Raw genomic sequence first — 57671 nt, forward strand, 5'->3', positions numbered from 1 at the left:
TCGGGCAATTCGTTTTCAATATCCATCATGGTATAGGCATTTGCTCCTTTACTCTTATTGATCATATTGAGAATGTTCATCTGTGCATCGGCCAGTATTTTCGATATTTGCCCCAGCATATTCGGCATATTCTTATGGGTAATCGTTAACCTGTTGCTCGCCACACCCGGTAGCTCACAGTTGGGATAATTGACTGCATTCATGATATTCCCGTTTTCAAGGAATTCACGGGTTTGCCTTGCAGCCATTACCGCGCAGTTATCTTCTGATTCTGGCGTGGAGGCGCCAAGATGGGGAATGCTCATTACATTTTGCATTTCGGCGGTTTGCGCATTCGGAAAATCGGTTACATAACAGCCCACTTTACCCAGATGCAGGGCCGCTTTCATATCTTCATCATTCACCATTTCTCCTCTTGATAAATTGATAATGCGTACGCCGTCTTTCATCTGCCGCATTGCCTCGGCATTAATCATACCGATCGTTTCGGGCGTAGACGGAAGGTGTAAGGTGATGTAATCACATTTTTCATAAAGGCTGTATAGGTCTTTGGCTTTCTTCACATTCCTGGACAAGCCCCATGCTGCATCTATAGAAATATACGGATCATAACCATACACTTTCATACCCAGACTTTCCGCAGCATTGGCCACCATTACGCCTATAGCGCCCAGACCCAGTACGCCCAATTTTTTACCATATATCTCCGGGCCGGAGAATTGTGCCTTACCGGACTCTACCTGCTTTTCTATATCCGTACCGGATAAACTATTTGCCCATTCTATACCGGCTACTATTTTTCGGGAAGACAGTAACAGCGCAGTGATGGCCAGTTCCTTTACCGCATTGGCATTGGCTCCGGGGGTATTAAACACGACGATACCATTTTCTGAACAGCGTTCCACCGGAATATTATTCACCCCGGCACCCGCGCGGGCAATACACAATAGCGAGGCCGGCAAAGGCAGCTCGTGTAACCGTTGGCTTCTTAACAGGATGGCATCCGGCAAGGACTCCTGATCGGAGATTGTATAATTCGAATCAAAAATATGGAGCCCTACTTTGGCAATTTGATTATAGGTCTGTATAGAAAATAAAGGCATATCCCGGTTTTGAAAATGTGGAACAAAGATAAAATTATTATAATAGCAAGCAGCCCATAATGATATTAAAGTATATTTGGTAGGCAATTGCTCCTATAACGCAAATTGTCTGCTCCCATAAAAACCAGCTGCGCTTTTCATGCAAAAGATACGATTCATTTTATTTTTTATTTTACTCCACACAGGCCTTTGTGCGCAAGATACGCTGAAGATTGTAGTCAACCCTGAAGACAAGCATTCTGCCAGTTACACTATTTTTTTTCCGGACAGCGCGGAATTGAAGGGATATTTGATCCTGATCCCTGCTTTTGGAGAAACACAGGAAGCGGTTTCGGTACAAACGGCACTTCCCCGCATGGCGGCGAAGAATGGGATCTTAACGGTTATCCCAACTTTCCGTACCGGTACGCAGGCTTTTGGGATCGATAGCCTCAGTCAGGCATCTTTGCAGGAAATCATCAAAGATGTGCAGCGCAGGTATTTACTTGCGCACTGGGATATGTATATAGGCGGCTTTTCAATTGGGGGTAGTTCTGCGATCAAATATGCTGAGCGCGCTCAAAAGGAACCGGGTCTGTTTAAACCAAAGGCCGTATTCGCTATAGATCCGCCACTCGATTTTGAGCGCTTTTACCAAGCCGCATTACGATCCGTACGACTAGCCGGAGCGAATAAACCCAATCCGGAAAGTGTTTACATGATACAGCGGATTAAAGAGGAGATGGGAGGCACGCCCGAAGCCGTACCCCATCAATATCATCGTTTATCTCCTTACTCTTTTTCGGATACGACGCAGCGTGCCGTAAAGTGTTTAGTTAACACCCCACTGCGTATCTACTGCGAACCGGATATACAATGGTGGATGCAGGAGCGCAGTTTTGATCTCTCCAACATGAACGTCACAGATGCCGCAGCCATGATCAACGAATTGAACCGGCTAGGCAATAAGAAAGCCAGCCTGATCCTTACACAGGATAAAGGCTTTCGGAATCCGGATAAGAAAAAGCATCCGCACTCCTGGAGTATTGTGGATAATCAGGACCTCATAAATTGGTTACTGGCGCAATAAGCAGGTTTAGAAAATACGGCTATCGCTTTGTCTCCCTTGAATGGCTTCTTCCACGTCTTTATAAAAATTTTCAAACCGCTCTTTTTTAGTCGATTTAAAAATCGCTTTAGCCACAAGAAACCCTAAGACAAGCCATAAAGCACCGCCGAAGCCAAAAACAAATTGCCCGTATATCAACGACAGTACTGCGGATAGCAATACTATACTCAACACAATACTTAATATAGATACTAATACCGGTGGTACAAAATCGACGATCAATTGTGTTTTTCGCTCTCTCAATAAAAATTTGAAATTTTCTGTGGGTATAAAAATAGTATTACCACTCAAAAATGGTTTCTTAACCGTCACACCTGGGTATTTTTGGGATAACTGATCGGCAATTTCTTGTAGCGGCTTCGCTGTAGGATTCTGTATTTTCATATATAAATTCTGTTTTATCAAAGGTAATAAGCACACAATTTAATCAATAATTAAAAAACCTGTCATAATGATTTAATTATCTTTTTAAATCGGGTTTATCAAAATCAAGACTGATACACAAGCACTAAGGCATGGGAACTCGGCATTTACCCCTTCCATATTGTTGCAATAATGCCTTTACAAATGGGATTTGCGTATAATCAGAAAATCGCGTTTTCGCTCGGTTGTGCCTGAATCGCATCCGCCACATCGCTGTAAAACTGCTCAAATTGTTCCTTCTTGGTGTACTTATATATTGCCCTCCCGATGACAAACAAGAGAAAGACCCAGGTAATTTTACCGATTCCAAAAGTCGATTTTTCGTAAGTCAGGTTGATTACAATTGGTAATAACAGGACCATGGGAATAAAAACAATTGTTGATAATAGGATAGGGGGTACAAAATCTGCTATTAAAAAACTTGTCCTATCTCTCAATACAAATTTTAAATTTCCGGAAGGCACAAAAATGGTATCTATAAAGTATGATTTCTTTATCGTGACGCCCGGATATTTCTGAGATAAATATTCCGCAATTTCCCGCAAAGGCTTTTCCCCTGGATTTTCTATTTTCATCATCGTTTGTTTTACAGATAAAATAAGGAGCACCCAATTTAACCAATAATTAAAAATCTATTATAATGATTTAAGTATATTTTTGAACCCAGTCTATCGAAATGAACATCTATACACGATCTCAAAAGCTTATGGGTTCTGCATTTACACTTGGTGTGGTCTGCGGTACCGAAGCAGATGCCCATACCTTTTTGGATATGGGTATCGCCGAAATAGAACGTCTGGAACAATTGCTTTCAGAGTTTTTACCCGGTTCAGAGACGGCTAAGATTAATACATCCATACTTTCCGGTCCACTGTCGATCGATAAGGAATGTTTTGATCTGATTGCCCGCTGCCAGGATCTTTCTAAACTGACTCAAGGAGATTTTGACATCACGATTGGCCCCTTAAAAAAATTATTCCGTTTCAAGAATGAAGCTTTTGAGATGCCCGATAAAGCTTTGATCCAACAGACGCTTTTCCGGGTGGGGTATCATAAGCTACTGCTTGATGCCGGGCAAAATAGTATTGGCTTTTCGGTAAGGGATATGAAGATCAGCTTTGCGGCCATCGGTAAAGGCTATGCATCTGATCGGGTGAAAACACTATGGCTCAAAGCCGGACTGGATTCGGGATATATTAATGCAAGTGGCGACCTTTGTGCCTTTGGCAGTAAACCGGACGGTAGTCAATGGAATATTGGCATTGCAGATCCGGACGATACCCGGAAAATCCTCTTATATGTGCCGCTGAACAATGCAGCAGCAGCGACTTCGGGCGACTATGAACAGCATTTTATCTGGAAGGGCAAACGATACGGCCACAACATTGATCCCCATACGGGCATGCCCCTGAGTGGGATTAAAAGTGTTAGCATCTTCTCTCCAAGTGCAGAACTATCAGATGCTTTGGCAACTGCTGTGTATGTAAAGGGAATAAAAAAAGGATTGGATTTTATCAACCAATTACCCCAAACACATGGTATTATTATTGATGAAAATAACGACATTTATGGCTCTAAATATATACAGTATGAGATGGTTAATCAGTAGTCTCTTGCTTATCCTTTTTGCATCTTCCTGTGCCAGCGTAAAACCTTACGAACGGCAATACCTGAATGATGCTGAGATGCAAATGAGTAAAGATGCCGGAAGAAATTTTAATGATTATGTCCATTCGATCAGAGAAGGTGCTACACCGGCTAATGGGCTAAAAGGTAGTGGGGGCTGCGGTTGTAACTAATTATCTTATGAAAAAGACGACATTTTTAATCGGGAGCATCGCCTTGCTGGGCTACACGGCTCCGGCACAAGATACCGCACAATCCGAAACAAAAATCGACAAGAGTGAAGTAGAATTGGTTTATAACCACTATATACAAGACGGTAATCGTTCTGCTGTAACAGGTGGTATCGGTACAGAGGCCCTTACCGTTTATGGCCCTGCTGTCAATATTAAAAGAAGCCGTAACAAAAATGCACTGAGTTTTAATGTGGGTACAGACATCATTACCTCTGCCTCTATCGATAATATTGATATTATAAAATCTTCTGCCTCTTATACGGATATTCATGCGTATACCTATGGCATCCTCGAACATGCTTTACGCAAGGATTTGACGATATATGGTGGCATGGGCTTCTCTGTAGAAAGCGATTATTTTTCTTACAGCGGCCGCATAGGGTTTACAAAAGAGGATACCAAACGCCAACGTACTTATCATGCAGACCTGCAGGTGTTTAACGATGATTTGAGATGGGGCCGGATCAATGAAAGCTATTTCAAGGCAGAAACGCTCATATATCCTGCGGAGTTAAGGTATAAAGAATGGTATGATGTGTATAAGCGATATTCCTATAACCTCAAACTGGGTGTCACTCAGATTATAAACAAGCGAAATGTTTTCGGCATTTATCCCGAGCTCACTTATCAACAGGGACTCTTGTCTACGCCATTTCACAGAATATATTTCTCTGATGGAAGCCTGGCGGTGGAACAGCTGCCCGAAAGCCGCTTAAAAGCAGCGCTGGCCCTGAAATGGAACAGCTTTTCCGGAGGAAGAGTCGTGCTTAAAAATACGGTAAACGGCTATACGGATGATTTCGGTATTCATGCATTGGCGCTTGAAAACGAAACAGCCATTAAGCTGAATAGGGAAGTGACTTTACTCCCAAATGCAAGGATTTACTTTCAAAAGGGATCGCCTTATTTTAAGCCCTATAAAGAACATATAAGTAGTGAACGATTTTATACTTCGGATTATGACTTGGCTACGTTTACCAGCTATAATCTGGGGTTGGGATTCCGGTACAATCCGTTTAAATACCTTGGGAAAACATTCCTGTTTAACGGCATGACCTTGCGTTATAATTATTATCAGCGCAGCAACGGACTTTCGGCACATATCTTATCAGCGGCCTTTCAAACAACGATGTTCCGTAAAATGAAATCGTAAAAGTGATTCCAAATTTCAATTTTATACCCATGATACCAGGACAGCAAACAACATACAGGACATTTGACAATCGCATGGACGCAGAAGCTTTGGCCGAAACCTTAGCAGCATCCGGAATCAAAGCTTTTGTAGAAGAAAGTATCACCCCTTTTGATACCGCTTACACCGGCTCGTTCTATAATAAAGAATTTTACCTCAAGATCAATAATACCGATTTCGAAAACGCTAACAAAGCACTGGAGAACGTTATTATTGATAAGAATACAATCAATAAAGATTATTACCTCTTTACCTTCACGAACGAACAATTGTTTGATGTAGTCTGTAAACCGGATGAGTGGAATGAATTCGATTATGTTTTAGCCAAACAGCTCCTATCGGAGAGAGGAGAAGTGATTGATGAGGTACAGATCCGGAATAAAAGAGCAGAAAGAATCCGGCACCTTGCGGCACCGGAAAAGTCACAACCTATTACCATATTGCTTGGGTATATTTTTTCTGTTTTCGGTGGTTTAATCGGCATCATATTAGGATATATGATCTGGAGCGCGACCAAAACACTTCCGGATGGCACTAAGGTATATTCCTATAGTCCTAAAGACAGGGCCAATGGAAAAATCATTTTCTATATAGGGCTGATCAATGTCCCGATCCTGTTTATCATAAGACTGGCCATGAAAGCCGAATAAGGGATATCATAAATTCCGCAAGTTCCGGATTGTATATTTCCGCCTGTATCCGGAACTTTGTGGTGTATTAAATGATTATTTGTATTATGAATACGCAAGAGCAACAAGACTATCAGCGCATTGCTGAGGCGATAGATTTTATCAAGACGCATTTCAGGAAACAACCAGGCCTGGAAGAAATTGCTGCGCAGGTGCATATGAGCCCTTTTCATTTTCAAAGGCTTTTTACGGAATGGGCAGGCACCAGTCCGAAAAAGTTTTTACAATACATCAGCCTGGAACATGCCAAAGGTTTATTAAAAGCAGAACAGCAAGCCAGCTTATTTGACGCCGCTTATGAAACCGGGTTGTCCAGCACCAGTCGCTTGCATGAATTGTTTATCAAGATAGAGGGCATGTCGCCGGCAAGCTATAAAAACGGTGCCGCTCAACTCACGATTCATTATGATTTCTTTCCCAGCCCTTTCGGGAAAGTGATCATAGCCGCTACCGATATTGGAATTTGTTACATGGCTTTTGAAGAAGAGGAATCGTTTGCTGTTGAAAAGCTGCAAACCTATTTTCCGCATGCATCCTTCACAAAAGAAACAAACCTGCTGCAGCAACAGGCCCTATCGATATTTGATCATAAAGAAGCTCCTCTTCCTGAAATAAAATTACATCTTAAAGGCACGCCTTTTCAGCTTAAGGTATGGGAAGCCCTTTTAAAGATTCCGATGGGCCAACTAACAACGTATGGGACACTCGCGAAACAGATTGAACAACCCAATGCTTCCAGGGCTGTAGGCACCGCAATCGGAAGTAACCCTATCGCTTTTCTAATCCCCTGCCACCGGGTAATTCAAGCTACGGGAAATTTTGGCGGCTATATGTGGGGGCCTACACGCAAAACGGCCATCATCGGTTGGGAGCAGGCCCAGATAGAAACGACCTCATAAAACCTCCTTTTAAATAATCTCTGTATCGTCTTACATCTGCAGTAAGCCTGATGAAATAATACTTGAATTTATGCCCGAAATAAATTTATGGGAACCAACAACCGAGTTTCCGATAGAACTGCTGCCTTATGATGGCGCTACACTATACTATGGCAGTATTATGTACAAAGCCACGGCCGATAATTATTTGGCCACCTTATTGTCTGATATTGCCTGGCAACATGATGAAGCCATTATCTTCGGCAAGAAGATCATCACCAAACGAAAAGTAGCCTGGTACGGAGACCGTAATTTTGAATATACTTATTCTAAAATCACCAAACAGGCATTACCTTGGACGGACCCTTTACTCGCCCTTAAAAAGATGGTTGAGGTTATTTCCGGAACGACTTACAATGCCTGCCTGCTCAATTTGTATCATAACGGACAGGAGGGCATGGCTTGGCATAGTGATGATGAGAAAGATCTTCAAAAGAATGGTGCTATTGCTTCGCTGAGCCTTGGTGCACCGCGAAAATTTGCACTGAAGCACAAAAAAAGTAAAGAAACAATCAGCCTCATCCTGGAGCATGGCAGTTTGCTGGTTATGAAAGATACAACACAAAGCCACTGGCTGCATAAGCTACCGACCACTACAAAAATCGATAGCCCCCGGGTTAACCTCACGTTTAGAAGTATGGAACTCAGATAAGTTTGTTTGCCTTGATTTGGCACTCATTTTTGCAGATACCCAATTATTATTTTATCCTGTGCATATATAATTATGTGAATTGATCGTTAGTACTATTATATAATACTCCGATCCAGCTATTTGCACTTGTTTTTGTGTGGAATTGATGTGAATGGCAATACCTTGATCGGGGATTTTAAGCCCCATACCTGAATTGTAGTCCTTATTGCTAAAATCATACTTTACGATTTTGGTAATTTTAGGCCTCCTGTTCAGGTATGGTATTATTATTCCACAAGGAATACTTTAGCCCGGATTATTGAAAACAGGAATAAATGAAAAAATACTACTTACTCTTACTCTTATTTGGTATTGGTTTACTTCTGTCGGCCATTGAGCCGCATGATTATTTTACCTGGTTTCTGGAAGTGTTTCCTGCCTTATTGGGGGTTATGGTACTTCTGGCCACTTTTGAAAAATTCCGGTTTACCTATTTTGTCTACGTGCTAATCCTATTACACACTTATATCCTCTTTATCGGTGGGCATTATACCTATGCCGAAGTCCCTTTATTTGATTCTATCAGAGATGCTTTAGGACAAGAGCGCAATAACTATGATAAAATCGGGCATTTTATGCAGGGTTTTGTACCGGCAGCCATCACCCGTGAAATTTTCATCCGCAGGAAGATTATTAACAGTAAGTCCTGGCTTCCTTTTCTGGTAATTTGTGTCTGTGTATGGATCAGTGCCATGTATGAATTCCTGGAATGGGGTATTGCCCTGGCCACCGGCAGTAATGCCGATGCCTTTCTGGGTACACAGGGATATGTTTGGGATACCCAATCGGATATGCTTTATGCTGCGATCGGTTCTGTAGTTTTCATCCTTTTATTTTCCAGAATCCACAACAAGAAGATACAGAAAGAGCTGGGAGAATAATCTTCATCTGAAGAGTCTTCAAACTTCTGTATTTTTATATATTGAGATGTTCCGATTTCCGGATCATCTCTTGTTTTGTATCGACGAAAATAATGCACATGAATAGCTTTAACCTGAAAACATTCCTCACCACTAATGTGGAAATAGACGAACAGACGATCAAAGAACACATAGAAAAATTAAAAAAAATCAGGATTAAAAAAGGAAACTTTCTCTTGCGCCAAGGAGACATATGCAAACACTCTTTCTTTGTAGAAGAGGGTCTTTTAAAGTATTATTCTATTGATGAAAAAGGCAAACAACATATTTTACAATTTGCACCCGAAGGATGGTTTGTCGTAGACCGGGAGAGTATGTTTTTCAATCAACCTTCTCAATATTTTATAGAAACACTTGAAGATAGTGTGGTCACGATGATGGATGAAGATGTATTTGCCGAACTCTCTCTGCAAAATAAAGATTTCGCCTTATTCAACAATCGCCTGCTGCATAACCATATCCGTCATTTACAAAACAGGATCAATTTATTATTAAGCGCTACGGCTGAAGAGCGTTATCTCGAATTCGTTAAAATTTACCCCGATCTTCTGTTACGGGTACCCCAGACCCTGGTCGCCTCCTATTTAGGGATTACGCCCGAAAGCCTCAGCAGGGTAAGAAAGGATCTGGCTACCCGAAGGTTTCAGAAATAAGCTACTTACCATACATCAATGTTCCGGACCCAGCCTTGTTTTAATTTTGCACTATACATTTAAATAAAATAGTAATGAATATAAAAAAAGTAGCTTCCTTGATTGCCCCACAGGCACCCCATTTTGTGGGAGATGGATTCAGGGTACATAATTTTATTCCACACGGCAACCTGATCGGTATGCATCGGATGGATCCGTTCATCATGCTGGATTATAATTCTGCTTACGAATTTGCCCCTTCAGCAGTTCCCAAAGGAGTAGGGGTACATCCGCATCGCGGATTCGAAACGGTTACCATCGCCTACAAAGGTAAAGTGGCACACCATGATAGTTCGGGTGGCGGTGGTGTAATCAATGAAGGAGATGTCCAATGGATGACTGCTGCCTCAGGTGTTTTGCATAAAGAATACCATGAAGAAGGTTTTAGTAAAACAGGAGGCCTTTTTCAAATGGTGCAGCTTTGGGTAAACCTGCCTGCAAAAGATAAAATGTCTGCTCCCAAATACCAGGCAATTACCAAAGAAGCAATTCCGCAGTATACATTAGAAAATGAAGCAGGCAGTATTGCCGTAATTGCCGGAGCCTATAAGAGCGTAAAGGGCGCAGCAAGTACCTTTACACCCATCCATATTTATAATGCTAAACTTCATAAAGGTGCTGCCGTAGATATTGATCTTCCTGAATCGTATCATACCGCTTTGTTGGTTATTGAGGGCAGTATTGTGGTGAATGGAGAACAAGCCGTAAGTACCGATCATTTCGCATTATTCGAAAATGGAGGAACGACATTTACCATAACTGCTTCAGAAGATGCCTTGGTCCTTATTTTGAGCGGGGAACCCATAGCCGAACCGATTGTCGCGCATGGTCCTTTTGTGATGAACACACAACAAGAAATAATGCAGGCTTTTAACGATTTTAATCAGGGAAAATTCGGATATTTAGAAGACTAAAAAATAAAAATTATATGTCTAACGTCGGACTAATTATAGAAGAGCGTGCTGCCAGTATAGGCAGTTTTATGGTGGGCCGTTTATTGCCTTTTGCTCAAAAACGCGCGGTGGGTCCTTTTGTATTTGTTGATCATATGGGACCGGTAACGTTGAAGGATTATGAAAACTTTGATGTACCTCCACATCCACATATTGGTTTATCTACTTTAACCTACCTCTTTGAAGGCTCCATCATGCACCGGGATAGTATGGGGGTGGCCATGGAAATAAAACCCGGTGCGGTAAACTGGATGACCGCCGGAAAAGGAGTGACCCATTCGGAACGCACCCCGGAATATTTAAGACATTCGGAGAAGAGCCTGCATGGCTTACAGATTTGGGTAGCCTTACCCAAAGATCTGGAAGACTGTGACCCTTCTTTTGCCCATATAGAAGCTACAGACATTCCCCACTGGGAAGCAGACGGGATAAACTATAAACTGATTGCCGGAACATTGTTTGGTCTCCAGTCGCCAGTGCCGGTACACAGCCCTTTGTTCCTGATTGAACTTAAAAGTACCGAAGCGGCTACAGTGCATATTGGCGACCATCTTTTCGGAGAGAGTGCCTTGTATATCCTTGAGGGCAGCATCAGCAGCGAGGGTGAAACGTTTGGCCCGAAACAGATTCTTGTGGCTAAAGATGCAACACTCTGCAGCTTTGAAATGGCAGCAAATACAACCGTATATATTTTTGGAGGCGACCCTTTTCCCGAAGAGCGCTATATACACTGGAACTTTGTACATTCGGATAAAGAAAAAATAGAGGCCGCAAAGAAAGCCTGGAAAGAACAGACCTTCCCGAAAGTACCGGGAGAAACAGAATTTGTGCCTTTACCGGTGTACAGGGTGTAAATATATCCTGTTATTCTTTTTAAAATACGTATTCCGGCTNNAGCCGGAATACGTATTTTAAAAGACTATGATCCTCCTTCTATTTTTTACTATCCCATGCAATAGAATTTTTTAGGCAGAAAATTTTGATTTTGATAGTCAATATACCTTGTAAATAAATAGTTTAAATTATTTATGATGCAAGAATAGTTGTTATTTATAATATATTTTACAATTTGTAAATTGCAAAATGAAAAATGCTAACCCATCTGTAAAGGAATATGTAATACCTCAAATGACTACATTCACTAAGGAAAATACTGAGTAGTTGTCAAATAACGACCACCCTAATCCAAAAAATATTGTTTCGCCGGCTTCTGCCAACCCGCCTCAGACTTCCACTCCGTATAGTAAATAATGATATCTGCTTCCGATTTCCACTCGGTGAAAAAGATCTTTTTACTTTCAGACTTCCATTCAGAAAAAAACCAAAACCCATTATTCTTATCTGCTTCCGACTTCCATTCGGTTTTATACACAATCAGATCGGCTTCTGATTTCCATTCGGTCACATATACTTTTGCATTTGCCTCCGATTTCCATTCGGTGCTGTATACCACGGAGCCATAGCTTGCTGAGGCCTGGAGTAAAAAAATAACTGTGGTAAGTGCTATCGTAATAAATGATTTCATCAGTGATTTTATTTAGGCTTCGACACTTTTGATTATCAATGGTTTAATAAAAGAGTAGCATAATGCCCATATAAAAGAATAGCCCCTCTTTCGGAGGGGCTATTCTTTTATAAACAGTTCAGAAAATTATTTATTCTCTTCTTCGTCTTTTAATTTTTGTTTGATGTCTGCTAAAGCACCTAAGTTACCTAAAGTTGGTTTTTCAACTTTATCCTGCATTTTCTTTACAGAATCTTTAGTTTCTTTGGCTACTGCTTCTTTCTCATCAGATTTTGCTTGTTCCCAAACGCGAGCGTGAGAAGCCATGATACGTTTGTCGTTACGATCGAATTCGATGATTACGAAGTTTAATGTATCGTCTACATTAATGTCTCCACCATCTTCTTTACGTAAATGACGTGCCGGAACAAATGCTTCCAAACCGTGCTCTAATTGAATGTTAGCACCTTTGTCATCTTTACGGATCACTTTACCTTCGTGTGTAGAACCTACAGGGAAGATACCTTCGAAGTTGATCCATGGATCATCTTCAATTTGTTTGTGACCTAAAGATAATTTACGGTTGTCTTTATCAATAGATAAGATTACTACGTCGATAACATCACCTACTTTAGTAAATTCACTTGGGTGGTTAAAACGCTTAGTCCAGCTTAAGTCGCTGATGTGGATCATACCGCCGATACCGGTTTCTAATTCCACAAATACGCCGTATGGAGTAATGTTTTTAACTGTTCCTTTGTGTTTACTGTCTACAGGGAAACGCTCGTCGATATTTTCCCAAGGATCTTCAGTCAATTGCTTGATAGATAAAGACATTTTACGTTCTTCTCTATCTAAAGTAACTACTTTTGCTTCGTATTCGTCACCCATAGTGAAGAATTCTTTTGCATTGATCGGTTGAGAACTCCAGGTAATTTCTGAAACGTGTACCAAACCTTCTACGCCTGGTAATACTTCTAAGAAAGAACCATAGTCTTCGATGTTTACTACTTTACCTTTGATTACAGAGCCTTCTGTGATTTCAGCAGAAAGACTATCCCAAGGGTGAGCAGATAATTGTTTCAAACCTAAGCTGATACGTTTTTTCTCATCATCAAAGTCAAGCACAACTACGTTCAATTTCTGACCGTTTTCCAGTACTTCGCTTGGGTGAGAGATACGACCCCAACTGATGTCTGTAATATATAACAAACCGTCTACACCACCTAAATCTACGAAAGCACCGAAGTCAGTAACATTTTTGATGGTACCTTCTAATACTTGTCCTTTCTCTAATTTTGACATGATTTCGCCACGTTGTTGCTCTAAATCGCTTTCGATAAGCGCTTTATGAGATACTACAGCGTTACGGATTTGCTCATTGATTTTCACAACTTTGAAATCCATCGTTTTACCTACGTACTGATCGTAATCAGTAACTGGTTTCACATCGATTTGTGAACCCGGTAAGAACGTTTCTAAACCGTTAACGTCTACGATCAAACCACCCTTAGTTTTGGAGGTAATCGTACCAGTAACCACTTCGCCAGATTTGAAGTAGTCCACCACGTTCTGCCAGCTACGCACTTGGCGCGCCATACGACGGCTTAAATTTAAGTTACCGTTGCGGTCTTCTTTTTCCACAACAAGTACTTCCACTTCATCACCGATTTTTACACCGGGCATGTCACGGAATTCATTTAAGGATACTAAACCATCAGATTTATCACCAATATTGATGATAACATCAGTTTTAGTCAAACCTTCTACTGTACCGGTAATTAATTCCCCGTCAGTGATAGCTTTGAATGATCCTTCATACTCTTTTTCAAGAGCTTGACGCTTCTCCTGAGAATAGTTAGAAACGTTGCGTTTGTCAATGCTCCAATCGAAATCGTCGTGTGCATTGTTTTGATTGTTAAGAATTTGGTTTTCTTCCAAGTTTAATGTCCTCCTTTTATAAGAAATTTTTGGAGGGCAAAGATAGGATTTTTTTTTAATGTGGAAAACTTTTTATTTTTTGTGATAATCAATCTGCCGGATTAAGCCCCTTATCCTATTGTTTCATATTTTTAAATGATTGGTTAACAAAGGTATATCCTCCTTTTTATCCCCACCGAATAGCTATATTCGATCTCCCTAAAATATTATAATAAATGTTCAAGCTCATCACTTTGTTATTGTTCTTTAGCCTGCTCTATTTACAAACACCCTATGCGCAGCAAGAATATACACCGGCTCAGGAGGCTATTATTGAAAAATATCTTGATAAAGGCGCTTATCAACATCATTATATAAGCCAGGAATGGACAGATTATATTGATACAGCCTTAAGTCTGGATACGACAATTGCCATTTTATGGGAATATAAAGCCCTGCCTTTATGGAAAACCAGAAGGTATGAAATGGCTTTAGTGAGTTATGATCGTGCCGTACAGTATAACCGAAAGCGAAATCTGAGCAGAAGGGGCTTTTTAAAATGCATTTTCCAAAAAAATTACGCCGGTGCACTTACCGATCTGCAAATGGCTAAGAAGGAATTCGGGTTGGGATATGAGAATGATCATACTTATGATTTTTATATCGCCTTGTGTCATTTACAACTGGGTAATTTGGAACAGGCACGCCGCGTACTGCAAACAGAGCTTGACCGGGCAGCAGGAAGGCCTGCAGGATATACCGTCCATTACCTTGAGCTTTTCTTTATGGGCATCATCCAATATGAATTAAGGGATTATGATAAAGCTATAGATTATCTTGACCGATCCATAAAGCAATATTCCCAATTTTCGGACGCAAAGTATTATAAAGGAATATGCCAATTGAAAAAGGGAGCTAAAATACAATACCGTAATCTTATGCATGAAGCTAAAGCGGATTATGATAAGGGATTTACAATTAGCGAAGATAGTCGCTTTTATGAACCATATCCTTATCAGGTAAACTGGTCTATGGTTACCCTCCCTGAATAAAAAGAAAAATGCGTTCCGGTATTTATAAATCTGATATATACTGAATTTTATTATTTTGCAGACAATATGAAAGAAAATCTGAAATATATGGCCAGGCTCACTGCTATGGCCGCAGGTACCTGGATTAAAATCAGTGGTTTTTTCGGATCGATATCCGTTATCAGTGTTTTTCTGGGCCTATTTTTTTTACTAAAAGATGGGTCTGCAGGAAGTAGCGCTCATGTAAGTGCCGCACCGGCATTGATTTTAATGTTCCTGCAAAAGCCGATTGGCTCCCTATTATGGATTTTATTACTGGTTTGTGTTTATCTGGTTATGGTTTTTTGTGGAAAATATGTGATCACCAAATTGATCAACAGGATTGTACAGGATAAGTCGGAAACCGTAATCTTACCCGTTTTGGATAAAATCATCAGCAAATCAAAAGCCTTACAACCCGAACTAATGAAACAGGGTGTGGATAAAACAATGCTTAAAGTGCAAATGATCCATCAAATAAAGGAAACGTCAGAAAACAAATGGGTAAAGCGAATCCTGACGTTTGCTTTTAAGAAAATCGCTTTAGATGATATAGACTTTAACCAGGATAAGATCCAAATTGACGAGCTTATTAAGACAAAAGTGACCCATTTACTCTATAATATAACGGAAGCGAGTAAAACCCCGTTCTGGATAATCCTCGGCTTTCAAATGATCTCCCTCTTATTTATGGCTTATTTTCCTTATTAAACAGCCCGCGATTTTGTATGATGAAAATACTATTTTCCTGTTTACTATTGTTCACTTCTATAAGTTGTCAAAGCGCCAATCAAAAAACTGTAGCTCAGTTTAAAGAAATAAATTATTCTTTAGAAAATTATTCAGCCCTTACGAAAACCTATAATGATATTGCTGAGCTGATCAGGAAAGAGACCCATGATGAGGCTATCTTAAAACAAACAGAAGCTATTCTCCTGTTAACTAAGCAAAATTTAGATTTTTTGGCCCATTTAAAAGTGTTGTTACAACAAAAAGATACTTCCGGTATGGGGACTACTGCTTCGGGAGCACTTTTAGTGGCTACACCGACTGCAACAAAATTAAAAAACAGTATCCTTAATCTATACGATACTTTCCGTCTTTGCCTGCATGAGCCAAGCCAAATAAAAAAGCTGGATTCTTTATTGCCTATGGCACTTGATATAAAAAATAATCCCGGATGGGATAAAAAGTGGTTTGATCAAATTCCCACCGTTGCCGCAATCACTTTACTCAATAAACTGGAAACAGATCATAAGCGCGCTGCAGCATTTGTATTAACTGAATTATCTAATAAGGGTAAAAAATAAACTACTCACCCTTTACGTATCCATTATTTTCAGAAGCAAGGCAGATATTTCTTCCGGCTTTTGAAAAACCAAGCTATGGCTTCCTTTTGAGATGATATAATCGGCGGCAATATTTTTTATCGGAATGATACGATCTTCTGTTCCGTGAATGTGGATAACCTTGCCTCTAACTTCCTCATTATCCCATTCCAGAATGGCATCTATTGCCCAACGGACGAATTTTGGATCGGTATCCTGTATAATACTCCGGAGCAGTACTTTATCCCTTTGCTTATCCACACCAAAAAGGCGATAGAGTATTTTATTAGGTCTATTTAATAAGAAATCAGGGAGATAACGGTGTAACTTTAGTTTTGCGAAGAAATTATACTGACGGGGCAATTCGGAAGCATATTTAGCAGAAGAGATCAGGATTATTTTTTCCGTTTCTAAAAATTTACCTATTTCTACAGCCATCATGCCACCCATAGAAAGCCCGACAATAACCGGTTTTACATCATTAATCTGCTGTGCCAACCTCCTGGCATAAGCTGCCATCGATTCTTTATAAAAAGGTTTTATCCATTTTATATGATGTACTTCATAAGCATTGAGGTCTAAATGTTGAAATACCCGTTCATCGGAGCCCAGACCACTTATAAAATATACGGCTTTTTTCATGCGAGCAGGAGTCAATAATTTAAAAAAATAATTACAAGCGAGGCGCAGCCGCCAATAATTTTTTAGTATAGGCTTCCTGAGGATGATTCAGAATATCGTGTGTATATCCCTGCTCTACAATTCTTCCTTTTTCCATAACCATTATGCGATCGCTAATTGCCTTAACTACATGTAGATCATGCGTAATGAATAAATATGTTAATCCGAATGTGATTTGTAACTGATGGAGTAATTCAAGGATTTGCGCCTGAATGTTGATATCCAGAGCTGATACCGACTCATCGCAGATGACCAACTCGGGTTGTACCGCCAGGGCGCGGGCAATACAGATACGTTGTCGCTGGCCTCCGGAAAATTCGTGTGGGTACTTATTAATAGCAGTTGCCGGCAACTGTACCTGATCCAGTAATTCCAGTACCCGGTTTTTTATTGCCTTTCCTTTAGCCAGTCCATGTACCAAAATAGGTTCTCCAATAGCATCGCCTATTTTAATTCTGGGATTTAGTGAAGCATAAGGATCCTGAAAGATAATCTGGATATTTCTTCGAAGGCCTTGCCATTCTTTTGTGGATAAATGGGTAATATCCCTGTTTTTGAAACTGATCTGTCCGTCAGTAGCAGCTTGTAGGCCCAAGATACATTTACTTAAAGTGCTTTTTCCACATCCTGATTCACCCACCAGTCCTAAAGTTTCTCCTTTGTTGATCTGGAAGCTGACCCCATCCACCGCTTTAAAATATCCTGTAGATTTTCCAAGCCAGTTTTTTTGTTCGGGATAATATACTTTTAACTGGTTTACTGTCAATATGACTTCTGTATTTGTTATGGGTATTTCTGTTCTGTGAAATTCCGGGGTGTGCATCTTTGGCACCACTTTACCTTTTTCAAGAATCAGGTAATCATCCGCTATCAGTTTGGCCAACGCCAGGTCATGGGTAATAAACAACATTGCCGTACCAAACTCTTGTTGCAGGCTTTTCATCAACTGGATTACTTCCTGTTGTACCGTCACATCCAGAGCTGTCGTCGGTTCATCAGCGATCAGTACTTCCGGATGATTACACATGGCCATTGCGATCATAACCCTTTGCTTTTGCCCTCCGGACAGCTGATGTGGATAACGTTTATATAAAACTTCCGGTTGCGGCAATTTTACTTTTTCCAGCCAGCTGATCGCGCTTTTTCTGGCAATTGCCTTACTAATATTCTGATGGCTTAAGATACTCTCCTGCAGCTGCGCACCTACCGTCATAATTGGATTTAAAGCACTCATAGGTTCCTGAAAGACCATACCTACTTTTTTACCGCGTACCTTGGTCCATTCCTGCTCACTCAGTTTATTTAAAATAAGATCTTCTTTTTCCTCCAGGATGATATAGCCGGTCTGTTGCGTATTCTTGGGTAGTAAACCCATAATGGCCAGTGAGGTCAGCGATTTGCCCGAACCAGAAGTACCAATCAGGGCTAAGGTCTTTCCTTTAGGAATACGGAATGAAATGCCTTGTAATGCGTGGAAAGGATGTGCTCCTTCAAACCGGATATGTAAGTTTTTTACCGTAAGCATAGACTAAGAAACGATTCTTTCCATTAATTTTTCAGGATGCTGTACTGCCGTAAATCCAAATTGCGCATACAAAGCGTGTGCATCGCTGGTTGCCAGACGCCAAACCCTTACATTGCTTAGACTTTCCTCCTGAAGGATGTATGCCATCAATAATTTTGAATAGCCATTACCTCTTTCCCCTTCAGCAATAAACAAATCCATCAGGTAGGCAAACTGCACATAGTCTGTTACGACTCTTGCATAACCGATTTGTTTTCCGGATGGTGCATACACACCGAAATTCAATGAGTTTGCAATGCATGTTTCCACTGCCGCCATGGTTCTGCCTTTTGCCCAATAAGCATTCGAAATAAACGAGTGGATGAAGGAACGATCCAGTTTACTTTTATCGGTGCTGATGGAAATTTGAAGGCTATTGGCGTTTGTCATGTTTGGATTCAGAAACGGTGGTTTGTTTTTCGTGAGAACAAAAGTAGCCGTTTATTTCGAAAAACAAAGCGCACCCATTTTTTGCTATTACCTGTTTTATAGTATTAGTTAATATATTTTTTTATAAAAAATTACTAACTATTATTAGGACTGTGGAAATGAGGAAAACTATACTTATCCTTTTAGGTTTTATCAGGAATGTGTGTTTATTATAGACTTATTAACATCGTTTTTATAGCCTGAAAGTATTGTCTTTACTGTATTCTGTTGTTTATACTCCACATTGTGGATAACCCTGAGCTAAGATAAGTATTTGATTTGTGGATTGGGATAACTCTCTACTTTTACCATAGTGCTGTGTACTATTCTTCTATTAAATTAATGTTATTTATATCTTAAGGTAATGTTATGAAGTTATACCTGAGTTCTTAGGGTTCTTTTAACGTAGTTATACACCTGTTTGTGTACAACTCCTTAATAAGTACCCGTATAATAGACTGATTTACGGTGGTTTAAATTATTAATTACACTTTAGAGCATCATTAATACCGGATCATATTAAAAAATAATGCGCTTCATTTGAAGCGCATTATTCATATTATAAAATATTATTATTTATTTAGTTCTTTCCATTACCCATTTGCTTACCGTTGGAGCAAGTTCTTTTTGAGATTTACTACCCACAAAGACGCCGATATGGCCACCCGGAAATGCATATTCTGTTTTATCCTTTGAGCCTATTTTATCCATAATGGCCAATGTACTGTTATTTGGGATGATCGTATCTCCGGTAGCATACACATTAAGATAAGGCACCGTCATTTTCTTTAGATCTACTTTAGTACCACCCAGGTAAAATTCATCATTAATCAACTTATTATCTTTAAATAAGTCCTTGATATATTTACGATACATTTCCCCTGCAATGGCCGGTAAATCTGCTTTCCATTTCTCCATTCTCATGAAGTTTGCCATTTTATCTTCATCATCCAGACTATCCATTACTCCTAAGTATTTAGAGATGTTCATAGATGGTTTTAACATAGAAAAGGCACTATCTATCATTTCGCCTGGTATCGTTCCTATACTATCCACCATAGTATCAATATCCAGGTATTTTGCCCATTTGTACAGCATATTCTCTCTGGAACCAAAATCAAATGGTGCTACATAAGTAGTCAGTGTTTGTAACTTTTCAGGGTAACGGCTGGCATAAATCATAGAATAGGTTCCTGCCTGGCAAATCGCCATTTTATGAATTTTAGGTACTTTATGTCTTTTTCTTAAAAAGTCTACCGCATCATTCATATACCCGTCGATATAATCTTCCATGGTCAGGTATTTATCAGCCTGGGTAGGATAACCCCAATCCATGATATATACATCTAATCCAAGGTCTACAAACTTTTTCATTAAGCTTTTATCCGGTTGCAGATCTAATACGTCGTGGCGATTCAGCATAGCAAACGATACCAGCACCGGTATCTTGCATTTAGCTGGTGCATCGCCTAAATAGTGGTATATCTTTACTTTATCTTTTTGGAAAACTAATTCTTTTGGTGTGGTGGCTACTTCTACCGTTTCCATTTTTTGTAAGGTTTCATAACCTTTATACAATTTTTCTGTGGTAGATGAAATCTCATCAAATACATTCGTGGGGTTAAAAGTCATAAAGATTGTTTTATAGGTAATACTATTTGTTTTATTAAAATAAATGTATGATTATTATTCTAATAAAACAAAATATTACCAGTCATTCTTTATTACCTTTTTGTTTTCCTTTATGTGTATTAAGGCGAAAGATTCGATGCTTTCTACATCCGGTTTTTGATCGGAGGAAAGGTCTAGTTGAAATAGTTTATTGCCTGTTACCTCAATCGTTAATATCTGGTGTCGTACAATTAACCTAAGTACTTTATCCCAGCTAAGGAAGGAAGTCTTATGATTTGGTATCGTGATACCGTCTTTTGATATCTGTACTATATTCGGTTTTGCAGCCGTATTCTCATATAAAAAAGCATACAAGATACCAAAGATACCTACTGCAGAAAAAGCGGCAGGTACATACCATGCTTTTGTAAAACAAAAGATAGAAACAGGCAAGAGCATAACTATTTCCGCAATCCTTAGTTTGGTACTATTCTTCGGGATAGTTATTTTCTTATTAAACCTGATCGTGATAAACAAAATAAGGATACCGGATACAATATATATAGCAGATACTGTTCGGTATAATATTGCCTCTGAAGACACTACAGCAGCCTTTGTTTCGCCTAATAAGGCCATGATGATAAAAGATACCGCCCCCATGATAATAAGGAGGAATGCGGCCATTAAATGAGAGAACGTAACATTACGGCTATTCACTCCTTTTGATCGTAATAAAAGCTGGAAGGTAGACATTAATAGGGTCGTTTAATTTACTGTTGGGACATTAAGATATTACACATTTTATATAATACCCTGGCGCCAACCAAAGGATCAATACAATCATGCGTATGTTCGCCGGAGCTGACCTCATTCAGATCAAAGCCGATCACTTCTCTTTTACTTTCTTTAAGCTTTTTGAATAAATAGAAAATCTGTTCTACTTCAAAACCGCCCGGAACCGGAGTACCGGTATTCGGACATAATTTAGGATCTAAACCATCTATATCAAAACTGAGGTAAACTTTTTGAGGAAGGCTATCAACGATATCAGTAACAATAGCTTTCCAGGTATCCCCTTCATACAGACGTTCTTTAATATCTTTATCAAAAAAGGTTTGTACCCTTTTGTTGTTATTGATAATACTCAACTCTTCATCACAATAATCCCGAATACCTACCTGAACCAATTTAGTTACTTCCGGTACTTCTTCTAATACATTATACATAATAGAAGCATGAGAATAAGTAAATCCTTCATAGGCGATTCTCAAATCTGCATGAGCATCTATTTGTAAGATCCCAAAATCTTTATGCTTTGTAGCCAATGCCTGAATATATCCTAAAGGCGTACTATGATCACCACCGACCATTACTACAGTTTTTCCCTTCTCTATATATTCTAGCGTCAGGTTCTTGATCCATTCTTTAAAGATATGTCCCCCTTCATTTACTTCTTTAAGCTTTTGACACAACTGGTTATTACAGTCAATCGGGGCACCTTCAGACAATGCGCTAATGATCAGTTCAGAGCAAGAACGTAGATAATCACTTTTCTTCTTAATGTTTTTATCTACCGGTAATAGATAGTATCCTTTTTTCCAGGCATCAATCCCATCTGGATCATACAGATCTATTTGTAAAGAGGCTTCCATGATTTGCTCCGGGCCTCTGGAGGTTCCGGCTCTGTAACTTACGGTTACTTCCCATGGTGCGGGAATAATAATTAAGGAAGCGTTTTCTTCAGTTGTAGGTAATCCGAAGATGTTGTTATCTTTTAATCCCACTGAGTTAGGATCAAAATTATCAAATGCTGACATTTTATTTTTATTATTTAAAATAGAACCGCAAAAGTACATATTTTATTGTTAAGCTAATATAAATAGTATTTGTTTCACGTGAAACGTTGCGTACATTTTACTACTAGTATTGTTCCACGTGAAACATCACCTGTAGAGAATATAATACCTGTAATTGTGTACCGCTTTACCACCTATAGATTTATTCATTAGGTATATAAGTATAGGATAAATATCTTTGCAGTAAATTAAAAATACAGATGTTTCCAGAATATGATGTTATAGTAGTTGGGGCAGGCCATGCCGGTTGTGAGGCTGCTGCTGCTGCTGCTAATATGGGTAGTAAGACTTTATTGGTGACCATGAATATGCAGACAATTGCACAGATGAGTTGTAATCCTGCAATGGGAGGTATTGGTAAAGGACAGATCGTAAGAGAGATAGATGCCTTAGGGGGTTATAGTGGGATCGTATCGGATAAGTCGATGATACAATTCAGAATGCTAAACAAGTCTAAAGGACCTGCTATGTGGAGCCCAAGATGCCAAAGTGATAGGCATGTATTTGCCGCCACCTGGAGAGAAATGTTAGAACAGACACCAAACCTTGATTTTTGGCAGGATATGGTAAAAGGTCTGATTGTTTCACGTGGAACAGTACAGGGAATTGTGACGGGAATGGGTCAGGAAATCAGGGGAAAGGCGGTTGTACTAACCAATGGAACCTTCCTTAACGGAATTATACATGTAGGAGAAAAGCAATTTGGTGGGGGTAGAATGGGTGAAAGTGGTGCCACGGGAATTACCGAACAATTGGTTTCTTTAGGTTTTGAAGCCAGCAGATTGAAGACCGGAACACCTCCACGGATCGATGGAAGAAGCCTGGACTACTCCAAAATGATGGTTCAGGAAGGTGATGAAGAGGTTGTCGGTTTCTCTTATAAAGAGGTGGAAAGCAAGATAAAAGCCGATCCTAAATTACAACGCAATTGCTGGATCACTTATACCAGCCAGGAAGTACATGATATATTGAAGACAGGCTTTGAAAAATCACCTATGTTTCAAGGTAGAATTCAGGGTACCGGTCCAAGATATTGTCCCAGTATCGAAGATAAAATCAATCGCTTTGCAGATAAAGACAGCCATCAGTTGTTTGTAGAACCTGAAGGTTGGAACACCGTAGAGATTTATGTGAATGGATTTAGTACCTCCCTGCCAGAAGAAGTTCAGTATAAAGCCATTCAAAAAGTGGCTGGTTTTGAAAACTGTAAATTCTTCCGTCCGGGTTATGCCATCGAATATGATTTTTTTCCACCGACACAATTGAAGTTTACCTTAGAAACCAAACTGGTTCAGAACCTCTTTTTTGCGGGACAGATCAATGGTACTACCGGATATGAAGAAGCGGCTTGCCAGGGACTCATGGCCGGAATTAATGCCAGCAGAAATGTACAGGAATTATCCCCTTTCAGTTTACAAAGAAACGAAGCCTATATCGGGGTGCTGATCGATGACCTGATCAACAAAGGAACGGATGAACCTTATCGTATGTTTACCTCCCGTGCCGAATTCCGGACATTACTCCGACAAGATAATGCCGATGTGCGTTTAACACAAAAAGGATTTGACCTTGGATTGGCCAAACAGGATCGCCTGGATGCCGTAAATACTAAAATTGAAAACGTAGCTAAAATAAAATCGATATTGGCAGATATGTCCGTTGAACCGGCTGAAATAAACGATTATTTGGAAAATAGTGGCCAAACAGCGCTAAAAGAGCGTCAAAAAGTGGTAAAATTGGTCTTAAGGCCCGACATTTCGATACATAAATTGTCTGCTAACCTTCCCCTACTCCACGAAAGTCTCAAAGCCTTCAAAAATGAGGAAATTGAGCAGGCTGAGATTTTATTGAAGTATGGAATTTATATGGAAAAGGAAAAAGAGATGGTGGACAAAATGAGGTTTATGGAAGAATTGGTAATTCCGGAAAATTTCAACTTTGATAAAGTGCAGGCGATCTCTACTGAGGCCCGCCAAAAGTTGAGTAATATAAGACCACATACTTTAGGACAGGCCAGCAGAATCTCCGGAGTAAATCCAAGTGATATCCAAATTCTCTTGGTACACATGGGGAGGTAGGTTTCATATTTTCAAAAAGGAGACGATAAGTAATATGTCCTCTTCTTTTTGAAAAATGCCATAACTATATTTATCACTAAAATTAAACCCTTGATTACTTGATGATGAAAAGATATCTTTTTTACCTTATTCTATTCCTGCTCGGTTCTTTCAGCAAAATATCTGCACAGGATAATTATACTGATTTTTCTGTAAACGGTAAATTTGGCCTGGTGAAAGTGCCACAGCTTGAAGAATACCTGAAGCCTATCTATACGGGCAAAGTTATCTTTACCGATGATTATCTTGGTTTTAAAAAAGGAAAGGAGCTGTTTTTTTATCAGAAAACCTCCGGAAAACAACTACAGTTTTTGGTAGGAGAAGATGAGTATCGCATGTATCGGTGGGGAGGTGAATTATTACATGTTGTAAAGGATGGGAAAAGTGCGCTGCTTGGCCGGAATATGAAGCTGGTTAAGACGTTCCCTTATCTTTATATAACAATAAGGTATCCTTACTGGTCGTCAAGCCTGATTGCTAAATCGAAAAATGGGTATGATATATATGATGTGGTACAATCCTATAAGCTGATACAAAGCATCAGTGCAAGTGACTACTTTTCTTCTGGTCTTAGACAGGAAGATCATACTTTTTCGAATTGCACTATTTTTTATGGCAAAGATCAGGTTATGGTTTATAATGATCAGTTTCAGTTGCTAAAAACAGTTCCCGGAAAAGTAGCTTCTATAGATGCTGTTATAGAGATTTTAAGACCCTATTTTATGATAGAATCGGATGATCCCAGTGCAATGGACCCCTCATCATCTTATGATCGTAATTGGAGTAGCGGGCAGATAGAAAATGGATATAAGATTTGTGAAAGCCCTTATCATTACCCGGATATACAGTTAAAAGTAAAAGAGCGCTTTAACGTCCGAAACGGCGAATATAGTGATGTAACCATATCTTCCAAAGAAAGTAGCGAAACGTATACATTTAAGCTGGATAAGGGGACAAAAAAAGCCTTGATACCTTTAAAATATCAGCAACTCATGGGTCTTGAAGTGCTGCAAAAATAGTAGGAATATTATCCTATAGATACATTAGTATAAGCGATTTATTCCTTATCAAAAAGGCTTTTCATTAAGAATGAAAAGCCTTTTTATATTAGTTTTATGTGCCTTTATTTCAATAGAAACTCGATTGCTTTCGGAAAATAGAAATGCTCCAAATGGTGTATTTTATGGGCCAGATCTTCCGGAGTATCGGAGGGCTCAATTTTGCAATGCGCCTGTACAATGATGTTTCCTTCATCATAATGCTCATTTACATAGTGTATCGTTATTCCGCTTTCCGGCTCCTTTTGGGCAATAACAGCATTATGCACATGCATGCCATACATACCTTTTCCACCAAAATTGGGCAATAGGGCCGGGTGAATATTAATGATCTTACCGGGATATTTTTGTACTAAAATCGCGGGTATTTTCCATAAAAAACCTGCAAGTACCAGTAAATCAGGACTATATGTATTTAGTTTATTCATAAACTCATCAGAGCTAAATGATTGCTTATCAATCATCTCTACTGGTATTTGGTATTTTTGGGCGATTTGAAGGACACCGGCTTCAGGTTTATTGCAGACGATAGCGACAGGTTTTACGGTATTTTTTCCTTCAAAATAATCGATAATCGCCTGTACATTAGAGCCTGCTCCGGAAGCAAATAAGATGATGTTTTTCATGCTGCAAAGGTATTATTATTACACACAAAAAAAGCTGTTTCTATAAGAGAAACAGCTTTTGCTTTTAAAATTCAAAAAATAGTTATTTGATACCGCCCATCAATCTTTTAATCAAAGGAGCACACAGAATCAGGATAATCCCGGCGACAATTGCATAAATGGCCAATTGGTAATAACCATCGGTATAAGAAATCAATTTTGTCATCAGGCTGGCATTTGGATCATCATTGGTCATACTTGCTCCCAACTTCCCTGCGGCAAACTGCCCGAAAGCACTGGCTAAGAACCAAAGCCCCATCATCATACCGGTTAGCTTTTTAGGCGATAATTTGGTTACCGTAGACATCCCGATGGGACCCAGACAGAGTTCCCCGATCGTTGTGATAAAGTAGCCGAAAGTAAAGATTCCTAAAGAAGTAATACCGTTTGCATCCGCAAAAAACCGGGTATAATAGAAAATATAGAAGGATGCAGATAAAAATATAAACCCTATACCGAATTTAATAATGGTATTTGGCTCTAATTTTCTTTTTGCAAGCCATAACCATAGCAGGCCGATTAGCGGGCTTAATACGATTACAAACAGTGAATTTGAGCTATTGTTGATGATATTGGGATCAATATCGAAGAAAAGCAGGTGATGGCTTAAGTTTTTCTCTGCAAATAAAGAGAGTGAACCGCCACTCTGCTCAAATATAGCATTGAATAGGAAGTAGAAAAATATAAATACAAATGCGGCCAATAACTTTAACTGGAAAGAACGCTCTTTAACCTTATAGGTTTCATACAAGAAGTAGATTACTGCAACCGGAGCAATAGTGTACATAAAATAGTCTGTATAATCGGTATTTTGGACCATTATCAAGATAAGTGGTATAAAGACTAAAGCAGAAAGATAGACCAATATTTCCCTGGTCCTTCTTTTCGAAACAGGTAAGGCCATTAAGGGAGAATCTCCGATTGGCCCCAGGTTTTTCTTCGTTACCGCAAAAGTGATTAATCCAATCACCATAACCACTGCCGCAACCCCAAATGCAGCGCTCCAGGATACGTATTTGCCCAAATAAACACAAATGGCACCACCAAGTAAGGCCCCTACATTTATACCTGAATAAAACATCCCAAAACCGGCATCCCTGCGGGGATCATTTTCTTTATACAAATCCCCCACCATAGAAGATATATTGGGTTTAAAGAATCCGGTACCAATAATTGATAAAGTAATCCCGATATAAAACAGGTCATGTGGAGAAATCGCAATAATCACATTACCGATGATCATAAAAAGACCACCAAAAAACAAAGACTTCTTAAACCCCAGGATTTTATCGGCAAAAATACCCCCAAGGAAGGTAAAAGCATATACGAAGGCCTGAATGGCTCCGTATTTAAGATTGGCTTCACTACCGATAATGCCGAGCTGACCCACCATAAATATGGTCAGAATACCCCGCATACCATAAAAGCAGAAACGTTCCCACATTTCTACCATAAATAAACTCCATAATTGTTTAGGATACTTGCCTTCGAAATTTTGAATTTGATCTATTGTCAGATTTTCGCTCATGAAACTTGTGTTTAAATAAAAAGTCCCTAATGTATATTAGGGACTCTAAAAGTATGTTATTTTTTTAATTATTTGATGCCATGCATCATTCTTTTTAAGAATGGCGACAGAATGGCTAATATAACAGCAGCAATACCACAAAGCACCACAAACACCATAAAGAACTCATATAAATTATGGATTTGGAAGCCGGCAAACTGGCTGTAAGTAGTGTTGATCTGCGCTTCTTTGAATAAAGTCAGTTGCTCTGCCGTCAAGGTTATTTTTTTATCCAATATATCTTGCAGGTTGAAGCCCATTTCCTGTGCTTTTTTAAACTTATCACCTGTAGAAGGTAATATAGAACCCAAAGTACCTGCTAAGGCATAACCCGCCGCATTGGAGATAAAGAATACCCCATATAGTAAAGAAGAGAAACGCTTAGGAGCCAATTTTCCTACCAGAGAAAGACCGATGGGCGACAAACATAATTCACCACAAGTCTGGATAAAATAAAGCAGGATCAACCATTTAATGGCCAATAAACCGGAATTACCCAGATCTTTTACATTGTGCGCAATGATAAAATAGCTCAACGCGATCAATAATAAACCAATGGCTTGTTTCATCGGCGATACCGGTTCTTTTCCTTTTGATCTTAAACGATCCCACATCATGCTAAACGGAACAGCAAGAATAACTACGAATAAACCATTAAAGATCTGCACCATAGATGCAGGCATTTCCCAGCCAAACAAAAAGTTACGGTCTGTTTGATTAGAGGCGATAAAGGTTAAAGAAGATCCCGCCTGTTCGAAGGCAGCCCAGAAAAAGATAATAAAGAAGGAGACAATATAGATTACCAATATCCTTTGTATTTCTACTTTGGTAAGGGCCTTATCCATCAGGATCAAAGTCGCCAAAGAGATACCTGCAGCATAGATAATAGGATAAATGATCCCTTTTACGAGCGTGCCTATCGCGAAATTGCTGAAGAAAAATTCATCCACATGTAAATAACGGAACACAAAAAATAACACTACAAATAAAAGGCCAACAAAAGCTAAGCTTGTAGGAGCGAATTTGGCTACTTCTTCTGCAGCACCATCTGCCGCTCTTGCTTTAGATTTTGAAGGTAGATCTCCGATTGGGTGTCCATCAGGGCCTACTACATATTTATTTTTAAGCACGAAGAAGATTAAAGTACCCAGTATCATTGCGATACCGGCAGCCAGATAAGCCCAGCGGAAGGCATGTACATCCTGAACGCCGTTCACTTTTACATCTCCGATGATCGGACATAACCATTGACTGAATAAAGCACCAAGGTTGATACCCATATAGAATATGGTAAATGCAGAGTCTAATTTTGATTTTTCGTGAGCGGGATAGAGGCTGCCCACCATAGAGGAGATATTTGGTTTGAAGAAACCGTTACCAAAAATAATGACGGTAAGCCCCAGCCAAAACCATACTTTAGATAATTCCAGATTCCCTTCAAAGGTATTGGCACTGTAAAATAATAAAAACTGACCGATGGCCATCATGGAGCCACCCAGCATGATACAATTCCGATTGCCCAGAAATTTATCAGAAATAAAACCACCTAATAATGGGGTAAGGTAACAAAGCGCTAAAAATCCGCCATAAATAATAGAAGCATCAGATTCACCTAAACGCAGGGCATTCACCATGAAAAGGGTGAGTACCGCCCGCATTCCGTAGAAGTTGAACCGTTCCCACATTTCTGTTCCGAATAATACCCATAAACCCTTTGGATGACCTTTGGAAGGTGCCTTACCTTCAATAACTGTTGTGGTTTGAGACATTGTTATGTTGTTATTAATTTTTAATTCAGCGTGAAAGTTAGATATTTTTTTCTTCTGTTGTTAATTTTTATACAAAATCACCCTTATTTTACCCCATGCATCAACTTCTTGATAACCGGATTCAGCAAAATAAGCAAGATGCCGGCAGCCGTAGGTACAAAGGTGAAAATAAGGAAGAAGGTACTCATATCATACTTAGAGGTTACTTCTTCAATCATACCGCCCAAGGAACCTGCCAGTTTATTACCGATGGCGATAGCAAGATACCACATACCAAACATAAAAGCGATCATCTTGCCGGGAACAAGCTTACTTACATAGCTTAAACCCACCGGTTGGATGCAGAGCTCGCCAAGTGTATGGAACAGATAGGCCACAATTAACCAGATCATGCTTACGCGTACTATACCCGGTTCTGCTCCCTGAGGAATCGCTTTGGCACCATAGGCCAGAACGGCAAACCCAATGGCCGTAATGATCAATCCCAAACCAAATTTCACCGGGGCACTCGGATTAAATTTACTTTCCCATACTTTAGACACTAAAGAGGCAAAGACAATAATAAAGAAGGAGTTCAGGATACTGAACCAGGAAGCAGTGATCTCCACCTGGCTATCTTTGATTTGAGAAATCGTACCGGAGGTAATGGTAGACGGTTTATCATGCCCCTTGTATTGCTGCTCTATTTTTGCCTTTTGCTCAGGACTCAGGTAAACAGGCTTCCCCGCTTCTTCATGTAAAGTAATCTTATCCCCTACTTTTAAGACATCCAAGGTCGAAAAAGCTTCTTTCTTTTGTTCTACAATCCCTTCTTTTTTCAGGATCGAAGCCTCCGATACCGGTGTATATTCATAAATGATCTTTCCGGTTTTATCTTTAGCAACATTTCCCTCTTTATCTATACTGGGCGACTTGACCACCTCGTAGCTTACCTCGTAAGCATGACTGGAAATATCTCTGTTCAGCATCCAGATCACCAATCCCCATACCCCCACAAAGGCCAGGCCGAGGAAAATGTTAGAAAGGGATATCTTTTTAAAGGTTTGCTTAAACAATTTAAACAATACCCAGGTGATGATAACTAATGGGCCAACCGTAAGTAAGGTGTTGACGACGATATAGGCCGTAGCGGCAGAACCTTCAAAAGTCCTGTTGGTAAAATCTCTGGCGAAAATAACCAAAGAGGTCGCGCCTTGCTCAAAGGAAAGCACAAAAAATACCGTAAAGAATACAAAGAGTATGACGGCAAACATGCGGTCTCTCAGTACATAATCATACCTTAAGATACGGGAAACGACCAGAACCAGAAACAGGATTAACCCCAGGATGATAATGACCGTTGGGCCAGAAAGAATATCTTTAGAGAGGAGAAAGGCTTGTGGTAATAAATGTACATTGCCGATTTTTGACAAGGGATCATTCAATAAATATAACAAACCGATAATAGAAGTAATAACAATCAATACTTTATCAAATATCGTAAATGGATTGGCTTTATATTCCTGTTTTTCTGCGGGAACATTAAGGTCTTCTGCTTTTTTGGGCTCCGGCTTATCGCCTATTTTGCCAAAGAGCGGCTTGGCCATCGCAAACTGAAGGCAGCCTAAAAGCATAAAGATACCGGCGAGGCCGAATCCCCAGCTCCAGCCTATTTTTTCGGCCAGATAACCACAAAGCATCATACCAAAAAATGCACCGGCATTTACACCCATGTAGAAGATGGTATAAGCGCCATCCTTTTTCTCGGGCAGGTCTTTATACATCTGGGCAATAATGGAAGTGATATTCGGTTTAAAGAAGCCGGTGCCGATAACCAATAGCGCTAAACCGGCATAGAGAGAAAACTCCGTCTCAAGTGCCATAGAGGCATGGCCTAAAGTCATAATAATACAACCGACAATAACGGCCCGGTTATAGCCTAGGTATTTATCGGCGATGATGCCCCCGATAATAGGGGTTAAATATAACAAACCGGCATATGTACCAAACAAGGCACCTGAATTTTCAGAAGTCCAGGCCCAACCGGGATTCGATCCGATGGCGGCCATGGTTAAAAAATTAATCAGTAAAACCCGCATTCCGTAAAACGAAAAACGTTCCCACATTTCGGTAAAAAATAATACGAATAATCCGGAGGGGTGACCCAGTACCTTACTTTTAAAAAAATCGGTGTTGCCCGACTGGCCGTTCATTGCTGTTTGCATATGGTTATTTATCTAAAAACAGGCTGTAAGATAGCCATTTTTATGTTTTCTTGTATCTTGAAGAAGCGGGATATACATAAAAAAGCCCTTAAGAAATGTACTTAAGGGCTTTGCAATATTGTTGTTTGAATTAATCGATGCTTAATTCACCTAAACGCGCCAGGTATTTATCTATATCGCGGGCTTGTAAGGTATTTGGGTATTTATCTTTAATGTCTTTATAAAATTTCTTAGCCTCATCTGTTTTACCTGCTTTTTCGCTGGCCAAACCGGCACGGAAGCTGTACAAGGCAGAAGTATACTGATCATTTTCGTTACTAGCTGCTTTTTTATAGTTTTCGATAGCTTTATCTACTTTACCGGCATCCATATAAGCATCTCCTAAGGCACCATAAGCCAGGTTACCGATTACAGTACCTTCTCCGTTAAATTCACTTAAGTATTTAATGGCGTTATTGGCATCTTTAGATTTCAGGTAACTCATGCCCACATAGTATTGCGCTAAGTTAGCTGCCTTTGTTCCGCTGTTTTTCTTAATTACTGCAGGACCGCTTGGATGTTGGCCATCACCGTTAATAACGTATTTTAAAGAATCCGCTTCAAACCATTTTTGAACGTAAGAGAGATCTTTATATGCTTTTTCTTCGCCGGGAGCCTGTATTAAATACTTGTATCCAAAATAACCTCCTACGAGTATTAAGGCGGCTACAACTACTCCAATAATTCCTTTTTGATTTTTCTCAAAAGAATTCTGAATTGAATAAGCAACATCTGTTGCTTTTCCTTTTGTTTCGTTTTCTCCAAAAACTTCTACACCGGGTTTATTTCTTGACGTTTGGGCCATTATGTTCGAATATATTTTTTAAGTGGGGCAAATTTAAATTAAATTTATATAATTATCAAATGTATCGATTATTAAATAACGACATGATCAATAATTATATTTAGGTTAAAAATAAGCGTAAAATCTTAAAACCATGTTTCCATATCGACAAANNTTTGTCGATATGGAAACATGGTCTGATTTTGAAAGCACAAAACAACAGATTGTTTTAGCGGCAAAATCTGTTTTTGTAAAGTATGGATATAATAAAGTCTCAATGGACGATATTGCTAAAGCTTTTGGCAAAAGCCGCAGTACTTTATACCATTACTTTAAAAACAAAAAGGACATTTTTGAACTGATTGCTTTTGCCGAATTCAGAAATATTTTATGTTTAGCAGAAAAACAGGTTACGGAGGATAAAACAATACAGGAAAACCTGATTGCTTACTATGGTAAGAAAGCAGATACTTCCAATAAATTAATACAAGCATACAGTTCTATCATAGAAGAGATCAGGGCGCATGATGATGTTTTTTTCAAAATATCGAAAATGCAGGTGGAAGAGGAAGCGAATGTGCTTAAAATAATTTTAAGCTGGGCAATGGAAAAAAAGCAGATTGCCAGCCGCAAGGATCGTGATATTGATTTTATTGCGCATGTACTGGTTACAGCCCTTAGAAGTTTTGAGCAAGAAGTTTTTACACAAAAGAAATACAGTACTTATAAAGCGAAGCTCTCCATTTTGGTAGATATTCTTTGCAAAGGCTTACAATAAACAGTCATATAGAAAAAGGTCCGCCGGCATTTTGCCGGCGGACCTTTTTCTATGGAAATCTTTTATATCTATTTAGTTGGCTTCAGTGCGACAACTTTGATCCACTCATTTAAAACATTAACTGTCTCATTTAAGTAAGCATCTTTTTTAAGCGCATCCAACCATTTTTTGTTTTTCTCTTTTGCACTGGTATCAATCGTTACTCTTGACAAATCTGATTTCAGGTTTACAATGCTCAACTTGGTTTTTGCACTGTCAATCTGATCCAGTTTCTTGCTGATGGCTTCCCCTTCTGCTTGTTTGGCCAGGTATTTTGTCTCATTTAAAGGATACACATTATGGTCTTGTTGTGCTTTTAAACGAGCGCTGGTTTGTTTAACTATATTGAAGGTTTCATTGTTACCGATTCTTTGTTTACTTCCAGAGATCAGCGCCGGCAAATTAGGAATACTGTTTGTTTTACTATAGTCTGCTTGTTTAATTTTATCCCAAGGCAGGGCAGATGGGTTTTTGCGTTCCCCGATATCATCCAGGCTTTCATACACATCTGGTAAAAGAATATCCGGCGTAACCCCTTTTAATTGTGTAGAACCTCCGTTAATGCGGTAGAACTTCTGTATCGTTAATTTTAAAGAACCAATACCCTCAAACTTGGCGTCACCATTTTTAGCAGCAATCCAGGAGTCAATAATGCTTTTGCGGGCTTCCGGAGAAACAAAAGGATCTAAAGGAACCAGTTTTTGTACGGTACCTTTTCCAAAAGTATTCGCACCGATAATTACAGCTCTGCCATAATCCTGCATTGCTGCAGCTAATATCTCGGATGCTGAGGCAGATCCACCATTCACCATAATCGCTAAAGGACCGGTATAAATGGGTTGCGGCTGATCACTTGGTAAAGTCATCACATTATCACCCCTTCCCCTTACTTGCACCACAGGGCCTGTTCCTACAAAAATTCCGGCCATATCTACCACATCACTCAAAGAACCGCCACCATTATTTCTAAGGTCTAATACGATGCCTTCCACACCTTCTTCTTTAAGCTTAAGGACTTCTTTTTCTACGTCTTTACCGCTGGTACGATCACCGTTTCCGGTGAAGTTGGTATAAAACTCGGGCAAGTATATATATCCGATACGTTTACCATTATTTTCTATCACAGAAGATTTAGCATAAGTATCTTCCATCTCTACTTTACCACGAGTGATGGGAATGACTTGTTGCGTACCATCTTCATGTTTTACATGCAGTTTTACCACGCTACCCGATTTTCCCCTGATGAGTTTTACCACATCTTCTATTTCGTAACCTTCAATATCTACAGGGTGCTTATCTTCTCCTTCTACTTTTTCGATCACATCACCATTCTTTAATTGTCCCTGGCGCCAGCTTGGACTTCCGGTAATGATCATTTGTACTTTTATCTTGCCATCGTCCTGGGCTTGTAATTGCGCACCGATACCGATAAAGTTTCCCGACATCGCTTCATCAAAGCGTTTTCTGTCTTCGGGAGGGAAGAAGTCAGAGTGCGGATCTTCTGCGTTAGTCACGCCATTCATATATAAGGAGAACCGATCGTTTTCATTTAGTTTTTTCAACCGTTTGAAATAACGATCCTGCATTTTGCTTACCGATTCGCGTGCTTCTATTTCCAGTGCAACTGTTGTTTTGGGTGTATAACCGGCAGAATCTTTGGCTTTTTTATCTTCTGCTTTCTTAAGATCAGTATACTTTGCCAAGGCACGATATTTCAACATTTTTGTCCAGCGTTCTTTCAGCTCCGCCGAACTAGTTGCAAAAGCCAATTTCTCACCATCCAACTGGATGCTGTCATTCTCATTAAAGTTGAAAGGCTTTGCCAAAATCGGCTTATAAAACTGCTCCGCTTCTGTAATCCTGTTTACGAAAATCGTGTTTACTTCATTAAAGAAGTCCGTTCTGTTGTCTTTGATCTGGTCATCGATCAGGAACTGGCTTTTCTTTAATTGATCGTAATCTGCTTTCAGCAGGAATTTTTTATCATAGTCCAATCCATCTACTACTTTATCAAATACTTTTTTGGAAAAACTATCATTAACATCGCGGGGAGCATAGTGACCTTCTCCCATGATGGCCATTACTGTTTGTTGTATAATCGCATTTTGACCCTGCGGTTGTGCATTGGCATTAATATATCGGAACGATAAGAAGGCAAGCAATCCTCCACACACAACGGAAGGGATAAGAATTTTGTTTTTCATAAATTGTAACATACGCGGCTATATGAAGCTATACTAGACTTTTTAAAGGTAAATATTTGTTTTTATATAATAAAAACGGTACACAAATGTAAAGTAAAAATGAGTTAATAAAACTACAAAACATTTAGCTTTCCGTATTATTAACGTTCGCTTTGCGAAAAGAATATGAATTAATTAAATATTTAAGATAGAAATAAAAACACCCGGATCAAGCTGATCGGAGCTGCAGATAAAATACTACCGGTTAACCATCGATCAATATGGCTAAGCAATTGTATGGATCAGGTCACTAAATTCTGCTTCCGTAAGTACAATAACGGTATTGAGCTTTTTGGCTTTTTCCAGTTTAGAGCCGGCATCGGCACCCACGATTAAATAATTGAGTTTACTGCTGACCCCACTTAGTAATTTTCCCCCTTTTGCTTCTACCATGGCTTCTGCCTCACTGCGCTTAAACTGGCTTAGGGTACCGGTAAACAAAAATGTTTTCCCATTTAAAGCACCCGCACTGGTATCGGTAGCCTGATGTTTATTTTCGACATTTACGCCCAAGGCGCCTAAGTGTTCGATAAGGCGAATATTATCTTCGTTACGGAAAAATTGCACTACAGCACTGGCCACTTTGGGACCGATATCTTCTAAAGTACATAGACGGGCTTCATCCCAGGTTATAAAATCCAACAAATGTGTTACGGATTTGGCCAGGGTTTTGGCCGTCGTTTCTCCGACAAACCGAATGCCCAAACCATAAACCAGACGGTAAAGGGGCTGTGTTTTACTCTTTTCAATGGCGGCTTTAAGGTTTTCAATTGATTTGGCTCCGAATTTATCCAGTTGTGCAATTGCATCAAAATCGAGCTGATAAATACCTTCAACCGATTTTATAAATCCTAATTCGTAAAAGCGATTGATATTGGCATCGCCCAGATTGCGGATATCCATGGCATCCTTACTGGCAAAATGGATAAGTCGCTCCACTACCTGCGCGGCACAATTGATATTGACACAACGCCAGGCAGCTTCTCCTTCCGCTTTAAACAAGGCATCATCACATACGGGGCAATGACTGGGAAATACGATTGCGGTTTCGCTGCCGTCCCGTAGTTCGGCTAAAGGCTTAACGATATAAGGAATCACATCGCCGGCACGCTCTACCAAAACGGTATCCCCGATCCGCAGGTCTTTTTCGCGAATCACATCTTCATTAAATAAGGAGACGGAACTTACCGTAACCCCACCAATAGGCACGGGTTGTATTTTGGCCACGGGCCCGATATTGCCGGTACGGCCCACCTGGTATTCTACTTTTAGCAGTTTACTGGTTGCCTGCCGAGCTTTAAATTTATAAGCAATGGCCCATCTTGGGTGATGGGAAGTTTGCCCCATCGTTTCCTGATCGGCCAATTGGTTTACTTTAACCACCATACCGTCAATTTCGAAAGGAAGCTCATCCCGTTTTGCTTCATAAGCATCACAATAGGCGATGACCTCGTCAATGGAACTGGTGCGCAACATATCGCCGGTTGGGGTGGCAAAACCCATACTGTCCAGCCATTTTAAGGTGTCATAATGCGATTGTAATACACGATTGTCTTCGGCATTGTTTATATTTGTATGATAACTGATGTTATATAACACGGCATGCAATCCACGCTTGGCCACTTCGGCTGCATCTAACATGCGTAAAGAGCCGGAGGCGGCATTCCTGGGATTGGCCAGAATAGACAAGCCTTCTGCAATCCGCTTTTCATTAAATGCTTTGAACGTGTCTTTTCTGATAATTACTTCGCCTCTGATCTCCAGGCTGGCCACATTTTTTTCTGATAATTTTGCCGAAAGCGGAATCGATTTTATTTGTTTCGAATTGTTGGTAATGTCTTCTCCCTGTATGCCATCGCCACGGGTAGCTGCTCTTTCTAAATGATCCTCTTCATAATAGACCGAGATGCCGGCGCCATCATATTTGGGTTCTACAGTATATTCGATCACTTCCTTTTTGGCAAATACCTTACACTTTCTGTCCCATTCTCTGAGGTCATCGGCATTATAAGAATTTTCCAGGCTGAGCATCGGTACATAGTGCAGTACCGTATTAAAACTGGTGCTGATGCCTTTGGCAACCCTTTGGGTCGGAGAGTCTGCGCGTACCAGTTCCGGATAGCTCGCTTCAACCTGCTTCAACATGCGAAACAGTTTATCATACTCTACATCGGCCAATATGGGATTGTCCTGTACATAATATTTCCAGTCCAGGTAATTCAACACTTTTTTCAGGGCATCGATAGCCGAAGGGTCTACTTCTGCCTCATTTTGTTGCAATAATTCTTGCGCGATCTGGTTGATCTGTATTTCTTCTTCTGTAGTGTACATGCTGGGATAAATGTGGTACAAATCTAGGTAAAAGTGACCGGGATTCTTAAAAGGACAAGACAAATATTGTACTTTCCGTTCCGGAAACGGTATTACAATAGCCTCGCTAAGCGGCTTGGCCTTTTATTGCCGGATTCTTATCATTTGACATTCTTTTTAAAGAGATGTGCAGCGCGGATAAATAGTTGACCCTTTATATGCGGGCCATAGGTATGCGAGGTTATAAAACTTTATAAAAATGGGGTTTATTCTTTATGATTATGGGTACAAAGCGCCATATCTGCAATACATTAGCCGAAAACCCGGGAAAATGACGGAGCTGATTTTTGAAGGAAAAAAGCGAATGGAATATACCCATAACTAAATAGAAAGGAATGGTGAATGTATATGCCGATAAGATCAATAAAAACCAGCCCAGTCCAAACTCTTTACGGATACGAACCAAATTGGATACCATAATTTGTAATCCTTTACGATCATATAAGGTATAGTAGCTGTTACTCTCTCCTCCAAATGCCTCTGTCGACAATGCGCCTACCATATGCGTAATCTTATAAGCTCCGTAAATACATAATTTGCCTTCTTTTTTTAAACGGGCGCACCATTCCGCTTCTTCCGCATACAGGAAAAAATCTTCATCGAATCCATGTGTTTTATCAATGCTTGTCTTTTTTACCATCAGGAAGGCACCGTTGATCCAGTCTACTTCTACGATGCTGGAGGGGGTATCGTTATGTGGTTTTTTAACACCAGCCAGTGTTGCAACCGACTTTAATATATTGCCCAGGTAAGGCAAAGGTAACAGATAGTTTAGGCCTCCTTTCATCGCATAATTACCGGATATCTGAAAGCTGCCATCTTCATGTTGTAATTGTATTCCGCAGGCTGCGTATTCCGATTGCATAAATGTTTTGTAGCTGTCGCCGATTGCATTATCAAAGGCAACACAATCCGGGTTCAGTAAAAGCGCTGCATCTCCTTTCATTAAAGAAAATGCTTTATTGTTAGCTCTGCCAAATCCACTGTTATATCCCATGTCTACCCATTGAATATGCTCCATGAGCGGCTCTAACATTTGCCGGGTCTGCGTATCTTGTGCATTGTCCACAACAATAATCTCGTAAGAAATGTCTTTTGTGTACTGTATGACACTTTCAATACAGGTTTTCAATACTTCTTTACCGAAGTAATTTACAATGATGATAGAAAGCATTTAGATCGTCAACAGTCTTTTTTAGTGATAAATAACAGGGCATTTTTTCCGGATACCGCAACATTAGAAAATGAAAGGCAACAGGGGGCAGGATAAAAGTAAGGCCTTTTATAAAAAAACCGGCAAAAACATTTAGAAATAACCGAAATGTGGCTGCAAAATGCAATTAAATTCAGCGCGGTTATGATCTGCTTAAGCGTTGTTTCGCAATAGCATATAGACCATTGATATCGCTTGAGATTTTGAATCTGTAGATCAAAAAAAGATATAGCGATGAAAACACGAGGCCCTTTATGAAAATATCTGCAAAAACATTGCCCGAGGCGGGGATATAATACGTTATGGCTGTGGTAACGATGCCCATACCCATCACAATGAAGGTTTTATAAGTGTAGGGTTGTATGTGAAAATATTTCCAAATGACCAGCGATCGCAAAAAGCAAAACAGGATCAGTACGATGGCCTGGCCAACTGCAGCACCCAGCAAAGGATCCCATTTAATAAACCATATATTAATCGGGATAGATAACAACACAATACCGCTTGATACGAAGAAATCCGTTCTCCAGTATTTAGAAAGGCTCAATAGGCTATCGTTCATCCCCATAGATAATTCTATTAGTTTTGCACTACCGGCAATCAGAAAAATATTAACGATGGGATGAAAGTCTTTTCCTTTACTGAAGTACACAATATTTTCAATATTAGGATATATAAGACCAAAAATAAAGAAGCCGACGATGAGCAGGTTAAGTGAGGCGTTTTGTTGCATACGGCCTACCTTATGCAGATCGTTATGTAAAAAAGCCTCAGAATAAGTGGCAATACCAATACCCCGCATTCCCCTTAAGGGAACCTCCAGCATAGAGACCATAAAGGTCGCAATCGTATATATCCCTACATCGTATAATCCTCGTTCGCTGATGCCGGCAATAAGAATCCCGTTCAACGCGAAGGGAAGTACCGCAATGACGCCTCCTGAAAAATGGAAAAGAGAGAAGCTGATTACTTTACGGTATATCTTTTTGGTAAGGTTGCTTATCCGAAAATTAAGTTTAATCCCCTTATTGTACGTCACCAATATGAGCATAATAATAAGAGAAGGAATATACATAAAGGCAAACAGCAGGAAAAAGGTGTCAATACTGATGTAATTAAAAATATACAGCAGAATCGCGATGGTCTGCACAATCCGAAATCCGAGTTCTTTCACAAGGTTAGAAACCGTTGTGCGTTTCAACATAAAAGCAAAACCCTCGAACTGATTCATCAATACCATTGACACCGTAAGCGGAATAATGAGGTAGAAATGCTTTACAAATAAAGGCGATTTTTTACCGAACTTAAGTACGATAAGGTCCTTAAAGATCAAACATCCGGCAATGAGACAGATACAGCCCAGAATACCTACAATCGTAATCAAAAAAGGAAGATCATTTTTATCTCTTCCCAAGCGGGCGTGGTATAATGGGAAAAACTTGTATAAGGCAGTTACAGATCCGAAAGTAGCCAGAACCGCAAATAAAACATAAAAATCACGAAATACTCCCGTAAGGCCATATTGCTCGGTCGACAGGTATTTGGCATATAATAAGAGCGTATTGAGTGCACCGATAATAAAGCCAATAAAAATAAAAATAAAAGAATAGATACTTTGCTTTCTTACGGCACCCATTTTTGGTATAGGATTTATTAATACAGGGATATAAACAAGGGATAAAAGTACTATTAAAACAGCGTATTATTACTTTTTTAGCGCTTCAATCTTCTTTTGAATGGCCTTTCGCTCCCCTTCAGTGGCCATTTCTTTTTTGAGTGCCATGGTGTACATCTCTTCCGCCTTTACTTTGTTCTTATTCCGGGTGTAATAATCTCCTAATATTCTATACGTATCATAGTAACTGGGATTTGAAAACATTAAACTATCCGGATTAAAAGCATAAGTCTTTCCAAAAGCAGTATTATTCTTTACTAAGCGAAAGTATAAGTAGTTATTATACTCCGGAGTATTTAAAAAGGTATCTGCGGCAATATTCAAGGTTTCCGTTGCCACCGTACCCTGATGGGGCTTTGCTTTTTGCGCAAATACTTTTTTAAGATCATAACAAACATAAGTGCCTAGTTGCCATGGGCTGGTACTCACCCAAAAACGCAAACTATCCGGCATCATAATAATAGAGTGGTGTGCAATAAGCTGGTTGATTGCTTTTTCATTGCCCAAACCGATGTCGGCATCATTCAGACCCTTCTGGTCTCTCAATATGTTGGCTACCTTGTCCGGTGTGAGCGGGTAATTTGCATCCATCAGTTGTAAGAGCCTTTTTTGTCGATATACGGATGCACTATTTTTCATTTGCTCCATATTGTGTTCCTCCTTAACCAATTCTGTGCCTTGATAATGGTTGGTACAAGTAATATTATTGTCTGAAGGATAAAAAACATCCAGGGTATCCGGTGTTTTCTCTATAACTACTGCTTTTCGGTCTATAGCAGAGCCCACCAGAAAACTTTCACTCACAAACATTTTCCTAGAATGAGCAATCTTAATCGCCTGTTCAATATTTTTGGCATATTGTAATATCTCCCTGGCTACTAAAGATACAGGGGTTGCTGCATTATAAGGAATCTGCGACGGTGCTGCATTGATTGTTACGGTTAGCCCCTGGTCATTCATTCCCGAAACCACTCCGATAAAACCGCCCCAGGTGATATAAGCAAAATTATAACCCGAGTCCGGAGCCACAAATTCAACAATTTTATTTTTGGCAAACTCATCCCCAACCCAAAAATCGAAGTTGCGGCCAATGATCATCGAGCTGTCTGCTGTTTTGCCAGACCAGGCGCCAAAAGAGGTACAACCGACCAGCATCAGGTTTTGCATGGCATGCCCGATATCATGTGCGGCATGATAGTTTAGGATTCTGGAATATTGTGTCCCAATCCAGTCAAAACGATCAGAAGCCGATTTGGAGATCCCTAAGATTTCTTCCTGGTATTCCTGCGTTACATGACTGGACAAGTCACGATTCATAAACCCTATAATATATTTTAGAAATTTAAGATAGCCCGGAGAGGGAATCATCTTTTTAATTTGATCTGTAAATGCAATCTCCTGGTCTACAATAAGGTTTTTGCTTAATTCACCTGCAATCAAGCCCCTTTCATATGGTTTGCCGCTAATGTACATTTCATAGAGGCCATATTTGTTTTTGGTGATCCAGTTATCCCCGATGGTATATGTATTACTATCCTGCAGTTGAGGAGTAGTCATTTTTATTTGTGCTGAAGCAGTATCTATTTTGGGAGGAGTAGCGTCTGCGATATTGTATACATACAGGGCAAAAATACCAAATAGCAATACCAATATGCCTATCAGGATAAGAAAAAACTTAGAAATCTTTTTGATTGCGCGCATTAGAAGCTTTTGAAAGTAGCTGTAAAATGAGAGCAAAGTTACTACAGAAGTGTTGATTTGTACCGTACAAATTATGTTAACCCATTGAAAATGAGTACACATGATTTGCCGAAAAAGAAAATATGGCCTTATGCAGGATTAGGCAATAGTAATACAGTAAAATAATGTGCTTACGCAAAAAGCAGTGCGGCTAATGCCAGTATTGCTGGCAAGGCCTGCATAAAAAATATCTTCCTGCTTGCCGTCAATGCGCCATATACCCCTGCAATAATTACACAAGCCAGAAAAAACGAGGCTACGTTCTTTTGCCAGATCGGATCCTCAATAAAAAAAGACCAAAGCAATCCTGCTGCAAGAAAGCCGTTGTATAAGCCCTGATTGGCCGCTAATGTTTTTGTCGGTTTAAATAATTCCGGTGCTAAAGAACCTTTAAAGCTTTCTTTCCCTTTAGTTTCCCAGGCAAACATCTCTATCCAAAGTATGTATAGGTGCTCTACGGCGACTAAAGCAATAAGTATTTTGCTGATGATATGCATATGCTTCTTTTTTAGGGGTGACGCGTAATTGTCCCCAAAGGTATTAATGTTTGGAAAAGAAAACACAACATGATCCTGATTATTATAAATGAATTATAAATTGAACAAACCTTTATGTGTGGATAAGGATCGTAAAATTGTCAGTCGTTTTGCGGATAAAGTTGACATTTTGTCCAACAATCAGGTGCGGAATGCTTTTTGCGTGTATTATTGAATACAAAAGAATTAATAAAACTAAGGATCATTATGCAAGAAAAAGGCACTATTTCCATCCATACGGAAAACATTTTTCCGATCATCAAGAAATTTTTATACTCCGACAATGAGATTTTTTTACGCGAACTGGTCTCTAATGCGGTTGATGCCTGCCAAAAATTAAAACGGCTTTCTTCTCTCGGAGAGGTAAAAGGAGAAATCGGAGAACCGCGTGTAAGCGTGTCTCTTGATAAGGAGGCGAAAACGATTACCATTAGCGATAATGGTATCGGGATGACTGCCGAAGAAATCAAAAAATATATCAATCAGGTGGCCTTTTCCGGTGCAACAGAGTTTGTGGAGAAGTTTAAAGACGCAAAAGATGCCAATGAGATCATCGGTAAGTTTGGATTGGGCTTTTATTCTGCATTTATGGTTGCAGATAAGGTCGTTATCGACACGCTTTCCTATCAGGATGGTGCTGAGGCAGCCCGTTGGGAATGTGATGGTAGTACCTCTTTTGAAATTTCAGAAGGTACCCGTACCGATCGCGGCACAACCATTACCCTTTATATTAATGACGATGCGCAAGAGTTCTTAGAAGAAGCACGTATTGAGACCATTCTGAATAAATATTGTCAGTTCTTGCCGGTGCCGATTCAGTTTGGGACCAAAACAGAACATGTTCCCGATGGCGAAGATGCAGAAGGCAAACCGCAATTTAAAGAAGTAGCAGTCGATAATATCATCAATAATAGTACTCCTATATGGAATAAGCCTCCTGCTGAACTAAAAGATGAAGATTATCTGAATTTCTACAAAGAATTATATCCTTTTTCAGAAGAACCTTTATTCTGGATTCACCTGAATGTAGACTATCCGTTTAACCTTACCGGTGTATTATACTTCCCGAAAGTTAAAAACGAATTGGAATTACAAAGAAATAAGATCAAATTATTTAGTCGCCAGGTGTTTATTACCGACGAGGTAAAAGATATTGTACCGGAATTCTTAATGTTACTGCATGGGGTGATCGATAGCCCGGATATCCCATTGAATGTATCGCGTAGTTTCTTACAGGCCGACGGTAATGTAAAAAAGATCAACAGTTATATTACGAAGAAAGTTGCGGAAAAATTAAACGATATGTTTAAAAATGACCGTAAAGGATTTGAGGAGAAATGGAAAGACATCGGACTGTTTGTAAAATACGGTATGGTTTCTGAAGAGAAATTTTATGATAAGGCAAAAGACTTTGCTTTATTGGCCAATGTAAAAAATGAATATTTTACCCTGGCGGAATACGCGGAAAAAGTAGCACCTAATCAAACCGATAAGAGTGAAGAGCTGGTGTACCTGTACAGTGGTAATCCCGGCTTACAGAATACCTTTATACAATCGGCAACGAAAAAAGACTATGATGTTTTATTGATGGATGGTCCTTTGGATAATCACTTTATTTCCCAATTAGAAAATAAACTGGAGAAAACCCGTTTGAAGCGTGTAGATGCAGATGTGGTAGATAAACTCATTGAGAAAGAACACCAATACGAAAGCGTTTTGACCGAAGAGCAGAGCAATAATGTAAAAGCCATATTTGAAAAAACGATCAATAACAGTACCATGAGTGTGGAGGTTGCGGCCATGAGTCCGGAAGACCTGCCGGTAACGATTACCATGGATGAGTTTATGCGCCGCATGAAAGACATGTCCAAAATGGGCGGGGGCATGATGAATTTTTATGGTAGCTTACCCGATAGCTATAAAGTATCGGTAAACAGCAACAATAAGCTGATCCAAAAGATTGTAGAAACGAATGATGAGACACAAAAAGAGCAATTGACACGTCAGGCATTTGATCTGGCTTTGCTTTCGCAAGGTTTACTGACCGGCGAAGCATTGACCGCTTTTGTGCAGAGAAGTGTTAGCTTAATGTAAGATAGCCTTCATTAGATAATCAAAAAAACCGCAAGTCTAATCGCTTGCGGTTTTTTTGATTGATTAAAACAAATCTGAACTTCCGTTTTTTATTTTTTATTTTTGATCTTTTACTTGTACGTATGCCACAAACCATGCATTGGTCCCATTTATACAGCGATGTAAGACCAAACGATACTGAAGCCAAAACACCCAATACCGATACCTTGCGTACCTCCTTTATGCGCGACTATGACCGTATTATTTTTTCTTCTGCGTTCAGGCGTTTGCAAAATAAAACCCAGGTGTTCCCTTTACCGGGACCGGCTTTTGTACACAACAGGCTTACCCATAGCCTGGAAGTAGCTTCTGTAGGCCGTACTTTAGGTAAAGCGGTAGGTAAAGCTATTGCTGAAAAAAATGAAGCCGAAACACCGGCTTTTAAGGAATTCTATACCTACGAGCTCGCTTCTGTGATCTCGGCGGCTTGTCTGGCACATGATATTGGTAACCCTCCCTTTGGCCATTCGGGAGAAGATGCCATCCGGCATTATTTTACCAGCCTGGATGCTGATACAAAAAAACATTTACAGGATTCCATGACGGCAAATCAATGGGCTGATTTTACTCATTTTGAAGGCAACAGCAATGCCTTTCGTATCCTGACCCATAATTTCAATGAGGTTTCTTCTCCTTATAATATTACCCAAACGACTTTAGCTGCGATAGTAAAATATCCTGCCACAAGTGAAATGGGATTTGATAAAACTACAGGCCTGATTAGTACAAAGAAGTCCGGCTTCTTCGATAGTGAACAGGAAACCTGGAAAAGTATAGCAAAGCAGTTAGGGTTATTTCCGGTTGATGCAGCGGAGACCATATATGTACGGCATCCCTTCGTTTTCCTTACCGAAGCGGCAGATGATATCTGTTACCGGATTATCGATATGGAAGATGCCCATCGTTTGGGGATCGTGTCTTATGAGCAGATCATTGCCCTATTCCTTCCTTTTTTTGACAATGAGGAGGCTTATCACACCCGGGATAAAGTCATGCATAAACTGGATCAGATCATTGATCCGAATCAAAAAATACAATATTTACGTGCTGTTTGGATAGGAAGAATGATAGAGCTGTCTAAAGCCGCTTTTCTCGAAAACGAGTCTTTACTCTTAGCGGGCCAGTTACAGCAATCTCTTTTAAAGGTATTGCCGGAACAATATCAGCCTTTGTTGCAAAAGATAGATGATTTTTCTTATGCACAAATCTATAACCAGAAAAATGTCGTGGAAATAGAGATTGCCGGATTTAATGTGATCGGAAAATTACTGGATTTGTTTGTGAGTGCTTTATTAGAACCTAAAAATGCGAAGTCGGATAAGGTCTTACAGCTCATTTCTCCACAATTTCCTATAGACAAGGATCAGGGTAGTTTGTACCGTAACCTTCAGTCCATAACAGATTATATTTCGGGAATGACCGATTTGTTCGCGATAGACCTGTATCGAAAAATAACCGGTATTACGATTAAGGAGTTATAAGAAGCTTATTTTTGTTTACTGCGTTTCAGCCATAAATAGGCCATAGTTCCCATAAAGCCGACCGGTATGGCGGCAAGGTACAGGATGCCCGTGTTTAAGCTGGAGGCTGCACTTGCTCCAAAACCTTCTGCGGTCTTGGTACATACCGCACAACCTTGTGCCATAACACCCGAAACGCTACATAATATGAGCACCAAAAGAGACAGTAAAGCTTTCATTTTGCAAAAGTAGGTGTTTTAATCTACCAAAGTACCATACATTTTGGTTTGCTGCATTTTGATCTCTTTGTTCTTTACGGTGATTTCATACAGCTCTTTAAAAGAACCGTCACCGGGATCAAAGCCAATAACCGCGCCATAGTCTAAGGTATCCATTCCTTTTACAATTGGTTTTACCACATTGTTTTCATACCATTTAGGGAATGTTTTTACGGTGCTGTTCTTATTACCACCGTAATTCAGCTCTACCAAAAATTTGCCCGTAGCCGCCGTGCTGTCTGTGGTAGAAACGATTACTTCAAAATTATTTTTATTCAAATCGTCTTTTATCGCTTTACTATAGTCCGATATTTTCTCTTTTTGAGCCGGTACCGTCCAAACCTGAAGCTTGGGTAAATTGTTTTTCGCATCCTTAGGGGTTTCGGTACCCGATTCGCAAGCGGTAAAAACGGTAAGACTAAGGAACAATAAGAATAAAGCTGCTTTTTTCATTTTGCAAAAGTAACCGTTTTCGATTATTGTCTTTAATTTTACGCGTTATAAAATGAATTAGAAATGCAAATACCTGCTTATCTTCAACAGGGAGATACTATTGCCATCACCTGCCCTTCCGGTTTTATACCCAAGGAAACGGTTTTTCAGAGTAAAGCAATTCTGGAGTCCTGGGGCTATAAAGTCATTTTGGGAAAGACGGTAGGGGAAAGTGATAATTACTTTTCTGCTCCGGACGAGGAAAGGCGTGCAGATTTGCAGCAATTTTTAGATGATCCCGGTGTGACCGCTATTTTAATGGGTAGGGGCGGCTATGGAATGAGCCGTATTATTGATGAACTGGATTTTACCCATTTCATTAGCCATCCTAAATGGATTTGTGGTTTTAGTGATATTACGGTGATACATAATCATATTAATACAAATTATGGTATTGCGACTTTGCATGGGCCGATGTGCAGTAGTTTCACCGAGGCAAACCAACAGGCCGATTTCTTACAGTCTTTTCAACAGATTATTACCGGGCAAAGCCCGTCTTACCCTATCCCGGATTGCGTTTACAATATTCCCGGTAAGGCACAAGGGCTATTGGTAGGGGGCAATCTGGCGATGTTAGCGCACCTTACCGGTTCTGCATCGCAGGTTAATGCGAGGGATAAGATCCTGTTTATAGAAGATATCGGAGAGCACCTGTATAATGTAGACAGAATGTTGTACAACCTGAAGCGTGCCGGTATTTTAAGCCGGATTAAAGGATTGGTTTGTGGCGGATTTACGGATATGGAAGATACCACCCGGCCTTTCGGACAAAATATTTATGAAATTATTTTAGATCATGTAAAGCACCTTGATATTCCCGTTTGCTTCGATATTCCCTGCGGCCATATCGACCAAAATTATAGTTTGGTTATGGGTGCAACATATGACTTAACTGTCTCAGACACAGGGAATAGATTTTGTCTATTGCGCTAAAAATAAATTTAATAAGCAAGATACTTGTAGATACAATGTTTTCTTTTATCTTTGCATCAGAGAATTAAAAACAAAAAATAATTTTAATATTTTAATGAAAAAGTTACTTATCTTCGCTGCTGTATCCTCTCTGGCATTTACAGCTTGTAAAAATACAGAAGGCGATGCAGCAAAAACTGCAGAGACTCAAGAGGTTGCAAAACAGACAGGTTCTGTGTATAATTTGGATGCAGCGGGTAGTTCTATAAAATGGACTGCTTACCATAAAGGAGGCTTAAATCCTCGTTTTGGTATCATCAAAGCGGCAGGTACTGTTTCTGTTGAGAAAAATGCGATTACAGGTGGTTCTTTCACAATTGATATGAACTCTCTTACTACTGATACAGCTGCGGTTGCTGCTGCTGAAGGTAAAAAATCGACAGATTTGGATATGCATTTAAAAGGCGCTGACTTTTTTGATGTAGCAAAATATCCAAATGCTAAATTTGAAATTACAGGTGTTACTGCTTTTGACAGTACAAAAGTGAAAAGTGTCATTCAAGGTGCAACTAACATTGTAAGTGGTAATTTAACATTAAAAGATAAAACAGTTAACGTAACTTTCCCTGCGAAAGTAAATGTAACTGAAAGTGAAATTACAGTAGAATCTAAATTCGTAATCAACAGATCTGATTGGGGTTTAAGCTACAAAACAGAAGGCAATCCGGCAGATTGGGGTATCTCTAAAGATATCGAGATCCAAATGAACGTGAAAGCTAAAAAATAATACTTTAATAGTTTTTTTCATAGGTGTAGGTTTTAGTTAAGGGCTTATCTTTCTAGATACGGCCCTTTTTTTATGCCCATTATTTTCCTACAACTTTACTTTTCTATAACTTCGCAGTCTTATGCAGCACGAATATTTGAGCGAACTGAATGAACAACAAAGAGCGGCCGTTAGTCATCTTAATGGCCCACTAATGATTGTAGCCGGTGCCGGGAGTGGTAAAACGAAAGTACTCACCACCAGAATTGCACACCTGATGAGGAATGGAGTAGATGCTTTTAATATTCTTGCACTTACCTTTACGAATAAGGCTGCAGCGGAAATGAAGGAGCGTATCGAACGCATTCTGGGTAATACGGAAGCCCGCAATTTATATATCGGAACCTTTCACTCCGTATTCGCCAAAATCTTAAGGGCTGAAGCGCCCAAAATAGGATATCCTAACAATTTTACGATTTATGATGCCGATGATGCCAAAAGCCTGATCAGAAGCATTATTTCTGAAAATAATCTTGATGATAAGATTTACAAGCCCAATGTAATCTACAGTAGAATATCGGGAGCGAAAAATGGCCTTATCGGACCTGCTCAATATTTAAGCGAGCCTGCCATTGCGCAGGAAGATGCCAGGGCAAACAGACCACTTACAGGACAGATCTATGCACAATATGCCAACCGTTGTTTTAAAAATGGCGCGATGGATTTTGATGATTTGTTATTTAAGATGTACGAATTATTAAAAACACAGGCCGAAGTATTGGCCAAATACCAGCATAAATTCAAGTATGTCCTGATCGATGAGTATCAGGATACGAATACCGCTCAGTACAAAATTGTAAAAATGCTGGCGGCTGTAAATGAAAATATTTGTGTGGTGGGTGATGATGCCCAAAGTATCTACTCTTTCCGTGGAGCGACGATTCAGAATATCTTACAATTCCAGAATGACTATGATGATGTGAAAGTGATTAAACTGGAACAGAATTACAGAAGTACACAAAGTATTCTGAATGTTGCCAACAAAATTATCGGAAATAACAAGAATCAGATTCCTAAAAATCTGTGGACGGACAATGCGATCGGCGAAAAAATAAAATTGGTCAGAACCCTGACCGATAATGATGAAGGCCGGTATGTCGCTGATGCGATTGCAGAACATAAGTTGCGCTATCATTATAGCAATAAGGATTTTGCTATTTTGTATCGTACCAATGCGCAAAGCCGTTCTTTTGAGGAAAGCCTGAGGAGGATGAATATCCCCTACCGTATTTATGGAGGCCTTTCTTTCTACCAAAGAAAAGAAATCAAGGATTTTATTGCGTACTTAAGGGTTGTGGCCAATCCGAGAGATGAAGAGGCGATTAAGCGGATTATCAATTATCCGGTACGGGGTATTGGAAAGACTAGCCTGGAGAAGCTGACCATCGTAGCCAATGAAAGTGGCAAACCGCTTTGGGAAGTACTGCAATCACCCATGTCTTATGGCCTAAAAGGCGCTGCAGCCGCCTCGGTAGAGGTTTTTGTGACCTTGATCAAAAGTGCACAAATCATGTTGCAGACCCATAATGCTTACGATGTGGCCTTTGCTACCGGAAAGCATAGTGGAGTGGTAAAAGAATTATACGCTGATAAAAGTGTTGAAGGCTTACAACGCTATGAGAATGTGCAGGAGCTCCTGAACTCTATTAAAGAATATACCGAAACACCCAATGCAGACGGAGAGCTTGAAGAGGATAAGAGCCTGGGCACTTACCTGCAAAATATTACCCTGCTCACCGACGCGGATAAAGATAATGAAGAAGACCAGGATGTAGTTAAACTCATGACGATACATGCTGCGAAAGGACTGGAGTTCTCCTGTACTTTTGCTGTAGGTTTGGAAGAAAACCTTTTCCCTTCTGCCATGAGCATGTATTCCAGAGAAGACCTGGAAGAAGAGCGCCGCTTGTTTTATGTAGTGGTGACTCGTGCAAAAGACCGTCTTTGGATTACCTTTGCCAACAGCCGCTATCGGTTTGGCCAATTGGTACAAAACGATCCGAGCCGCTTTATTGAAGAAGTACCGCAGGAATATATTGATAAGAGCTATGCCGGTATGGCGGGTGCACGTGGTACGGTATCATCGGCGCAAACCGGTGGAAACTTCAGTACGCGTAATCCCATTGCCGCGAAGACGCCTGCTCAGCATGATCGTAGTAATATTGTACAGGCCAAAAAGCCGGCGGCAAGCAACTATACCCATACACCTTCTGCCGATTTTGTAGCCAGTGAGGCGGGATCCATGCAGGTTGGGTTTAAAGTAGAGCACCAGAAATTTGGTTTTGGTGTAATCCGTGGTTTAGACGGCAACCCTAATAACAGAATGGCCACCATCGATTTTGAAAATGGTGTGGGGGTCAAAAAAATAATGTTGCAGTATGCAAAACTCAAAATTGTAGATTAACATTAAATTCAGGCTCGAATGATGACGATACAAACAAACATATACAGACAACTGGTTCAATTAAAAAAAGAAGACCAAAAGGGCTTCGCTGTTTTGATTGATCCGGATGATATAAGCCCTGAAAAAGCCGCTTCATTGGCACAAAAATGCAATGAAGCAGCGGTGGATTATGTATTGTTTGGCGGTAGTATTATGATATCAGAACATTTAGATGCCTGTATCCGCAGTTTTAAAGCCGTATCGGATATTCCGGTGCTCCTATTTCCGGGTAGTCCTTCTCAGGTGTGTAAAAGTGCCGATGCGCTTTTATACCTTTCCCTGATCTCTGGCAGAAATCCGGATCTGCTCATCGGGCAGCACGTGATTTCAGCACCCAGCATTAAGGCCAGTGGCCTGGAGGTGATTGCAACCGGATATATGGTGATCGATGGTGGTGTACCCACTACGGTTTCTTATATGAGCCATTCAGCACCCATACCACATAATAAACCGGATCTGGCCTTATGTACGGCCTGGGCTGGAGAACTCCTGGGCAAGCACCTGATCTATATGGATGCGGGGAGTGGTGCTTTGCACCCGGTCTCTCCCGAGATGATTAAAAAAGTAAGTGATAATATCGCGATACCTTTGATCGTGGGTGGTGGCATTAGGGATGCAGCCGGGGTAAAACTTGCGCTGGACGCCGGTGCGCAGATTGTTGTGGTAGGCAATGCCATTGAAAAAAATACTGATCTGATTATAGAAATGAGTACTGTTGTGCGACAGTATAACCGCTAAGGCTAAATTAAATATATATGGGTACGCTGGAACTATTACCGAACCATGTCCTTTTATTAAGAGCACATATCATTACTTATGGTGCTGCTGCCGATGAAATACTGACTGCGTATATTCGTTCCGAAATAGAAACGATGTGGAATGAGCCACAGGCTAAAGTCTTATTTGCACTAAAACCCACAAGGCTGCAGTTCTCTATTACAGCCACTTATAATCCCCAACTGAGTCCCGAAGAAATCTTCAATAATACCGATCCGGCCAATAACTATTTTCGGATTGAGGAATTTGTCAATGGTAATATTTCCTTTGTGGATGCATTGGGCAGTAATACCGGTTTTTTTAAAAAAGAGAATTTATATATCGGTTCAACGACCGCAGCACATGAATTCGGCCATACATTAGGTCTGCCCCATCCTACCGATTTGGATCTGAGGGGTAAAGGGGTTCCGGGTATTATGTATCCCAGAGGAACAATTGTAGATCCGGAATACCAATATGATCCGACCGCAGCTGCCGGTGCGCCTGGTGGAACCATGCATCCCATGTACCGAAAGGTAACACCAGAAGATGTTGGCTCCTTGCAAATTAATAAACTACGCAACGAAGAACATAAAGATTGGGTGATGGGCGATTTTAGCAATGTCTGGCATGATGATCATCAAAAATTTGCTTAAGGTTTAGCGCGAAGCGGTGTTTCGATAAGCGTTTATAGATACTAAAAAAGATTGTCCGTTTAGAGACAATCTTTTTTTATTGGTTACAATCTTGTATAGAATAATTTAGGGTGCGATTGCTTTCTGAACCGCCAGAACCGTTTTCACATTCAAAGCCTGGCCGGAACGCATGATTGCAACAATATTATCGGCGGTAGCCAGTTTATCTGCATTTATCACAATGGTAGGCTCCTTATCCTGTGCAGCGGCAATAACCGATTGTATGGCCGAAGTAAGGGAATCAGCACTTGTCGGTTTCGTACCCACAAAAAACTGCTGATCGGAGTTGATAGATACCACAACCGTTTGCTTTACCTTAGTGTCTGTATTCGCTTTAGGATTCGCCAGCTTTACCACGTTGGGATTTGCCAAGGTGGCCACAATCAGAAAGAAAAATAATAGGATGAACAGTACATCGTTCAGTGCAGATGTATGTGCTTCCGGTTTGTGTCTTAATGCTTTTCTGATGTTCATGCGCTATTAATATTTTACAGGCCTATCTTGCAAATGTAATAAAATATAGCCTATTAAATTCGGGAGAAAGTTAAAATTCGCCGCCGCTACACGGCATTGCTGCTCTAGTCTATTCCAGTACATAACTCAACCGTACGGTAATCCGCGCTGTTTTTTCTTTGCTGCGGGTATCAAAATTACCACCATAACTATCTTCTTCGTTGCTCCCCTTTCCGGTAATCTGAAATACACCCATACTGGCATCTTTAAGTTTACCTAAATGGCCATCGCCTGTTTTTACAATTTTCTGTGCCCGTTCTTTAGCATCCTGAGTTGCTTTTTCAATCAGGTTATGTTTCAGGCTGGGCAGGTCAGAATAGGTATATTGTATATCCTGGCCATTAAATTCTATGCCGGAATTAATCAGTTCAGATGTCTGATCCGATACATTTTCAATTTTCAGCATAAGTGCTTCATTCTTTTTGCCGGAAAAGCTGATCGATTGGGTGGCCAGATATCCATCAAATACTTGTTCCGATTTTGTTTCCCCATCTTTACTGTCGGTAGTTACGGTTCTAAATGATTTTTCAATATTGGCACCGCCAAAAGTAAACTCCGTTTCCTTAAAACCTTTAGATAAAAAGAACTGCTTTACTTTTTCTCGGTCTGCGAGAATCGTACTATATGCTTCTTTCGCATCCATTGATTTTGTGCTGAAACTACCCTTCCAAAATATTTCATCAGAAATAAAATCTTTTGTACCCAAACCAATCACGTTAATGACATCCTGGTTGGCATTTCTGTTTTTGATCCCCTTGCCCAAAATGAAAGCAGTAATCATGATGGCTATTCCCCAGATAGCCGCGTAAAGTAAAGACCTGTTTTTTTCCATGATCTGATATTTTTAATAAAACTACTCAATATAAGTTGCTTTTTAAATATTTTATGGTAAAAAGTAAAGGCAGGTTTTAGCCTTGCCAAAACCTGCCTTTATATAAAAAGATATTTTACAGATACTACATCGGAGAGAGGTATTGCGCGTACGCATATCCTTCTTCACCATTTGCCGTTCTGATTTTCCACCAGCTATCGTCCGTTTTTTCTACCAGGGTTACTACTTCTTCATGAGCGGCTTTTCCTACGATTTCGCCTTCGGTACTTGGTGTGCTTCTGATGTTCAGATTAGTGCTGTCGGTCGTTACTTTTAAGGAAGCACCCGAATCAGCTTTAATGTCAATGTTCATCATTAAGTCGCCACTCGCCATATTCGGATCTATTTGTCCGTAAAGGCTCCAAAGCGAATCATAATCTGCGGTAGAATTTGCTGTACCGCTTACATGTAAAGTTCCTTCTTGCTCAGCAACGGCCAAATTACTTACGCCCATATTTTTAGCGGCGGTCAGCAGTTGTGCATATTTATCTTGTAATGACATGTTCTAAAATTTAATGAGGTGAAATTATTTTTTATCTTTCAGGTTGCTTACATCCGATTTTACTTTTGCCGAAGCAAGGATCTGCATGATTTTTACTCTGTCTGCTTTTGTTACTTCACCTGAGACTACCGCTTTGTCTTTATTTGTAGCAGGATCTACAGTATAAGTAACGGTAACACCTTTGATATCTTTTAAACCATCATTTACCTTTTGTTGCGTAGCGGCATCTAAAGTGGTCGTTACAGAAGCGGGTGGCGGTGGTGCAGGTGCAGCTACGGTAATGTTGTTTACCACAGATTTTACACCGGATTTCTCGTCAAGTGCTTTTACAGCTGCTTCTGCGCTGGCTTTGTCTGCATCAGAAGTGACTGCACCATTCAGGGTAACCACACCATCTTTTACGTCAACCGTTACACCGGGAATCATTACGGCCTCTACTTTGGCTTTTACATCCGTATCAGCAACCTTTGATTTACAAGAGGGCATTGTCATTGCAATAGCACCTGTAATCATTAAGACTGGAATTAATTTTTTGATTGTCATAAAATAGCGTTTTATTTGATTGACAGTGAAATTAGATAAATTTTTCAAAGTACACCATACCTTATCAAAAAATTACATATCCTTCACATTTAGAAGTTCATATAATAATATTTTGATAAATCCTGCAAATTGTCCTATCTTTGCGCAAGATAAACTAGTACCTGGGGGCATGAGCCCCCATATTTCGTTGAAAAAATAATGGATATAATAAGTTTAGTAACAAACAAAGTTGAAGAATTAACCCAGGATTCGGCCTTGTTCTTAGTAGAAATCAAGATGAAACCCACCAACAATATCAAGGTATTTGTTGATGGCGATAACGGGCTCAATATTGAAGCTTGTACCAAGATCAACAGAGCTTTGTACAAGATGATAGAAGAATCTGAACTATACCCTGAAGGAGACTTCTCGCTAGAAGTGTCCAGCCCGGGATTAGATGAGCCTTTGAAATTCTTTAGACAATACAATAAGAACATCGGACGTACCGTAGAGGTTACCTTAAATGATGAGACCAAGCACCTTGGCGTATTGCAATCGGCTACAGAAGCGGAAATCGTATTAGAAAAAACGATTGGTAAGAAAAAAGAAATTGTTGTGGAAACCATTCCTTTTGAGACCATTTTGAAAACAGTTGTTCAGGTCGTATTCTAATTTTTATAAACATTAATTAAAAAACAAATACCCTGTATTTGTTTTCACAATATATTTAAATCACAATGGCAAGTATTAACTTAATCGAATCGTTCCAGGATTTTAAAGAAGCAGAAGGCATAGACCGCGCTACCTTAATGAAGGTTTTGGAAGATGTATTTAAAACGCTTTTGAGAAAAAAATATGGTTCTGACGATAACTTTGATGTTATTGTAAATGACCAAACAGGTGATCTGGAAATCTTTCGGAGAAGAATCGTCGTAGAAGACGGATTTGAGGAAGATGACAATGCAGAAATACAATTGTTCGAAGCGGTATTAATCGATCCGGACTATTCTGTTGGAGAAGAGGTTTATGAAGAGATTGATGTATTGGATTTTGGCCGCAGAGCAATTTTGGCCGCAAAACAAACCCTTGCAGCACGTATCAGTGATTTAAAGAAAAATAGTATCCTGCAAAAATATGCAGAACGTGTAGGCGAAATTATTAACGGAGAAGTATACCAGATCTGGAGAAAAGAATTGATGTTGTTGGATGAGGAAGGAAATGAACTGTTATTACCTAAATCTGAGCAGATTCCCGGAGACTTTTTCAGAAAAGGAGAGCCTTTGCGTGCCGTAGTGAAGAAAGTAGAAATGCGCAGCAATGCACCGGTGATTATTTTGAGCCGTACGCATCCTTCATTCTTAGAAAAATTATTAGAAATCGAAGTTCCGGAAATCCAGGATGGCCTGATTACAATCAAGAAAATTGTGAGAGAGCCCGGTGAGCGTGCTAAGGTAGCTGTAGAAAGCTATGATGACCGTATTGATCCGGTAGGTGCTTGTGTGGGTATGAAAGGTAGCCGTATTCATGGTATCGTTAGGGAATTACGTAACGAGAACATCGATATTATCAATTATACCGCTAATACTTCTTTGTTGATTCAAAGAGCCTTAACACCGGCAAAAGTAAATCGTATAGATCTGAGTGTGGAAAAAACACATGCTGATGTATATATGGATACAGATCAGGTATCTTTGGCGATCGGTAAGAAAGGGGTAAATATTAAACTGGCACAGCAACTGTCGGGATATAACCTGGATGTATATCGTGATGTGAAAGAGTCTGCGAATTTCGATATTGACTTAGAAGAGTTCACAGATGAGATCGAAGCATGGGTAATTGAAGAATTCAAGAAAGTGGGTTATGATACTGCCTTAAGCATTTTAGAGCATTCAGTAGAAGAACTTACCCGCCGTACCGACCTGGAAGAAGAAACAGTGAAA

General features: G+C 39.9%; 54 protein-coding genes (2 of these 54 running past the window's edge). 26 read left to right on the forward strand and 28 right to left on the reverse strand.

Annotation, left to right across the window (positions count from 1 at the left end):
* Positions 1–1103: the 5' portion of a phosphoglycerate dehydrogenase gene (locus DBR32_RS11480; RefSeq protein ID WP_124636478.1), read on the reverse strand. It extends 85 nt beyond the left edge of the window; the window shows 1103 of its 1188 coding nt (coding positions 1–1103); the start codon lies at positions 1101–1103; its stop codon lies beyond the left edge, outside the window.
* Positions 1104–1242: 139 nt separating this feature from the next.
* Here DBR32_RS11480 and DBR32_RS11485 point away from each other — a divergent pair, with 139 nt between their 5' ends.
* Complete coding sequence (locus DBR32_RS11485) at positions 1243–2172, forward strand: alpha/beta hydrolase (protein WP_124636479.1); 930 nt, start codon at positions 1243–1245, stop codon at positions 2170–2172.
* A 6-nt stretch (positions 2173–2178) separates the two neighbouring features.
* On the opposite strand, the gene DBR32_RS11490 is transcribed toward DBR32_RS11485, so the two are convergent.
* Positions 2179–2595, reverse strand: a complete 417-nt coding sequence (locus DBR32_RS11490; RefSeq protein ID WP_124636480.1) for a hypothetical protein — start codon at positions 2593–2595, stop codon at positions 2179–2181.
* Between the two features lie 200 nt (positions 2596–2795).
* Positions 2796–3212, reverse strand: a complete 417-nt coding sequence (locus tag DBR32_RS11495) for a hypothetical protein (protein WP_124636481.1) — start codon at positions 3210–3212, stop codon at positions 2796–2798.
* A 98-nt stretch (positions 3213–3310) separates the two neighbouring features.
* On the opposite strand from DBR32_RS11495, the gene DBR32_RS11500 reads away from it, so the two are divergent.
* From DBR32_RS11500 to DBR32_RS11545, 10 genes are all read left to right on the forward strand, one after another.
* Positions 3311–4243 (forward strand): FAD:protein FMN transferase, encoded by a 933-nt coding sequence (locus DBR32_RS11500; protein ID WP_124636482.1) that lies wholly within the window; start codon positions 3311–3313, stop codon positions 4241–4243.
* On the forward strand, positions 4224–4433 hold the full coding sequence (locus tag DBR32_RS11505) for a DUF4266 domain-containing protein (protein ID WP_158605972.1): 210 nt from the start codon (positions 4224–4226) through the stop codon (positions 4431–4433). Before DBR32_RS11500 ends, DBR32_RS11505 begins: the two co-directional genes overlap by 20 nt.
* Before the next feature lie 7 nt (positions 4434–4440).
* The gene (locus DBR32_RS11510; RefSeq protein WP_124636484.1) at positions 4441–5646 is read left to right on the forward strand and encodes a DUF3570 domain-containing protein; all 1206 of its coding nucleotides are present in this window, start codon (positions 4441–4443) and stop codon (positions 5644–5646) included.
* 29 nt (positions 5647–5675) lie between these two features.
* Positions 5676–6335: a hypothetical protein gene (locus DBR32_RS11515; RefSeq protein WP_124636485.1), complete on the forward strand. Its 660-nt coding sequence runs from the start codon at positions 5676–5678 to the stop codon at positions 6333–6335.
* An 86-nt stretch (positions 6336–6421) separates the two neighbouring features.
* Entirely contained in the window at positions 6422–7273 is an 852-nt protein-coding gene (locus DBR32_RS11520) for a methylated-DNA--[protein]-cysteine S-methyltransferase (RefSeq protein WP_199724467.1), read from the forward strand.
* Positions 7274–7343: 70 nt separating this feature from the next.
* Entirely contained in the window at positions 7344–7964 is a 621-nt protein-coding gene (locus DBR32_RS11525) for an alpha-ketoglutarate-dependent dioxygenase AlkB (RefSeq protein ID WP_124636486.1), read from the forward strand.
* A 314-nt stretch (positions 7965–8278) separates the two neighbouring features.
* On the forward strand, positions 8279–8884 hold the full coding sequence (locus DBR32_RS11530; RefSeq protein ID WP_124636487.1) for a DUF2238 domain-containing protein: 606 nt from the start codon (positions 8279–8281) through the stop codon (positions 8882–8884).
* A gap of 98 nt (positions 8885–8982) precedes the next feature.
* On the forward strand, positions 8983–9576 hold the full coding sequence (locus DBR32_RS11535) for a Crp/Fnr family transcriptional regulator (protein WP_124636488.1): 594 nt from the start codon (positions 8983–8985) through the stop codon (positions 9574–9576).
* Between the two features lie 74 nt (positions 9577–9650).
* Positions 9651–10529: a pirin family protein gene (locus tag DBR32_RS11540; protein WP_124636489.1), complete on the forward strand. Its 879-nt coding sequence runs from the start codon at positions 9651–9653 to the stop codon at positions 10527–10529.
* Between the two features lie 14 nt (positions 10530–10543).
* A complete protein-coding gene (locus DBR32_RS11545; RefSeq protein WP_124636490.1) occupies positions 10544–11422 on the forward strand; it encodes a pirin family protein in 879 nt (292 codons plus the stop codon).
* A 326-nt stretch (positions 11423–11748) separates the two neighbouring features.
* Here DBR32_RS11545 and DBR32_RS11550 read toward each other — a convergent pair whose 3' ends face one another.
* Together DBR32_RS11550 and rpsA are read right to left on the reverse strand one after the other, a co-directional pair.
* Positions 11749–12093: a DUF6150 family protein gene (locus tag DBR32_RS11550; protein ID WP_124636491.1), complete on the reverse strand. Its 345-nt coding sequence runs from the start codon at positions 12091–12093 to the stop codon at positions 11749–11751.
* Between the two features lie 126 nt (positions 12094–12219).
* On the reverse strand, positions 12220–14013 hold the full coding sequence (gene rpsA / locus DBR32_RS11555; RefSeq protein ID WP_233559725.1) for a 30S ribosomal protein S1: 1794 nt from the start codon (positions 14011–14013) through the stop codon (positions 12220–12222).
* A gap of 215 nt (positions 14014–14228) precedes the next feature.
* Here rpsA and DBR32_RS11560 point away from each other — a divergent pair, with 215 nt between their 5' ends.
* From DBR32_RS11560 to DBR32_RS11570, 3 genes are all read left to right on the forward strand, one after another.
* On the forward strand, positions 14229–15044 hold the full coding sequence (locus DBR32_RS11560) for a tetratricopeptide repeat protein (RefSeq protein ID WP_124636493.1): 816 nt from the start codon (positions 14229–14231) through the stop codon (positions 15042–15044).
* A 66-nt stretch (positions 15045–15110) separates the two neighbouring features.
* Positions 15111–15773 carry a hypothetical protein gene (locus DBR32_RS11565; RefSeq protein WP_124636494.1) on the forward strand — a complete coding sequence of 221 codons (663 nt, stop codon included), beginning with the start codon at positions 15111–15113 and terminating at the stop codon, positions 15771–15773.
* A gap of 17 nt (positions 15774–15790) precedes the next feature.
* Positions 15791–16372 (forward strand): hypothetical protein, encoded by a 582-nt coding sequence (locus DBR32_RS11570; RefSeq protein ID WP_124636495.1) that lies wholly within the window; start codon positions 15791–15793, stop codon positions 16370–16372.
* Positions 16373–16384: 12 nt separating this feature from the next.
* Here the strand turns inward: DBR32_RS11570 and DBR32_RS11575 are convergent, their stop codons facing one another.
* From DBR32_RS11575 to DBR32_RS11600, 6 genes are all read right to left on the reverse strand, one after another.
* On the reverse strand, positions 16385–17032 hold the full coding sequence (locus DBR32_RS11575; protein WP_124636496.1) for an alpha/beta fold hydrolase: 648 nt from the start codon (positions 17030–17032) through the stop codon (positions 16385–16387).
* 31 nt (positions 17033–17063) lie between these two features.
* A complete protein-coding gene (locus tag DBR32_RS11580; RefSeq protein ID WP_124636497.1) occupies positions 17064–18596 on the reverse strand; it encodes an ABC transporter ATP-binding protein in 1533 nt (510 codons plus the stop codon).
* Positions 18597–18599: 3 nt separating this feature from the next.
* A complete protein-coding gene (locus tag DBR32_RS11585) occupies positions 18600–19025 on the reverse strand; it encodes a GNAT family N-acetyltransferase (protein ID WP_124636498.1) in 426 nt (141 codons plus the stop codon).
* A gap of 615 nt (positions 19026–19640) precedes the next feature.
* Entirely contained in the window at positions 19641–20696 is a 1056-nt protein-coding gene (gene phaC / locus DBR32_RS11590; protein ID WP_124636499.1) for a class III poly(R)-hydroxyalkanoic acid synthase subunit PhaC, read from the reverse strand.
* Positions 20697–20771: 75 nt separating this feature from the next.
* Entirely contained in the window at positions 20772–21428 is a 657-nt protein-coding gene (locus DBR32_RS11595; protein WP_124636500.1) for a hypothetical protein, read from the reverse strand.
* Positions 21429–21445: 17 nt separating this feature from the next.
* Positions 21446–22492 (reverse strand): agmatinase family protein, encoded by a 1047-nt coding sequence (locus DBR32_RS11600; RefSeq protein ID WP_124636501.1) that lies wholly within the window; start codon positions 22490–22492, stop codon positions 21446–21448.
* A gap of 239 nt (positions 22493–22731) precedes the next feature.
* Between DBR32_RS11600 and mnmG the strand changes: the two genes are divergently transcribed.
* Both mnmG and DBR32_RS11610 read left to right on the forward strand, forming a co-directional pair.
* Positions 22732–24609 (forward strand): tRNA uridine-5-carboxymethylaminomethyl(34) synthesis enzyme MnmG, encoded by a 1878-nt coding sequence (gene mnmG / locus DBR32_RS11605; protein ID WP_124636502.1) that lies wholly within the window; start codon positions 22732–22734, stop codon positions 24607–24609.
* A 101-nt stretch (positions 24610–24710) separates the two neighbouring features.
* Positions 24711–25667 (forward strand): hypothetical protein, encoded by a 957-nt coding sequence (locus DBR32_RS11610; RefSeq protein ID WP_124636503.1) that lies wholly within the window; start codon positions 24711–24713, stop codon positions 25665–25667.
* Positions 25668–25771: 104 nt separating this feature from the next.
* Here the strand turns inward: DBR32_RS11610 and purN are convergent, their stop codons facing one another.
* From purN to DBR32_RS11635, 5 genes are all read right to left on the reverse strand, one after another.
* On the reverse strand, positions 25772–26332 hold the full coding sequence (purN, locus tag DBR32_RS11615) for a phosphoribosylglycinamide formyltransferase (RefSeq protein WP_124636504.1): 561 nt from the start codon (positions 26330–26332) through the stop codon (positions 25772–25774).
* A gap of 82 nt (positions 26333–26414) precedes the next feature.
* Positions 26415–27899 (reverse strand): peptide MFS transporter, encoded by a 1485-nt coding sequence (locus DBR32_RS11620; protein ID WP_124636505.1) that lies wholly within the window; start codon positions 27897–27899, stop codon positions 26415–26417.
* A 68-nt stretch (positions 27900–27967) separates the two neighbouring features.
* Positions 27968–29707: a peptide MFS transporter gene (locus DBR32_RS11625; protein WP_124636506.1), complete on the reverse strand. Its 1740-nt coding sequence runs from the start codon at positions 29705–29707 to the stop codon at positions 27968–27970.
* Positions 29708–29790: 83 nt separating this feature from the next.
* A complete protein-coding gene (locus tag DBR32_RS11630) occupies positions 29791–31911 on the reverse strand; it encodes a peptide MFS transporter (RefSeq protein ID WP_124636507.1) in 2121 nt (706 codons plus the stop codon).
* A gap of 130 nt (positions 31912–32041) precedes the next feature.
* On the reverse strand, positions 32042–32755 hold the full coding sequence (locus DBR32_RS11635) for a tol-pal system YbgF family protein (RefSeq protein ID WP_124636508.1): 714 nt from the start codon (positions 32753–32755) through the stop codon (positions 32042–32044).
* 163 nt (positions 32756–32918) lie between these two features.
* Between DBR32_RS11635 and DBR32_RS11640 the strand changes: the two genes are divergently transcribed.
* Positions 32919–33512 carry a TetR/AcrR family transcriptional regulator gene (locus tag DBR32_RS11640; RefSeq protein WP_158605973.1) on the forward strand — a complete coding sequence of 198 codons (594 nt, stop codon included), beginning with the start codon at positions 32919–32921 and terminating at the stop codon, positions 33510–33512.
* A 68-nt stretch (positions 33513–33580) separates the two neighbouring features.
* Here the strand turns inward: DBR32_RS11640 and DBR32_RS11645 are convergent, their stop codons facing one another.
* The 6 genes from DBR32_RS11645 to DBR32_RS11670 form a co-directional block, all read right to left on the reverse strand.
* On the reverse strand, positions 33581–35755 hold the full coding sequence (locus tag DBR32_RS11645) for a carboxy terminal-processing peptidase (RefSeq protein WP_158605974.1): 2175 nt from the start codon (positions 35753–35755) through the stop codon (positions 33581–33583).
* 264 nt (positions 35756–36019) lie between these two features.
* Entirely contained in the window at positions 36020–38125 is a 2106-nt protein-coding gene (ligA, locus tag DBR32_RS11650) for an NAD-dependent DNA ligase LigA (RefSeq protein ID WP_124636511.1), read from the reverse strand.
* A 220-nt stretch (positions 38126–38345) separates the two neighbouring features.
* Entirely contained in the window at positions 38346–39338 is a 993-nt protein-coding gene (locus DBR32_RS11655; protein ID WP_124636512.1) for a glycosyltransferase family 2 protein, read from the reverse strand.
* A 181-nt stretch (positions 39339–39519) separates the two neighbouring features.
* Positions 39520–41013, reverse strand: a complete 1494-nt coding sequence (locus DBR32_RS11660; protein WP_124636513.1) for a lipopolysaccharide biosynthesis protein — start codon at positions 41011–41013, stop codon at positions 39520–39522.
* A gap of 69 nt (positions 41014–41082) precedes the next feature.
* Positions 41083–42753 (reverse strand): C45 family peptidase, encoded by a 1671-nt coding sequence (locus tag DBR32_RS11665; protein ID WP_124636514.1) that lies wholly within the window; start codon positions 42751–42753, stop codon positions 41083–41085.
* Between the two features lie 170 nt (positions 42754–42923).
* The gene (locus DBR32_RS11670) at positions 42924–43289 is read right to left on the reverse strand and encodes a DUF1304 domain-containing protein (RefSeq protein WP_124636515.1); all 366 of its coding nucleotides are present in this window, start codon (positions 43287–43289) and stop codon (positions 42924–42926) included.
* A 246-nt stretch (positions 43290–43535) separates the two neighbouring features.
* On the opposite strand from DBR32_RS11670, the gene htpG reads away from it, so the two are divergent.
* Both htpG and dgt read left to right on the forward strand, forming a co-directional pair.
* A complete protein-coding gene (gene htpG, locus DBR32_RS11675) occupies positions 43536–45422 on the forward strand; it encodes a molecular chaperone HtpG (RefSeq protein ID WP_124636516.1) in 1887 nt (628 codons plus the stop codon).
* A 134-nt stretch (positions 45423–45556) separates the two neighbouring features.
* A complete protein-coding gene (dgt, locus tag DBR32_RS11680) occupies positions 45557–46942 on the forward strand; it encodes a dGTP triphosphohydrolase (RefSeq protein WP_124636517.1) in 1386 nt (461 codons plus the stop codon).
* A 5-nt stretch (positions 46943–46947) separates the two neighbouring features.
* Here the strand turns inward: dgt and DBR32_RS11685 are convergent, their stop codons facing one another.
* Positions 46948–47160, reverse strand: coding sequence for a hypothetical protein (locus DBR32_RS11685; RefSeq protein ID WP_124636518.1), 213 nt, complete (start codon positions 47158–47160; stop codon positions 46948–46950).
* 18 nt (positions 47161–47178) lie between these two features.
* Positions 47179–47652: a hypothetical protein gene (locus DBR32_RS11690; RefSeq protein ID WP_124636519.1), complete on the reverse strand. Its 474-nt coding sequence runs from the start codon at positions 47650–47652 to the stop codon at positions 47179–47181.
* Between the two features lie 63 nt (positions 47653–47715).
* On the opposite strand from DBR32_RS11690, the gene DBR32_RS11695 reads away from it, so the two are divergent.
* From DBR32_RS11695 to DBR32_RS11715, 5 genes are all read left to right on the forward strand, one after another.
* Positions 47716–48624 carry an LD-carboxypeptidase gene (locus DBR32_RS11695; protein ID WP_124636520.1) on the forward strand — a complete coding sequence of 303 codons (909 nt, stop codon included), beginning with the start codon at positions 47716–47718 and terminating at the stop codon, positions 48622–48624.
* 94 nt (positions 48625–48718) lie between these two features.
* Positions 48719–49390 (forward strand): YceI family protein, encoded by a 672-nt coding sequence (locus DBR32_RS11700; protein ID WP_124636521.1) that lies wholly within the window; start codon positions 48719–48721, stop codon positions 49388–49390.
* Between the two features lie 121 nt (positions 49391–49511).
* The gene (locus DBR32_RS11705; protein WP_124636522.1) at positions 49512–51833 is read left to right on the forward strand and encodes an ATP-dependent helicase; all 2322 of its coding nucleotides are present in this window, start codon (positions 49512–49514) and stop codon (positions 51831–51833) included.
* An 18-nt stretch (positions 51834–51851) separates the two neighbouring features.
* Positions 51852–52610 (forward strand): geranylgeranylglyceryl/heptaprenylglyceryl phosphate synthase, encoded by a 759-nt coding sequence (locus tag DBR32_RS11710; RefSeq protein ID WP_233559726.1) that lies wholly within the window; start codon positions 51852–51854, stop codon positions 52608–52610.
* Between the two features lie 17 nt (positions 52611–52627).
* A complete protein-coding gene (locus DBR32_RS11715) occupies positions 52628–53284 on the forward strand; it encodes a peptidase M10 (protein ID WP_124636523.1) in 657 nt (218 codons plus the stop codon).
* A 105-nt stretch (positions 53285–53389) separates the two neighbouring features.
* Here the strand turns inward: DBR32_RS11715 and DBR32_RS11720 are convergent, their stop codons facing one another.
* The 4 genes from DBR32_RS11720 to DBR32_RS11735 all read right to left on the reverse strand — a co-directional run bounded on the left by DBR32_RS11720 (position 53390) and on the right by DBR32_RS11735 (position 55752).
* Complete coding sequence (locus DBR32_RS11720) at positions 53390–53797, reverse strand: biopolymer transporter ExbD (RefSeq protein ID WP_124636524.1); 408 nt, start codon at positions 53795–53797, stop codon at positions 53390–53392.
* A gap of 109 nt (positions 53798–53906) precedes the next feature.
* Complete coding sequence (locus tag DBR32_RS11725) at positions 53907–54668, reverse strand: SIMPL domain-containing protein (RefSeq protein WP_124636525.1); 762 nt, start codon at positions 54666–54668, stop codon at positions 53907–53909.
* Between the two features lie 124 nt (positions 54669–54792).
* Positions 54793–55209: an SH3 domain-containing protein gene (locus tag DBR32_RS11730; protein WP_124636526.1), complete on the reverse strand. Its 417-nt coding sequence runs from the start codon at positions 55207–55209 to the stop codon at positions 54793–54795.
* Positions 55210–55233: 24 nt separating this feature from the next.
* Positions 55234–55752 carry a BON domain-containing protein gene (locus DBR32_RS11735; RefSeq protein ID WP_124636527.1) on the reverse strand — a complete coding sequence of 173 codons (519 nt, stop codon included), beginning with the start codon at positions 55750–55752 and terminating at the stop codon, positions 55234–55236.
* A 198-nt stretch (positions 55753–55950) separates the two neighbouring features.
* Between DBR32_RS11735 and rimP the strand changes: the two genes are divergently transcribed.
* Positions 55951–56403 (forward strand): ribosome maturation factor RimP, encoded by a 453-nt coding sequence (gene rimP / locus DBR32_RS11740; RefSeq protein WP_124636528.1) that lies wholly within the window; start codon positions 55951–55953, stop codon positions 56401–56403.
* A 65-nt stretch (positions 56404–56468) separates the two neighbouring features.
* Positions 56469–57671, forward strand: the 5' portion of a protein-coding gene (gene nusA, locus DBR32_RS11745) for a transcription termination factor NusA (RefSeq protein ID WP_124636529.1). It continues 54 nt past the right edge of the window; 1203 of the gene's 1257 nt are visible here — the first part of the coding sequence; it begins with the start codon at positions 56469–56471; its stop codon lies off the right edge, out of view.

The sequence above is a fragment of the Taibaiella sp. KBW10 genome (assembly GCF_003852495.1).
Lineage (GTDB): Bacteria > Bacteroidota > Bacteroidia > Chitinophagales > Chitinophagaceae > Edaphocola.

Bases quoted from the DNA above. Each gene is read 5' to 3' on its own strand.
- DBR32_RS11485 (WP_124636479.1), top strand. From the start codon at position 1,243: ATGCAAAAGATACGATTCATTTTATTTTTTATTTTACTCCACACAGGC.
- DBR32_RS11490 (WP_124636480.1), bottom strand. From the start codon at position 2,595: ATGAAAATACAGAATCCTACAGCGAAGCCGCTACAAGAAATTGCCGAT.
- DBR32_RS11495 (WP_124636481.1), bottom strand. From the start codon at position 3,212: ATGATGAAAATAGAAAATCCAGGGGAAAAGCCTTTGCGGGAAATTGCG.
- DBR32_RS11500 (WP_124636482.1), top strand. From the start codon at position 3,311: ATGAACATCTATACACGATCTCAAAAGCTTATGGGTTCTGCATTTACA.
- DBR32_RS11505 (WP_158605972.1), top strand. From the start codon at position 4,224: ATGAGATGGTTAATCAGTAGTCTCTTGCTTATCCTTTTTGCATCTTCC.
- DBR32_RS11510 (WP_124636484.1), top strand. From the start codon at position 4,441: ATGAAAAAGACGACATTTTTAATCGGGAGCATCGCCTTGCTGGGCTAC.
- DBR32_RS11515 (WP_124636485.1), top strand. From the start codon at position 5,676: ATGATACCAGGACAGCAAACAACATACAGGACATTTGACAATCGCATG.
- DBR32_RS11520 (WP_199724467.1), top strand. From the start codon at position 6,422: ATGAATACGCAAGAGCAACAAGACTATCAGCGCATTGCTGAGGCGATA.
- DBR32_RS11525 (WP_124636486.1), top strand. From the start codon at position 7,344: ATGCCCGAAATAAATTTATGGGAACCAACAACCGAGTTTCCGATAGAA.
- DBR32_RS11530 (WP_124636487.1), top strand. From the start codon at position 8,279: ATGAAAAAATACTACTTACTCTTACTCTTATTTGGTATTGGTTTACTT.
- DBR32_RS11535 (WP_124636488.1), top strand. From the start codon at position 8,983: ATGAATAGCTTTAACCTGAAAACATTCCTCACCACTAATGTGGAAATA.
- DBR32_RS11540 (WP_124636489.1), top strand. From the start codon at position 9,651: ATGAATATAAAAAAAGTAGCTTCCTTGATTGCCCCACAGGCACCCCAT.
- DBR32_RS11545 (WP_124636490.1), top strand. From the start codon at position 10,544: ATGTCTAACGTCGGACTAATTATAGAAGAGCGTGCTGCCAGTATAGGC.
- DBR32_RS11550 (WP_124636491.1), bottom strand. From the start codon at position 12,093: ATGAAATCATTTATTACGATAGCACTTACCACAGTTATTTTTTTACTC.
- DBR32_RS11560 (WP_124636493.1), top strand. From the start codon at position 14,229: ATGTTCAAGCTCATCACTTTGTTATTGTTCTTTAGCCTGCTCTATTTA.
- DBR32_RS11565 (WP_124636494.1), top strand. From the start codon at position 15,111: ATGAAAGAAAATCTGAAATATATGGCCAGGCTCACTGCTATGGCCGCA.
- DBR32_RS11570 (WP_124636495.1), top strand. From the start codon at position 15,791: ATGATGAAAATACTATTTTCCTGTTTACTATTGTTCACTTCTATAAGT.
- DBR32_RS11575 (WP_124636496.1), bottom strand. From the start codon at position 17,032: ATGAAAAAAGCCGTATATTTTATAAGTGGTCTGGGCTCCGATGAACGG.
- DBR32_RS11580 (WP_124636497.1), bottom strand. From the start codon at position 18,596: ATGCTTACGGTAAAAAACTTACATATCCGGTTTGAAGGAGCACATCCT.
- DBR32_RS11585 (WP_124636498.1), bottom strand. From the start codon at position 19,025: ATGACAAACGCCAATAGCCTTCAAATTTCCATCAGCACCGATAAAAGT.
- phaC (WP_124636499.1), bottom strand. From the start codon at position 20,696: ATGACTTTTAACCCCACGAATGTATTTGATGAGATTTCATCTACCACA.
- DBR32_RS11595 (WP_124636500.1), bottom strand. From the start codon at position 21,428: ATGTCTACCTTCCAGCTTTTATTACGATCAAAAGGAGTGAATAGCCGT.
- DBR32_RS11600 (WP_124636501.1), bottom strand. From the start codon at position 22,492: ATGTCAGCATTTGATAATTTTGATCCTAACTCAGTGGGATTAAAAGAT.
- mnmG (WP_124636502.1), top strand. From the start codon at position 22,732: ATGTTTCCAGAATATGATGTTATAGTAGTTGGGGCAGGCCATGCCGGT.
- DBR32_RS11610 (WP_124636503.1), top strand. From the start codon at position 24,711: ATGATGAAAAGATATCTTTTTTACCTTATTCTATTCCTGCTCGGTTCT.
- purN (WP_124636504.1), bottom strand. From the start codon at position 26,332: ATGAAAAACATCATCTTATTTGCTTCCGGAGCAGGCTCTAATGTACAG.
- DBR32_RS11620 (WP_124636505.1), bottom strand. From the start codon at position 27,899: ATGAGCGAAAATCTGACAATAGATCAAATTCAAAATTTCGAAGGCAAG.
- DBR32_RS11625 (WP_124636506.1), bottom strand. From the start codon at position 29,707: ATGTCTCAAACCACAACAGTTATTGAAGGTAAGGCACCTTCCAAAGGT.
- DBR32_RS11630 (WP_124636507.1), bottom strand. From the start codon at position 31,911: ATGCAAACAGCAATGAACGGCCAGTCGGGCAACACCGATTTTTTTAAA.
- DBR32_RS11635 (WP_124636508.1), bottom strand. From the start codon at position 32,755: ATGGCCCAAACGTCAAGAAATAAACCCGGTGTAGAAGTTTTTGGAGAA.
- DBR32_RS11640 (WP_158605973.1), top strand. From the start codon at position 32,919: ATGGAAACATGGTCTGATTTTGAAAGCACAAAACAACAGATTGTTTTA.
- DBR32_RS11645 (WP_158605974.1), bottom strand. From the start codon at position 35,755: ATGAAAAACAAAATTCTTATCCCTTCCGTTGTGTGTGGAGGATTGCTT.
- ligA (WP_124636511.1), bottom strand. From the start codon at position 38,125: ATGTACACTACAGAAGAAGAAATACAGATCAACCAGATCGCGCAAGAA.
- DBR32_RS11655 (WP_124636512.1), bottom strand. From the start codon at position 39,338: ATGCTTTCTATCATCATTGTAAATTACTTCGGTAAAGAAGTATTGAAA.
- DBR32_RS11660 (WP_124636513.1), bottom strand. From the start codon at position 41,013: ATGGGTGCCGTAAGAAAGCAAAGTATCTATTCTTTTATTTTTATTTTT.
- DBR32_RS11665 (WP_124636514.1), bottom strand. From the start codon at position 42,753: ATGCGCGCAATCAAAAAGATTTCTAAGTTTTTTCTTATCCTGATAGGC.
- DBR32_RS11670 (WP_124636515.1), bottom strand. From the start codon at position 43,289: ATGCATATCATCAGCAAAATACTTATTGCTTTAGTCGCCGTAGAGCAC.
- htpG (WP_124636516.1), top strand. From the start codon at position 43,536: ATGCAAGAAAAAGGCACTATTTCCATCCATACGGAAAACATTTTTCCG.
- dgt (WP_124636517.1), top strand. From the start codon at position 45,557: ATGCATTGGTCCCATTTATACAGCGATGTAAGACCAAACGATACTGAA.
- DBR32_RS11685 (WP_124636518.1), bottom strand. From the start codon at position 47,160: ATGAAAGCTTTACTGTCTCTTTTGGTGCTCATATTATGTAGCGTTTCG.
- DBR32_RS11690 (WP_124636519.1), bottom strand. From the start codon at position 47,652: ATGAAAAAAGCAGCTTTATTCTTATTGTTCCTTAGTCTTACCGTTTTT.
- DBR32_RS11695 (WP_124636520.1), top strand. From the start codon at position 47,716: ATGCAAATACCTGCTTATCTTCAACAGGGAGATACTATTGCCATCACC.
- DBR32_RS11700 (WP_124636521.1), top strand. From the start codon at position 48,719: ATGAAAAAGTTACTTATCTTCGCTGCTGTATCCTCTCTGGCATTTACA.
- DBR32_RS11705 (WP_124636522.1), top strand. From the start codon at position 49,512: ATGCAGCACGAATATTTGAGCGAACTGAATGAACAACAAAGAGCGGCC.
- DBR32_RS11710 (WP_233559726.1), top strand. From the start codon at position 51,852: ATGATGACGATACAAACAAACATATACAGACAACTGGTTCAATTAAAA.
- DBR32_RS11715 (WP_124636523.1), top strand. From the start codon at position 52,628: ATGGGTACGCTGGAACTATTACCGAACCATGTCCTTTTATTAAGAGCA.
- DBR32_RS11720 (WP_124636524.1), bottom strand. From the start codon at position 53,797: ATGAACATCAGAAAAGCATTAAGACACAAACCGGAAGCACATACATCT.
- DBR32_RS11725 (WP_124636525.1), bottom strand. From the start codon at position 54,668: ATGGAAAAAAACAGGTCTTTACTTTACGCGGCTATCTGGGGAATAGCC.
- DBR32_RS11730 (WP_124636526.1), bottom strand. From the start codon at position 55,209: ATGTCATTACAAGATAAATATGCACAACTGCTGACCGCCGCTAAAAAT.
- DBR32_RS11735 (WP_124636527.1), bottom strand. From the start codon at position 55,752: ATGACAATCAAAAAATTAATTCCAGTCTTAATGATTACAGGTGCTATT.
- rimP (WP_124636528.1), top strand. From the start codon at position 55,951: ATGGATATAATAAGTTTAGTAACAAACAAAGTTGAAGAATTAACCCAG.